Source organism: Streptomyces plumbidurans, from assembly GCF_019857225.1.
GTDB classification, from domain to species: Bacteria; Actinomycetota; Actinomycetes; order Streptomycetales; family Streptomycetaceae; genus Streptomyces; species Streptomyces plumbidurans.
The window spans coordinates 115,343-173,013 of sequence record NZ_JAFJSY010000002.1 but is presented as its reverse complement, the minus strand read 5'-3'; the positions used below and the strand labels follow the sequence as shown (position 1 = coordinate 173,013).

The 57,671-nt window shown below is 71.1% G+C and carries 47 protein-coding genes and 1 riboswitch (2 of these 48 running past the window's edge); of the genes, 13 read left to right on the top strand and 34 right to left on the bottom strand.

Annotation, left to right across the window (positions count from 1 at the left end; genetic code table 11):
• Window positions 1–3,027, bottom strand: the 5' portion of a protein-coding gene (locus JYK17_RS02230; protein ID WP_222809643.1) for a non-ribosomal peptide synthetase. Its footprint begins 282 nt before the window's first position; 3,027 of the gene's 3,309 nt are visible here — the first part of the coding sequence; the start codon lies at window positions 3,025–3,027; its stop codon lies beyond the left edge, outside the window.
• Window positions 3,028–3,127: 100 nt separating this feature from the next.
• On the opposite strand from JYK17_RS02230, the gene JYK17_RS02225 reads away from it, so the two are divergent.
• Together JYK17_RS02225 and JYK17_RS02220 are read left to right on the top strand one after the other, a co-directional pair.
• Window positions 3,128–4,294: an acyl-CoA dehydrogenase family protein gene (locus JYK17_RS02225; RefSeq protein ID WP_108007178.1), complete on the top strand. Its 1,167-nt coding sequence runs from the start codon at window positions 3,128–3,130 to the stop codon at window positions 4,292–4,294.
• A 2-nt stretch (window positions 4,295–4,296) separates the two neighbouring features.
• The gene (locus JYK17_RS02220; RefSeq protein WP_108007180.1) at window positions 4,297–5,322 is read left to right on the top strand and encodes an acyl-CoA dehydrogenase family protein; all 1,026 of its coding nucleotides are present in this window, start codon (window positions 4,297–4,299) and stop codon (window positions 5,320–5,322) included.
• A 45-nt stretch (window positions 5,323–5,367) separates the two neighbouring features.
• On the opposite strand, the gene JYK17_RS02215 is transcribed toward JYK17_RS02220, so the two are convergent.
• The 5 genes from JYK17_RS02215 to JYK17_RS02195 all read right to left on the bottom strand — a co-directional run bounded on the left by JYK17_RS02215 (window position 5,368) and on the right by JYK17_RS02195 (window position 11,721).
• Window positions 5,368–6,099 (bottom strand): thioesterase II family protein, encoded by a 732-nt coding sequence (locus JYK17_RS02215; protein ID WP_108007182.1) that lies wholly within the window; start codon window positions 6,097–6,099, stop codon window positions 5,368–5,370.
• A gap of 20 nt (window positions 6,100–6,119) precedes the next feature.
• Window positions 6,120–7,160, bottom strand: coding sequence for a methyltransferase (locus JYK17_RS02210; protein WP_234548194.1), 1,041 nt, complete (start codon window positions 7,158–7,160; stop codon window positions 6,120–6,122).
• Between the two features lie 3 nt (window positions 7,161–7,163).
• Window positions 7,164–8,390 (bottom strand): cytochrome P450, encoded by a 1,227-nt coding sequence (locus tag JYK17_RS02205; protein ID WP_108007184.1) that lies wholly within the window; start codon window positions 8,388–8,390, stop codon window positions 7,164–7,166.
• A 28-nt stretch (window positions 8,391–8,418) separates the two neighbouring features.
• Window positions 8,419–10,305, bottom strand: coding sequence for a non-ribosomal peptide synthetase (locus tag JYK17_RS02200; RefSeq protein WP_222809642.1), 1,887 nt, complete (start codon window positions 10,303–10,305; stop codon window positions 8,419–8,421).
• 96 nt (window positions 10,306–10,401) lie between these two features.
• Window positions 10,402–11,721, bottom strand: a complete 1,320-nt coding sequence (locus JYK17_RS02195; RefSeq protein WP_108007188.1) for an MFS transporter — start codon at window positions 11,719–11,721, stop codon at window positions 10,402–10,404.
• A gap of 236 nt (window positions 11,722–11,957) precedes the next feature.
• Here JYK17_RS02195 and JYK17_RS02190 point away from each other — a divergent pair, with 236 nt between their 5' ends.
• The gene (locus JYK17_RS02190) at window positions 11,958–15,539 is read left to right on the top strand and encodes a condensation domain-containing protein (protein WP_222809641.1); all 3,582 of its coding nucleotides are present in this window, start codon (window positions 11,958–11,960) and stop codon (window positions 15,537–15,539) included.
• Window positions 15,540–15,587: 48 nt separating this feature from the next.
• Here JYK17_RS02190 and JYK17_RS02185 read toward each other — a convergent pair whose 3' ends face one another.
• The 4 genes from JYK17_RS02185 to JYK17_RS02170 all read right to left on the bottom strand — a co-directional run bounded on the left by JYK17_RS02185 (window position 15,588) and on the right by JYK17_RS02170 (window position 21,608).
• A complete protein-coding gene (locus tag JYK17_RS02185; RefSeq protein ID WP_372464893.1) occupies window positions 15,588–16,700 on the bottom strand; it encodes a winged helix DNA-binding domain-containing protein in 1,113 nt (370 codons plus the stop codon).
• 564 nt (window positions 16,701–17,264) lie between these two features.
• Window positions 17,265–17,729 (bottom strand): hypothetical protein, encoded by a 465-nt coding sequence (locus JYK17_RS02180; RefSeq protein WP_108007192.1) that lies wholly within the window; start codon window positions 17,727–17,729, stop codon window positions 17,265–17,267.
• 317 nt (window positions 17,730–18,046) lie between these two features.
• Complete coding sequence (locus tag JYK17_RS02175) at window positions 18,047–19,375, bottom strand: class I SAM-dependent RNA methyltransferase (RefSeq protein WP_222809639.1); 1,329 nt, start codon at window positions 19,373–19,375, stop codon at window positions 18,047–18,049.
• Window positions 19,376–19,547: 172 nt separating this feature from the next.
• Complete coding sequence (locus JYK17_RS02170) at window positions 19,548–21,608, bottom strand: APC family permease (protein ID WP_108007196.1); 2,061 nt, start codon at window positions 21,606–21,608, stop codon at window positions 19,548–19,550.
• 457 nt (window positions 21,609–22,065) lie between these two features.
• Here JYK17_RS02170 and JYK17_RS02165 point away from each other — a divergent pair, with 457 nt between their 5' ends.
• The gene (locus JYK17_RS02165; protein WP_108007198.1) at window positions 22,066–22,737 is read left to right on the top strand and encodes a potassium channel family protein; all 672 of its coding nucleotides are present in this window, start codon (window positions 22,066–22,068) and stop codon (window positions 22,735–22,737) included.
• The gene (locus tag JYK17_RS02160; protein WP_108007200.1) at window positions 22,737–23,414 is read left to right on the top strand and encodes a potassium channel family protein; all 678 of its coding nucleotides are present in this window, start codon (window positions 22,737–22,739) and stop codon (window positions 23,412–23,414) included. Before JYK17_RS02165 ends, JYK17_RS02160 begins: the two co-directional genes overlap by 1 nt.
• Before the next feature lie 76 nt (window positions 23,415–23,490).
• On the opposite strand, the gene JYK17_RS02155 is transcribed toward JYK17_RS02160, so the two are convergent.
• The 9 genes from JYK17_RS02155 to JYK17_RS02115 form a co-directional block, all read right to left on the bottom strand.
• The gene (locus JYK17_RS02155; protein WP_108007202.1) at window positions 23,491–24,249 is read right to left on the bottom strand and encodes a DUF3159 domain-containing protein; all 759 of its coding nucleotides are present in this window, start codon (window positions 24,247–24,249) and stop codon (window positions 23,491–23,493) included.
• A gap of 3 nt (window positions 24,250–24,252) precedes the next feature.
• The gene (locus tag JYK17_RS02150) at window positions 24,253–24,651 is read right to left on the bottom strand and encodes an OB-fold nucleic acid binding domain-containing protein (RefSeq protein WP_037780270.1); all 399 of its coding nucleotides are present in this window, start codon (window positions 24,649–24,651) and stop codon (window positions 24,253–24,255) included.
• A 44-nt stretch (window positions 24,652–24,695) separates the two neighbouring features.
• Window positions 24,696–25,415, bottom strand: a complete 720-nt coding sequence (locus JYK17_RS02145; protein WP_108007204.1) for a response regulator — start codon at window positions 25,413–25,415, stop codon at window positions 24,696–24,698.
• Window positions 25,409–27,958 carry an ATP-binding protein gene (locus JYK17_RS02140; RefSeq protein WP_222809638.1) on the bottom strand — a complete coding sequence of 850 codons (2,550 nt, stop codon included), beginning with the start codon at window positions 27,956–27,958 and terminating at the stop codon, window positions 25,409–25,411. The genes JYK17_RS02145 and JYK17_RS02140 overlap by 7 nt, the downstream gene beginning before the upstream one ends.
• A 127-nt stretch (window positions 27,959–28,085) precedes the next feature.
• Window positions 28,086–28,778 carry an ABC transporter ATP-binding protein gene (locus JYK17_RS02135; RefSeq protein ID WP_108007206.1) on the bottom strand — a complete coding sequence of 231 codons (693 nt, stop codon included), beginning with the start codon at window positions 28,776–28,778 and terminating at the stop codon, window positions 28,086–28,088.
• Between the two features lie 70 nt (window positions 28,779–28,848).
• On the bottom strand, window positions 28,849–30,027 hold the full coding sequence (locus JYK17_RS02130; RefSeq protein WP_108007208.1) for an alginate lyase family protein: 1,179 nt from the start codon (window positions 30,025–30,027) through the stop codon (window positions 28,849–28,851).
• 159 nt (window positions 30,028–30,186) lie between these two features.
• Window positions 30,187–30,939: a DUF3710 domain-containing protein gene (locus JYK17_RS02125; protein ID WP_016432173.1), complete on the bottom strand. Its 753-nt coding sequence runs from the start codon at window positions 30,937–30,939 to the stop codon at window positions 30,187–30,189.
• 1 nt (window position 30,940) lies between these two features.
• Window positions 30,941–31,501 carry a dUTP diphosphatase gene (gene dut, locus JYK17_RS02120; RefSeq protein WP_234548191.1) on the bottom strand — a complete coding sequence of 187 codons (561 nt, stop codon included), beginning with the start codon at window positions 31,499–31,501 and terminating at the stop codon, window positions 30,941–30,943.
• Window positions 31,498–32,082, bottom strand: coding sequence for a PaaI family thioesterase (locus tag JYK17_RS02115; protein WP_108007210.1), 585 nt, complete (start codon window positions 32,080–32,082; stop codon window positions 31,498–31,500). Before JYK17_RS02115 ends, dut begins: the two co-directional genes overlap by 4 nt.
• A gap of 58 nt (window positions 32,083–32,140) precedes the next feature.
• On the opposite strand from JYK17_RS02115, the gene JYK17_RS02110 reads away from it, so the two are divergent.
• Window positions 32,141–32,605, top strand: a complete 465-nt coding sequence (locus tag JYK17_RS02110; protein ID WP_108007212.1) for a DUF3093 domain-containing protein — start codon at window positions 32,141–32,143, stop codon at window positions 32,603–32,605.
• Window positions 32,606–32,651: 46 nt separating this feature from the next.
• Here the strand turns inward: JYK17_RS02110 and JYK17_RS02105 are convergent, their stop codons facing one another.
• From JYK17_RS02105 to JYK17_RS02090, 4 genes are all read right to left on the bottom strand, one after another.
• Window positions 32,652–33,578, bottom strand: coding sequence for a hypothetical protein (locus JYK17_RS02105; protein ID WP_108007214.1), 927 nt, complete (start codon window positions 33,576–33,578; stop codon window positions 32,652–32,654).
• A gap of 13 nt (window positions 33,579–33,591) precedes the next feature.
• The gene (locus JYK17_RS02100) at window positions 33,592–33,888 is read right to left on the bottom strand and encodes a DUF4193 domain-containing protein (protein WP_005481602.1); all 297 of its coding nucleotides are present in this window, start codon (window positions 33,886–33,888) and stop codon (window positions 33,592–33,594) included.
• Between the two features lie 393 nt (window positions 33,889–34,281).
• The gene (locus tag JYK17_RS02095; RefSeq protein WP_108007216.1) at window positions 34,282–35,523 is read right to left on the bottom strand and encodes a sensor histidine kinase; all 1,242 of its coding nucleotides are present in this window, start codon (window positions 35,521–35,523) and stop codon (window positions 34,282–34,284) included.
• 6 nt (window positions 35,524–35,529) lie between these two features.
• Complete coding sequence (locus tag JYK17_RS02090) at window positions 35,530–36,183, bottom strand: response regulator transcription factor (protein WP_016432179.1); 654 nt, start codon at window positions 36,181–36,183, stop codon at window positions 35,530–35,532.
• A gap of 322 nt (window positions 36,184–36,505) precedes the next feature.
• Here JYK17_RS02090 and JYK17_RS02085 point away from each other — a divergent pair, with 322 nt between their 5' ends.
• Window positions 36,506–36,670: a hypothetical protein gene (locus JYK17_RS02085; RefSeq protein ID WP_164932146.1), complete on the top strand. Its 165-nt coding sequence runs from the start codon at window positions 36,506–36,508 to the stop codon at window positions 36,668–36,670.
• A 122-nt stretch (window positions 36,671–36,792) separates the two neighbouring features.
• Here the strand turns inward: JYK17_RS02085 and JYK17_RS02080 are convergent, their stop codons facing one another.
• Entirely contained in the window at window positions 36,793–37,617 is an 825-nt protein-coding gene (locus tag JYK17_RS02080; RefSeq protein ID WP_128801722.1) for an inositol monophosphatase family protein, read from the bottom strand.
• An 8-nt stretch (window positions 37,618–37,625) separates the two neighbouring features.
• Window positions 37,626–38,753, bottom strand: a complete 1,128-nt coding sequence (locus JYK17_RS02075; RefSeq protein ID WP_222809637.1) for a ferrochelatase — start codon at window positions 38,751–38,753, stop codon at window positions 37,626–37,628.
• 159 nt (window positions 38,754–38,912) lie between these two features.
• Between JYK17_RS02075 and JYK17_RS02070 the strand changes: the two genes are divergently transcribed.
• From JYK17_RS02070 to sepH, 3 genes are all read left to right on the top strand, one after another.
• Window positions 38,913–40,151: an MFS transporter gene (locus tag JYK17_RS02070; protein ID WP_108007222.1), complete on the top strand. Its 1,239-nt coding sequence runs from the start codon at window positions 38,913–38,915 to the stop codon at window positions 40,149–40,151.
• Window positions 40,111–41,430 (top strand): D-arabinono-1,4-lactone oxidase, encoded by a 1,320-nt coding sequence (locus JYK17_RS02065; protein WP_222809636.1) that lies wholly within the window; start codon window positions 40,111–40,113, stop codon window positions 41,428–41,430. Before JYK17_RS02070 ends, JYK17_RS02065 begins: the two co-directional genes overlap by 41 nt.
• A 402-nt stretch (window positions 41,431–41,832) precedes the next feature.
• Window positions 41,833–42,879, top strand: a complete 1,047-nt coding sequence (gene sepH, locus JYK17_RS02060) for a septation protein SepH (RefSeq protein ID WP_108007226.1) — start codon at window positions 41,833–41,835, stop codon at window positions 42,877–42,879.
• A gap of 111 nt (window positions 42,880–42,990) precedes the next feature.
• Here the strand turns inward: sepH and JYK17_RS02055 are convergent, their stop codons facing one another.
• Complete coding sequence (locus tag JYK17_RS02055; RefSeq protein WP_108007228.1) at window positions 42,991–43,842, bottom strand: sulfurtransferase; 852 nt, start codon at window positions 43,840–43,842, stop codon at window positions 42,991–42,993.
• 285 nt (window positions 43,843–44,127) lie between these two features.
• Between JYK17_RS02055 and JYK17_RS02050 the strand changes: the two genes are divergently transcribed.
• Complete coding sequence (locus JYK17_RS02050; RefSeq protein ID WP_222809635.1) at window positions 44,128–44,931, top strand: VOC family protein; 804 nt, start codon at window positions 44,128–44,130, stop codon at window positions 44,929–44,931.
• Window positions 44,932–44,973: 42 nt separating this feature from the next.
• On the opposite strand, the gene JYK17_RS02045 is transcribed toward JYK17_RS02050, so the two are convergent.
• From JYK17_RS02045 to JYK17_RS02030, 4 genes are all read right to left on the bottom strand, one after another.
• Window positions 44,974–45,621 carry a thymidine kinase gene (locus tag JYK17_RS02045; protein WP_108007232.1) on the bottom strand — a complete coding sequence of 216 codons (648 nt, stop codon included), beginning with the start codon at window positions 45,619–45,621 and terminating at the stop codon, window positions 44,974–44,976.
• 44 nt (window positions 45,622–45,665) lie between these two features.
• Window positions 45,666–46,859, bottom strand: a complete 1,194-nt coding sequence (locus JYK17_RS02040) for an alkaline phosphatase family protein (RefSeq protein WP_222809634.1) — start codon at window positions 46,857–46,859, stop codon at window positions 45,666–45,668.
• Entirely contained in the window at window positions 46,859–47,446 is a 588-nt protein-coding gene (locus JYK17_RS02035) for a DUF5998 family protein (RefSeq protein ID WP_108007236.1), read from the bottom strand. Before JYK17_RS02035 ends, JYK17_RS02040 begins: the two co-directional genes overlap by 1 nt.
• Before the next feature lie 76 nt (window positions 47,447–47,522).
• Complete coding sequence (locus JYK17_RS02030) at window positions 47,523–50,351, bottom strand: bifunctional acetate--CoA ligase family protein/GNAT family N-acetyltransferase (protein ID WP_222809633.1); 2,829 nt, start codon at window positions 50,349–50,351, stop codon at window positions 47,523–47,525.
• Window positions 50,352–50,586: 235 nt separating this feature from the next.
• On the opposite strand from JYK17_RS02030, the gene JYK17_RS02025 reads away from it, so the two are divergent.
• Window positions 50,587–50,868 (top strand): HPr family phosphocarrier protein, encoded by a 282-nt coding sequence (locus tag JYK17_RS02025; protein WP_007385204.1) that lies wholly within the window; start codon window positions 50,587–50,589, stop codon window positions 50,866–50,868.
• Between the two features lie 171 nt (window positions 50,869–51,039).
• Here JYK17_RS02025 and JYK17_RS02020 read toward each other — a convergent pair whose 3' ends face one another.
• The 4 genes from JYK17_RS02020 to JYK17_RS02005 all read right to left on the bottom strand — a co-directional run bounded on the left by JYK17_RS02020 (window position 51,040) and on the right by JYK17_RS02005 (window position 55,887).
• Window positions 51,040–51,735 carry a GntR family transcriptional regulator gene (locus tag JYK17_RS02020; protein ID WP_222809632.1) on the bottom strand — a complete coding sequence of 232 codons (696 nt, stop codon included), beginning with the start codon at window positions 51,733–51,735 and terminating at the stop codon, window positions 51,040–51,042.
• A gap of 219 nt (window positions 51,736–51,954) precedes the next feature.
• A complete protein-coding gene (locus JYK17_RS02015) occupies window positions 51,955–52,743 on the bottom strand; it encodes a M23 family metallopeptidase (protein WP_108007242.1) in 789 nt (262 codons plus the stop codon).
• A gap of 12 nt (window positions 52,744–52,755) precedes the next feature.
• Window positions 52,756–52,918: riboswitch (cyclic di-AMP (ydaO/yuaA leader) on the bottom strand.
• Between the two features lie 189 nt (window positions 52,919–53,107).
• Entirely contained in the window at window positions 53,108–54,496 is a 1,389-nt protein-coding gene (locus tag JYK17_RS02010; protein ID WP_108007244.1) for a M16 family metallopeptidase, read from the bottom strand.
• The gene (locus JYK17_RS02005; RefSeq protein ID WP_108007246.1) at window positions 54,493–55,887 is read right to left on the bottom strand and encodes a M16 family metallopeptidase; all 1,395 of its coding nucleotides are present in this window, start codon (window positions 55,885–55,887) and stop codon (window positions 54,493–54,495) included. The genes JYK17_RS02010 and JYK17_RS02005 overlap by 4 nt, the downstream gene beginning before the upstream one ends.
• Window positions 55,888–56,203: 316 nt before the next feature.
• Between JYK17_RS02005 and JYK17_RS02000 the strand changes: the two genes are divergently transcribed.
• Window positions 56,204–57,671, top strand: the 5' portion of a protein-coding gene (locus tag JYK17_RS02000; protein ID WP_108007248.1) for a DNA gyrase/topoisomerase IV subunit A. It continues 989 nt past the right edge of the window; only the first 1,468 of its 2,457 coding nucleotides appear in the window; the start codon lies at window positions 56,204–56,206; the stop codon falls past the right edge of the window.

Here is a 57,671-nt window from a genome sequence, read left to right as displayed (position 1 = left end):
GCGTACTCCCAGCAGCGGCGCGAACACCTCCCCGCGCACCAGCCGCTCCGTGGACGTGCTGTGTTCGTCGTCGACGTCCGCCTCGTCCTCCACGCCGGCGAACTCCACCGCCGGCAACGCCCGCCGGTCGACCTTGCCGCTCTGGGTCAGCGGCACCTCGTCCAGCGGTACCAGCACGTTGGGCACCATGGTCTGCGGCAGCCGGGTGCCGAGCGCGGCCCGTACCGCGTCCAACTGCAGGTCGGCACCGTGTTCCGGGACGACGTAGGCGATCAGCAGCGTGCCCAGACGGGGGTCCACGGCGACGTCGGCGACCGCACGGGCCACCCCCGCGACGGTCTGCAACGCGGCCTCCACGTCCCCCAGTTCGATCCGCACTCCCCTGACCTTGACCTGACGGTCGATCCGGCCGAGGAAGCGCAGGTCGCCGTCGTCGTCCCAGACCGCCAGGTCACCCGTCAGGTACATACGCGAGCCCGGCGGACCGTACGGGTCGGGGCGGAACCGCTCGGCGCCGAGGTCGGGCCGGCCCAGGTAGCCGCGTCCCACGCCGAGCCCGGCAATGGCGAGTTCGCCCACCGCGCCCGGTGGCTGCAGCCCCAGGTCCGCGTCGAGGACGTACGCGCGGTGGTGCGCCATCGCCCGGCCGATGGGCGGTGACGACGTCCACTGCCCCTCGCATCTCCTGGCCACCACCGTCACCGTGGTCTCGGTCGGGCCGTACCCGTTGTAGAAGGCGCGTCCCCGCGCCCAGCGGGTGGTGAGCTCACCGGTGAACGCCTCCCCGCCGACGAAGGCCACCCGCAGGTCCTCGTACCTCTCGGGCTCGAGCAGCTCCATGATCGCCGGCGGCAGGTCGACGACCGTGATCCGCTGCTCCACCAGGAGTGCGTCCAGGGCGTCGACCGACCTGCGCTCCTCCTCGTCGACGACGTACAGGCGGGCGCCGGTCAGCAGTGCGCCGAAGACCTCGAACACCGATACGTCGAATCCCGGAGAGGCGAACTGCAGGATGCGATCGTCCGGGCCGAGCCCGAACATCTCACCGACCGTCCTGATGAAGTTGGTGACGTTGCGGTGCTCGATGAGCACCCCTTTGGGGCGTCCGGTGGACCCGGAGGTGTAGATGACGTAGGCGAGCGACTCGGGAACGGCCCACGCGTCCACGGAGGTGCCGGGCAGGCCGGTGACGTCCTCCTCGACGTCCACGGTGCGTACGCCCTCGGTGGCGGGCCGGGGGGATCCCGGTGACACCAGTGCCCAGCCGGCTCCGGAGTCCTCGGCGATGGCGTTGACGCGCTCCTCGGGCAGGGTCAGGTCCACGGGCACGTAGGCGGCCCCGGCCTTCAGCACGCCGAGCAGCGCCGCGATCAGCGCCGGCCCGCGCTCCACCATGACGAGCACCCGCGCGTCGGGCCGGACACCCTGGTCGAGCAGGCCACGGGCTATGCGGTTGGCCCAGGCGTCCAGTTCGGCGTACGTGGTCCCGCCCTTGCGGAAGGCCACCGCGAGACGGTCGGGGTGCGCACGGGCGACCCGCTCGAAGAGCCCGTGGACGGTGTCGTCGGGGCAGGAGCCGATCGGCTCGTTCCACTCGCCGAGGATGCGGTCCTGCGCGCCCGGCTCACCGAACGGCAGTGCGGTGACGGGCCGTTCCGGGGCGCGGCAGCCGCCGTCGAGCAGCCGCAGGTAGCGCTGGGCGACCCGCCGCGCGGTCGGTTCGCGGTAGAGCGCGGCCGCGTACCGCACGGCGACCGTCGGCGCGGGTCCGTCGAGTGCGGCCTCGAGGGAGAGTTCGAAGGTGCCGACGCCGGTGTCCACCTGTTCGGCGTCGATCCGCAGGTCGCCCGCCCGCACCGGCTCCGCGGCCATGGGGGCGGCGGTGAACCCGAGCTGGACGAGTGGCAACCGGCTGGGATCGGGTTCGACGCCGAGGCGCTCCAGCACGAGCTTGAAGGGGAGGTCGCCGTGCTGTTCGGCCTCCGTGCGCCGGCGGGACACCGTGCGCACCAGGTCGGCGAAGGACGCCCCGGTGTCCACCTCGACGCGCAGCGGAAGGAGGTTGCCGCAGTCACCGATGAGGGCGTCCGGAGAAAACGGCCCGAGGATGTCGTGCGGCACGCCGATAACGACGTCGGTGGTGGCGGTGTGCCGGGCCACCGTGGCGACATAGGCGGCGAGCAGCACGTCCTCCGGGCTCACCTCCAGATCGCGGGCGACTTCCCGCACCCGCTCGGCCGAGCGCGCGGCCAACGGCTCGCGCACCACCCCGCCGTCCAGGTCCAGCAGCCTGGGCCGTGGCAGGTCGGTGGGGAACGCCGTGTCCTCCCAGCCGCCCAGCGTGCGCTGCCAGTAGCCGACCATGCGGTCGGCGTCGCCGCCCCGGCTCCACTCGCGCTGCCAGGTCGCGTAGTCACCGAAGTCCACCGCAGGTGTGCCGAACTCGGGGGCTCGCCCCGCGCACCGCGCACGGTAGGCGACGGCGAGGTCGGCGCACAGCACGCCAGTCGAGCGCGGGTCCATGACCAGGTAGTGGGTCACCACCACGAGCTGGTGTTCCCGCTCCGAGCGCCGCAGCAGCCGGAACCGCACCATCAGGTCGGCGTTGACGTCGAATCCCCTGCTCAGCTCGGCACGCACGACCTGACGGACCGGCCCGTCCGGCCCTGGTTCCGCAGGCTCCTCCACGGGCAGCCGCACGCGGGGCGGGGACTGCACCACCTGGGCGCCCGTCTCGTGCTCGTGCGGGAACACCGACCGCAGCACGGCGTGCCGTGCGACGACGTCGTTCACCGCGTCCTCCAGGGCCGCGGCGTCCAGCGGGCCGGTCAGCGTCAGTACGAAGCCCAGGCCGTACGCCTTACCGCTCGGCGCCACCCGGTCGAACAGCCAGAGCTGTTCCTGACGACAGGACAGCGGCGCCGACCGGGTTCCCTGGGTGACACCGTCGAGTTGGGCGAGAAACTCTTCCCTGCGCTCCGCCGGCAGCCCACGCAGTCGGCGGAGCAGTTCACTTTGTCGACTCATACGTCCGCCCTGAAAGCGCCGAGATACTATAAAGTCCTCACCGAGTCCGCACAGTAACACTCTACATTGGCGCTTGCGACTGGACTGACGAGGATCGCGCATGCACTTCGAAGTGCCGGAATCCACGGTCGCGTTCGAGCAGGAGGTGAACGCGCTGTTCTCCGATCCGGAGACGCGTCGGCTCCTCCACACGGTGCGCAGCCGAGCCGACCACATGGACGGAGACGTCCGTGACCTCTACCGTCACCTGGGCCGGACCGGCGTGCTGGCGCCTTCCTGGCCGGTCCCCTACGGTGGCCGGGACGCGGACTTCACCGCGACCGTGGTGCTCCTGGAGCAGATGGTGAGCCACGGAATACCACAGAGTCTGTACTACATCTCTGTGCAGATAGTCGGCTCGCTGATCCTGCAGGCGGGCACGGAGGAACAGAGGCGCTCGCTCTTGCCGCGGCTGGCCTCCGGGGACCTGACGGCGTGCATCCTGTTCACGGAACCGGAGCACGGGTCCGACCTGGCGAGCGTCACCACACATGCCACACCGGCGGCCGACGGCTCGGGCTGGGTCATCGAGGGCCGCAAGACCTACAACCTCAAGAGCGCCTACGCCGACGTCGCCCTGTGCGCGGTGCGCACGGACAGCGGGAACAGCCGCTACGAGGGGATCACCCTCTTCCTGGTGCCGCTGGACACCCCGGGCGTCTCGGTCCGTCCCCTTCCGAGCCTGGCCGACGAGCAGTTCCACGACATCCGCTTCTCGCAGGTGCGCGTGGGGAAGGACGCCGTGTTCGGCTCGGTCGGCGCCGGATGGTCGCTGATCACACGGATGTTCGCGGCGGAACGAAACGGGCTCGACTACTACGTCCGCGCCCGCTACTGGCTCGAACTCGCAGCCGACCGGCTCGTCGCGGACGGCCGGCAGCCGACCGGGAGCGAACTCGCCGGGCTCGCGCGACACCAGGCACGGCTCGACGCCAGCAGACTGCTGACCTGCCGGGCCCTGCAGAGTCTGCACGAGGGCCAGTCGGACATCGCCCAGGCGTCCCTCGCCAAGTGGCACTGCAGCGAGACCGCGCAGGGGATCGCGTGGTGGGCGTTCGAGACGCTGGGACTGGACCTGCTGGAGCCGGAGCCGGGCACCGACGGCCCGGTGCTGGAGGCGGCCTACCGGGAGGCACCCGGCATGACCATCTCGGGCGGCGCCTCGGAAGTGCTGCTCGACATCGTCGCCGGTGCCCGGCTGCTGGACGACTCTCGGACCGAAGGATGAGCATGGATCTGCGCATCGACCCGCTCCAGGCCCGGCTCGCCGAAGCCGTGGACACCGCGCTGACGAGGACGGGCGACGTGTACGCCGAACTCGCCGCGCTCGGGGTTCCCGGACTCGGTGCTCCGCAGTCCCTGGGCGGCCTCGGACTGGGGCTGAGTGCCGACATCATGGTCAACGCCCGGCTCGGTCACGGGCTCGAGCCGCTCGGCGCCTACCGCGAGACGGTGCTCGTCCTCGAACTGCTGGAGGAGACGGGCGTTGCGGAACCCCTCCTCGAAGAGGTGCTCAAGGGGCAGCGGCACGCCGCGACCGCCGGTGTGCACACCGACACCGGGCTGCGGGTCGACGCGGAGGGCCGGCTCTGGGGCGACAGCGAGCACCTGCCGGTCGGGGACTTCGGTCTCGTGGTCGCCCGCGCCACGGCGCACGACGGCACCACCCGCCCGTACGTGGTGACCCCGGACCCCACCACCTGCGCCGTCGAGACCGGCTCCCTGCTGAGGCTGCCCACCGTGCGGTTGCGCTTCAGCGGCGCCCGGGCCGAGGCCCTCGACCTGCCCGCCGAGCGGTGGAGCCGGGCGCTGGACGCGGCCCGGGTCCGTCAGGCGGCGGTCCTCCTCGGCCTCGCCGACCGGGCGCTCGCTGTCGCCCGCTCGCACGTCAACCGCCGGGTTCAGTACGGCAGTCCGCTGGTGAACCTGCAGACCGTGTCACACGGTCTGGCCCGGCTCGTCGGGGAGGCGGACGGCTGGCGTCTGCTGCTGCACGAGGTCGCCTGGCACCGCGACCAGGGGCGGGGGAACCCGGCCGACGCCGCACGCCTGCTGGCCGTCGCCGCGGAGCACGCCCTGCTGTGCACCCGGAAGGCACTGCAACTCCACGGTGTGCGCGGGATGCTGGCGCACTCCACCGCGGCCACCGCCTACCGGCTGGCGTCGGTGGAGGCGGCCCGCACGGGTGCCCCCGCCGTGCTCTGGGCCAGGGCGACACCACACCCGGCGGCCACCGGCCTGACCAGCTTCCGCTGACACATCGCGACACCCGTCCCGACCGCCCCCGTCGACGCACCAGGGTCAGGCTTCGGTGATGTCCGCGATCAGCAGGTCCCGCAGGGCGTCCGGCAGGTGCAGGAAGGTGTAGTGCGTCCCGGACAGCACGTGCTTGCGGGCCTCGCCCCACGCGCTCCAGCCGGTCATGAGGCCGTGCGGGACCTCGGTGTCCTCGTCCCACCCGATGACGGTGATCGGGCTGGACACCCGCACCGGCCGCTCCCTGCGGTACGCGCGGTTCGCGTCCAGATCGGCCTGCAGGATCTCGAGGAGCAGGTCGAGCATGTCGGGCGCGGGGGCGGCGGAGCCGAGTTCCGCGAGCAGGCCCTTCAGCTCGGCCCGCAGTTCCTCGCCCGTCATCCCGAGGAACCGGCCGTAGGGACCGTCCTGCGGGGCGACCTGCGAGGAGACGAAGCAGCGGGCAGGCGGGCGCAGCCCGCGGCCGTCGATCCGCAGCACGGTCTCGAAGGCCGGCAACGCGCCACCGCAGTGCCCGAACACGGCGTAGGGACGGTCGAGATGGCCGGCCAGCGCGTCCACGAGGTCGGTGGCCAGCCGCTCGTAGGTCTGGAAGTGAGGATCGCGCATCCGGTTCTCGCGCCAGGGAAGCTGCACCGGCAGGACCTCCACCGGACCGATCCGCTCGGGCCACTCGCGGAACATCGAGGCGCCGCAGCCGGAGTAGGGAAGGCAGAACAGACGGTACAACGCGTCCGGCGCGGGCTCCCTGAGCAGCCACTTCCTCCGGGTCGTCACAGACGTCGCCCTCCCTCGTGTCACGGCTTGTGGGCGACCACGGCGCCGTTCGCCGCGGGTGCCCAAAATCGCACGGTGTGTACGTCCCGGAAGCCGGCAGCGCGCAGCCAGTGGGTGTACTCCGCGGCCGTGTAGTTGCGTCCAGGGGTGCCGACCAGCATGTTCAGACTCATCAGGGCGGCGTCCGGCGGTCCCGCCTTGTCGTCGTCGACGAGCAGTTCGCTGATCACGATCCTTCCGCCGGCAGGCAGCGCTCTGAAGCACTTGGCCAGCAGCTCACGGCCCTGTGTCTCGTCCCAGTCGTGCAAGATCATGGAAAGCAGGATCGTGTCGTGGCCCTCGGGCAGGTCCTGCGGGGCAAAGAAGTCGCCGGGGTGCACCGCGATCCGGTCCGCCAGGCCTGCCTCGGCGATCCGGCCTGCCGTGAGGGCGCACACGTGCGGCAGGTCGAAGACGGTGGCCCTCAGCCGCGGGTGGTGGCGGCACAGCTCGACAGTGAAGGCGCCGCCGCCACCGCCGACGTCCAGCAGCCTGGCGCCGTCCAGATCGACGGCCCTGGCCAGGGCCTGGGCGGTGAGCGCCGACACCGGGTAGAGCCCGTCCCAGAAGAGGGCCGGGCGGTTGTCCCCGTCGAAGATGCCCTTGCCCGGTTCCGGGGTCGGCCTGGTGGGCCGGTCGGTCCGGACGGCCTCGGTGATCCGCATCCATCCGGGGTAGACGTACTCCTGCAGCATGCGGATGTAGTCGCCGAAGTAGTACGGCCTGCCGCGTACCAGATACGCGTCGGACACGGGGCTGTTGACGTAGCGTTCACCGTCCTTGCGCAGCAGCCCCAGGGCGGCCGACGCGGTCAGCAGCATCTCCGCCGGCCGCTCGGGGATGCCGAGCCCCTTGGCCGTCTCCTGCAGGGTCGCCCCTTCCTCCTGGTGGAGGAAGGTGAACAGGCCGAGGGCTTCGGCCGCCACGAGGGTCTGCGAGCGCCACAGCCCGGCCGCCAGCGTGACCAGCGGTTCCGGTGAAGGGGCGCCGGTGTCCGGCACCCCGGTCGAACGGTCCTCCACGGCTCAGTCCCCCGCCTTCCCGGCCGTCGTCCCGGATGGCTCGAAGCGGACCGGGATGCGGTCGAACATGATGTGCCGCCCGTTCTCGAAGGAGAGCCGGGGCTCTTCGGTCAGCCGGTACTCGGGATGCCGGGCGAGTTCGCCGAGGACGGCCTTGAACTCGGCGCGCGCCAGCCGCGCTCCGAGGCAGTGGTGCAGGCCGTTGCCGAAGCTCAGGTGCCGGTGGGCGTCGTCGCGGTCGGGGCGGAAGGCGTCCGGGTCGGGGAACGTGTCGGGGTCGCGGTTCGCGGCGTCGAAGAGCAGGACCACCCGGGATCCCTTCGGGATGGTGACACCGTCGATGGTGACGTCGCGTGTGGTGACGCGGGTGAACCGGTCGGTCGGGCACCATCTGCGCAGCGTCTCCTCCGCGACCTGGGCCGCGAGGCCGGGTTCAGCCTTGATGCGTCGTTGCAGCGCCGGGTCGCCCGCCAGGTGCCACAGGATGCGGCTGATCGTGTTCATGGTGTTGTCGTGGCCGGCGACGCAGTACGAGACGATGACGGAGTACAGCAGTTCGTCGGAGACCGGCTCGCCGTCGATCCGCGCCCTCACGAGCCACGACAGGTAGTAGTCCCCCGGCTCCCGCCGTGCCCGCTCGATCTCCCCGGACAGCAGGTCGCGGTAGGCGGGCCAGAAGGCCGACGAGTCCCCGTCCTTCGCCATGCGACGCCACATGGTGGCGGTCAGTTCGCGGACCTCCTGCTGTGCCTTCTCCGACAGGCCGATGGCCAGCGCGAGGGTGCCGATGGCGAACGGCCGGGACAGCTCCGCGACGAGGTCGCCGTGGCCCCGGCGGACGATCGGCGCCACCAGGTCCGTGGCCAGCCGGGCGACCGCCGGCTCCAGGCGGCCCACCGCTTCCCGGTCCACCGGTGGCGCCATCAGCCTGCGGATCGCTCCGTGCTCGGGCGGGTCGTAGTCGATGGGGGAGAACTTCGGCATGCCCGCGGCGCGCGGAAAGTGCACGCCGGATCCGGAGCTGAAGGTCTCGTGGTCCCTGAGTGCCTCCCTCACGTGCTCGTAGCGGGAGAGCACCCACATACCGCCGTGGGCCGGCGAGTACGCCACCGGTGTCTTCTCCCGGAGTGCCGCGTTGACGTCCTCGGCCGTCTGAGGTGTGTACTCCGGGTCGTGGAAGTCGAACGCCTCGGTGAGCCGTGTGATGACGTCCTGCGGTGGTGTCGTCATGTTCTCTCCCCCTCGCCGTGGCACGCGGTCAGGAACGGTCGCGCGGAACGATCGGTGGCAGCGTCTCGAAGCCGGCCGGCTCCCGGCTCGCGGTCGCCAGATGCCCGGCCAGCTCGCCCGGCGTCCCGGCGGTCATCACGGTCGACAGGGCGAGCGGGATGCCGAACGCCTCCTCGACGGCCGAGCGCAACCGCGCGGCAAGGAGCGAGTCGCCGCCGAGCTCGAAGAAGTTGTCGTCGGCCCCGACCCGCTCGACCGAGAGCAACTCGGAGAACAGCTTCGCGAGGCGGACCTCCGCGTCGCCCCGGGGCTCCCGGTAGGGCTGGACCGGCCGCCACTCCCGCCAGTCGGCCGGCGGCAGGGAGAGCCGGTCGACCTTGTCCGAGGTGTTCATCGGCAGCCGGTCCATCCGCACATAGGCGACCGGAACCATGAAGTCCGGCAGTCTCCGCGCGACATGGGCGCGCAGCTCGACGGCCAGGGACGCGTTCGCGGTCGGCGGTTCCCCGGTGACGTAGCAGGCCACGAGCTGCGACCGGTCGCCGTCCTGCACGGTGACGACGCACACCTGCGCGACCTTCGGGTGGCTGCCGAGCACCCACTCGACCTCACCCGGTTCCACCCGGTGGCCGCGGATCTTGACGACGTCGTCGATGCGCCCGTGGTGTTCGAGCACCCCGTCCTGCCGGTACCGGCCGGCGTCCCCCGACCGGTACAGACGACTGCCCGGTGCGCCGAAGGGGTTGGGGCGCAAGCGGGAGGCGGTCAGGGCGGGGTCCCCGAGGTAGCCGAGGCAGAGCGCGGGCGAGTCGATCCACAGTTCGCCCAGCGCTCCGGCGGACACCTCCGTCAGGTCGTCCTCCAGGACATGGACCCGTACGTCGGGCAGCGGCCGCCCGACGGGGGGCGGCGCCGCACGGTCCGCGGCGGTGGCCGTGGCGGGCGTGCACCGCGCTTCCCACGGGTGCAGTGTGTTCGCTATCTGGAACGCCTCCAGCGAGCCGTAGGAGACGGCGACCTCGAAGGGCAGGTCCGCCGGCGCCCACCGGTTGAGCTTGGCGCCGCCGAGCGTCATCAGGCGCAGAGTGCAGTCCTCGGGCCAGGGCAGCGCCTGGAGCATCTCCCCGAGCGGCGTGATCACGAACGCCTGGGTGATCCGGTTTGCGATCAGCCAGTCGCGAAGGGCCGGGGGCGAGGTGATCACGTCCTGTTCCGCGACGTGGATGCTGGCGCCCCGCCACAGCAGCCCGCACACCTCGTGGATGGCTATGCCGGCGCCGGCCGGTCCTAGCCAGGCGCCCCGGTCCGCCGACGTGGTGCGGTTGAGCGCGGAGCCCGGCGAGGCGCCCCCGGTGAGCCAGCGGTGCTGGGCGAGCACGATCTTGGGTTTGCCGGACGAGCCGGAGGTGTGGACCGCGTAGGCGAGGTCGTCGGGGAAGAAGGGGATGTCCGGATCGGCGTCCTCGGGCCGGCCCGGAAGGGCCGTGTCCCGGGACTCCTGTTCCGCCGCGGTCTTCCGGCCGCCGTCGCCCACCACGACCACCGGCACCGAGTACGCCGACGCCGCCGGCTCGCCGTTGGGATCCGTGACGACGGCGGCGGCCTCGGCGGCGCGTACCGCGCGCAGCGCCCGCTCCGCCGGCGCCTTGGGGTCCAGCGTCATGACGACCGCGCCCGCCTTGAGCGTCGCCAGCATGGCGACCACCCATTCGATGGACCGCCCCAGGTGGATGCCGACCACCGCGCCCCGGCCCACCCCCCGGGCGGCCAGGGCCCGTGCCAGCCGGTTCGCCTCCCGGTTGAGCTCCCCGTACGTCAGGCGTACCGGACCGCGCTCGATCGCCAGGGCGTCGGGCCTGGTCCGGGCATGGTTCTGGACGATTTCCGGCAACGTGGCGTCTTCGGGGATGCCCATGGAACGTGTTCCTCCGGTCGATCGTCGTCCGTCGCCCGGCTCCGGCCGTTCCACGGACGGCCCGGACCGCCGGCTCGGGAAGGTGGATGACGGGTCCTATGCGGGCACGCGGAGTTCCTCCGGGACGTCGTCGGTGATCCGCTGCACCGAGCCGAGGAGAATCCAGACGACCGCGCACCAGGCCAGCACGGCCGCGAAGAAGAACGAGACCCGCACCGAGGCCAGCGCCGCGACCGCGCTGCCCAGGAGCGGGCCCACGGCGTTCGCTCCCCACACCAGTGGCAGGGAGACACCGCCGACGCGGCCCATCGCCTGAGGCGGCGTCGCCTTCTGGATCATGGTCATGATGCCGACGTTGGCGACGGGTGTCGTGAAGGACGAGATGGCCTGGGACACGACGATGACCACGAAGGCGAGGCCCTTGCCGGCCGAGGACGCGACCGGCAGCAGCACGAACGCCAGTCCCAGCAGAACGTGGGTCAGGATCAGGGTGCGTCCCATGCCCAGCCGCTCGTTGATCCGCCGGGACAGCACGGCCCCGACGACGGTGGTGACAGCGCCCACGCCCAGGGCGAGACCGATCCGGCCGCCGGAGAAGCCCAGGTCGTCGTAGGCGAAAACGATGATCATCGCGAGAGTCAGCGAGACGGCCATGTTGCCGAAGGTGGCCATCAGGGTCAGGGAGCGCAGCAGGCGGTTGCCGAAGGTGAGTGCGATGCCGCCCTTGAGGTCCCGCACGGTCGCCGCGACACCGCGCTGGGCGGGCCGGGGCTGCGGCTCCTGGTGGCGCACGAACGCGAGGGCGAGGCTGGAGAACAGATACGAGACCGCGTCGGCGGTGATGGCCCGGGCCGCGCCGAGCCAGCTGACCAGGCCACCGCCGAAGGACCGGCCGAGGACCAGCGCCGTGGAGCGGCTGAGCTGGGTCTTGGCGTTGCCGTCGATCAGGTCCTCACGTGCGAGGAGCTGCGGCAGATACGCCTGGTAGGCGAGTTGGAAGACGACGTCGAAGACGCCTTTGAGCAGCGCCGCCGCGTACAGGTGCGCCACGGTGAGGTGGTCCAGGGCGGCGGCCAACGGCAGGGAGCCCAGGATGACGAACCGGGCCACGTTCGCCACCTGCATCAGCGGCTTTCGGCGCAGCCGGTCGGTGAACACGCCCATCAGCGGTCCCAGCAGCACGTAGGGGATCCACTGGAGTGCCACCAGGGCACCGACGCCCAGCGCGCCCTCGCCGAAGACGAGCACGGCGAGCGAGGGCAGAGCGATGACGCTGACCTCGCTGCCGAGCAGGCTGATCGACTCCCCGGACCACAGCAGCGCGAAGTTCCGGTTGCGGAAGAGCACCGACCTGGGCTTCGCCGGGGCGCTTGGATCGTTGGCGACGGACTGTTCGGCGGCCCCGCGCGGACCCATATGCATCACTCCGAAATACGACACCATGTCGTAGAGTCAACAACTGTCGGCACCGCGAGACGATAGCAGCCTCCGCTCCGCTTCCGCGACGGTTTCGCCGAGTGCCGTGGGTGCCCTCTGCTGCAAGGGAGTTGGGGCCATGAACGCTACGGCCCGGACGGCTCGGCAGCTGTCCCGAGGACCTCGGGAGGTCACTGCTCCGCTGACCTGGGCCCAAAACACGATACCGTGTCCTTGTGTATTCTTCGCGAGACTACATTCCGCTGGCCCCCATCCAAGAGCACTTCTGGACCGCGGGAGAGCACGGTCCCACGGACGGGTTCCTGACCGAATGCGTGGCCCATCGCCTCCGGGGCCCCCTCGACCGGGCAGCACTCGCCCATGCCGTTCGCGCGGTGCTGGCACGGCACGAGATCCTGCGCACCACCTTCGTCGACCACCACGGCGAGCCCGTGATGCGCGTCCACCCCGCGCCCCCCGACCCACCACTCGTCTGGGCCGGGGCGACGGACACGGCGGAGGACGTGGGTTTTGCCGCGGAGCCGCTCGCCCATGCGATCGACCTGGTGCGCGAGTTCGCGGAGGAGGGCACCGACCCGGCCGCCGGTCCGCTGATCCGCTTTCTCGTGGTTTGCCTCGGCGCCGACGACCACGTCTTCGCGCTGGCCGTCCACCACCTCGTCGCCGACGCCACCGCCGTGCGGGCCGTCCTGTCCGAGATCAGCGACGACTATCTGGCCTCGCTGCGCGGCGCCCCCTCCCCCGTGCCCCAACCCGCCCTGCAGTACGGCGACTTCGCGATCTGGGAGCGCGACACACTGCTGCCCGCGGCCCTGCGGGCGGACGCTCCGTTCTGGCGCGAGAGCCTGCGGGACGCGCCGGCCGCGCTCGACCTACGGCTCGACAGGCCGAGGCCGCCGGTGAAGGGGACCCAGGGCCGCCGTCGCGCGTTCGACTTCCCGGCCACCGTCGGATCCGCACTTGCCGGTTTCGCCCGGGAGCAGCGCACCACGCCCTACGCGGTCTGTCTCGCCGCCTTCGCCGCGCTGGTCACCCGTTCGACGGGAGACGACGACCTCGTTCTCGGGGTGCTCGCCGCCAACCGGTCCGTTCCCGAGGTCGAGCGCCTGGTGGGGCAGTTCTCGAACACCGTGCCGCTGCGGATCGGGGTGGCGGGCGACCCTGCCTTCGCCGAGCTCACGGCCCGCTGCACGCGAGCCGTCGTGGAGGCCGTCGACCATGCCCGTCTGCCGCTGAGCAGGATCGTCGAGGTGGCCGGGGCGAACCGCGACCCCAGCCGCACCACGGTCGTCCAGCACCTCTTCCTGCCCGTCGTGGACCCGGTGGGCGGTGTGGCCTTCTGCGGCCTGGCGACGTCGACGCTGGAGGTCCCGCGCGAGCGCGGCCGGTTCGACACCGTCTTCGAGGTCGGTACGTCGGACGACGGGCTGCGCGTCTGGGTCGAATACGACACCCGGCTCTACACCGACCACGGCATCACCGCTCTGGTCGAGGACTACGCGCGGGTGCTCACAGCATGGCTCGGTGAACCGAGTCTGCCCCTGTCGGCTCTTCCGCTCACCGGGCCTCCGGCCGGGGCGGGACCCTCCGCGGACCTTGCGGAGGCCCTGGGCCTGTCCGACGCCGACACGCTCCTGCTCCATCCGGAGGCCGCCCACGCCGACGCCGTCCGCAGCGCCGCCCAGCGGGTCGGGGCACATGTCGTGACCGCAGGCCCCGTGGACGCACCGGACTTCCTCGCCACCATGGCTCTGGTACCGGCCGAGTTGTTCGGCACGTACGTCGGGCGGGCCACCGCCCGAACCCTCGTCACCGACGCCTGCGTCGCCGCCGACGATCTGGCGCGCTGGACGGCCGACGGGACGCGGCAGGCCCTCCGGCTCTTCCAGCCGCCCGACGGCCCGCTGCTGGTGGCGGACTGTACCGGTGTGCCCGGGGCCTGGCCGGTTCTGAGGGGTGGTGGCGGGGACTTCCAGGTCGGCGGGGCCCCGGGGGGCGGCACCGCGCTGTCGCCGTACGCACCCGGCACGCTGTACGTGGGCTCCGCCGCGACACCGCTGACCGCCCGCTGGAATCCCCTGGGCCGCCTGGAGATCCTCGACGGGGTGTCCTTCACCCGGCACGGCACGGCCGGGGACGTCAAGAACGACGCGACCACCACCGACGACCCCCTGGTCTCACTGCTGTGCGAGTTGTGGGCCCAGGTGCTGGAGCATCCGCTCGTGCACGCCGACGACGATTTCATCGAGCTCGGCGGCTATTCGATGGTCGCGATGCGTCTGATCGCGGAGCTGGACGAGACCCTGGGCGTCACGGTGCGCGTCCGCACACTGTTCGAGAACCCGACGCCCGCCCTCCTCGCCACCGAGCTGCGCCGCCTTCACCCTCGTCTCGACGAACTCCTCGCCCTGGTCGCCTCCGCTCCCGGGGACGGGATGGACGACGCGGCGCCCGCCCCCGTGGCGGCGCCGCCGCCCGGCGAGGACACCCTGATCCCGCTGCTGGCCGCGCAACGGCAACTGTGGCTCGCCGAACAGGCGAACCCGGGGACGCTCACCCACACGATCCCCCTCCTCCTGCGCATCGACGGGCCTCTGGACGCGTCGGCGCTGCGTGCCGCGGTCGCCGACGTCGTCGCCCGCCAGGCGGGGCTGCGCGGCACCTTCATCGAGGTGGACGGCGAGCCGGTGCAGCGCATCGCCGGCCACGGGGACTTCGACGTCCCCCTGGTGGACCTCGGCGGGCTCCCCGGACCGGAACGCGACCGAAGGGCACAGGCCCTGGAACAGGAGACCGCCTACGGCGGCTTCGACATCACCCGAGGCCCGCTGTTGCGCGCCCGGCTGGTGCGCCTGGCGGAGGACCGGCACGTCCTGCACCTGCTCTTCCACCACCTGGTCACCGACGAAGTGTCGATGACGGTGTTCATGCGCGAGATGTCCGAGTTCTACCAGGCGCGGGCCGAGTCCCGGCCGGCCTCCCTGGCCCCGTTGACGCTCGGCTTCGCCGACCTGGTCCGTGCCGAGCAGGACACGCTTGCCGGAGCAGAGGGCGAGCGACTGCGCCGCTTCTGGAGGCGGAAGCTGGCGAACGCGCCACGTCCGGCCCTGCCCACCGACCGGGCTCGTCCCGACCGGGCCACCTTCACCGGCGAATTCCTCGAGCGACGTGCCCCGCTCGAAGTCGCCGGGATCCTCGGCAGCCTCGCGCGTGAGCGCCGTACCACGCCGTTCGCCGTGTTCTGCACCGCCGTTGTCGCCCTGCTGCACCACCTCACCGGACAGGACGACGTGGTGGTGGGCGTCCCGACCGAGAACAGGGGGCGCCGGGGGGCGGAGCTGCTGATCGGCTGCTTCCTGAACGTACTGCCCGTACGGGTCGACTGCTCGAAAGACCCGTCCTTCGCCGAGCTCCTGGACCGGGTCAGGGCCGAGCTGTTGCAGGCCTACGAGCACCAGGCCCTGCCGTTCGCCGAGATCGTGGACGCGGTCCGCCCCGAGCGCCTGCCCGGCACGCACCCCGTCTACCAGGTCACCTGCGAACTCCAGCTCGCCGACTGGATGCCGGTCGACCTGCCCGGCTGCCACACGTCCTACGAGCTGATCTCCCATGGCACCGCCCGCTACGACATGTCGTTCCACTCGCTCATGCGCGAGGACGGCGTCTCGGTGATGCTGGAGATCAACACCGATCTATGGGACCGCGAGACGGGGCTGGCCCGCATCGACCAGGTGCTGGCACTGCTGGCCCAGGCCGCGAAGTGCCCCGACGTTCCGCTCTCCGCCCTGGCCTGGTGACGCCCGCGGCGCCGCGGTGGAGTCCCGCGGCGCCGCACGAGAGGGCGATCAGGTGAAGCGCACCGTGAGGTCGTTCGTCCCGTTGACCCGCGCGATGTGCTCCACCTCCGACTCCAGCGCCTTACCGGAGGGCTTGTCGGCGTCGGGGAACAACGAGACGACGACCTCGCCGTCCGTCAGGTCCCACACCCCGGTGATCCGCCCACCATCCACGAGCACCGGAGAGATCCACCCGGCGGCCCGGCTCACCTTGCCGCGGTGCGCGGCCGGCAGCATCTCCGTGGCCTTGGTTCCCGGCCCGAGGACGTACTGGTCGAACGCGCCGAGCAGCCGTACGGAGGTGCTGGGGGCGCAATCGGCGAGATCGTCGGCGTGTTCCGAGAGCATGTAGGCGCTGTGCCCCTCCACCCGGACCTCGGTCAGGTCGTCCCCCATGTCCGCGAACCACGCGCGCAGGACCGTCTTCCGCAGGCTGTTGCGGGACAGCCACGCGTCGAAGAGTTCGGGCGTCGCCGGGCCGTAGGCACCCAGATACGACGCGATCACCGTCGGTGCGGCCTCATCGGGGTCGGGCAGGCCCTTCCAGTCGGGCAGCAGGCTCGCGGGGCGGGTGAAGGTGACCTTGGTGCCCTGGCTCGGCCCGTAGCACAACGCGCCCTGCCAGGCGAGCGGCTTGAGCAACGCGCCCCATCCCGAGCGCAGTTGCTCCTCCATACCGCTGAACCGGCCGTCGGACACCAGTGCCGTCACCAGCTCGTCCCGCGTGAGCACCGCACCGTCCAGGATCGTGGAGACGGCCTCGACCAGAGCCGCCACGTCTTTCGGCGTGGCACCGAAGGAGCGCTGCCACACAGGCTTGGTCCAGGTACGCGCCGAAGCGATGAGCGACAGATAGGACGCGACCTCCGACGACCGCACGGCGTGGAGTGTTCCGCGCATGGCCCAGGTCTTCACCAGCACACGATCTTCAAGCCCTCTTCGCAGAGCATCACTGCGGGGCTCGGCCTGCCTGACCCCCAGCGCCACCTCGGCGGCCGAGGCGACCTGCGCTTGGACCCCGCACAGTCTCCCGACGATCTCCTCCGCTCCCGCTCCGCCTCGCATCTCGAGGAACTGCCGCTTCAATCGCCATGCAAGTACCTGATCCCACGTGACTTCCACGGTGTTCCCTTCCGCTGCGCACCCTCGAGATCGGAACAGGGTCGAACCTGGAGCGTGAATACGATACAGCCTTTCTCAACCCAAGGACGGTGCGAAAGGCCTAGCGCTCACTGTGGTCTCACTGTACTCTCGGCGGAAGCAGCGCAGTCATGTGTCTGGCGACGCACACACCAGGCACCCTACGCAAGACCCAGAAGTCAGCCTCTGCCGGGGACAGAGCGGGGACTGGGATCGGGACAGTTGTCCGGGCGCACACGCTGTGTCGGGGGATAGTGCACGGGGGAAGCAATGCGAAAGCAGTTATTCGCAGGCACGGGCGATTTTGACGTGCTGAAGCAACTTGATCGGCTCCATGTTGCCGAGGCATGCACCATGGCATCCGCCGGCAGAGACTCCGTCGGTGAGCGCACGGCCGACGCGGAGCCACACACTCTGTACAGCGCTCGGCTCGCAGGGCGGAGCGCTGGACAGAAGGCTGCCGGATACTACACCGGCTCCCGCTCCTCCGCCCGGAGACTGCCGCCCCGTCACGTCCCTCGCAGTAGCGGTGCGACCGTGAACCTATCAGGAGGAGAGCGGCTTCCGGTCTTCCAACTGACCCATACGACGAAGCCTGTCCACCCAGGCCTGCGCCGTGTACCTGGGCACGTCGTAGTGCCGGGCCACCTTGCCCACGCTTCCTGTCCGGAGAAAAACCTCTCGCACCTCGGCTTCATCCGGCATCTTGCGGTAGGGGCGCTCGGTGCGCGTCTCGGCCCGCGTGGGCGACGGCGCTTTACTCGCCTCACTTGAAGCCGTCTGAGGATGCGGAGGCATGTGTGCGGCAGCACCGCCGATCGCCCGGGCCAACATCTCGAAGTCGATGTCCCGGGCCGCACGCGAGGGAAACCCGCGTCCTTGGGCAGCACGAACGGTCAGCTCAACTATCTGCGGCGTCCCGTCGGGCCCGCTTTGCATGATCGCTGTGATCGTCGCTGGCGTCTCGGTGGCATCATCCCCGGACGCTTCGACGGTGATCGTCCATTTCATGCACGACTCGCAATCGTGAGCGCTTCAGTCGTTGCTTGCCAATGAGGCAAGTCCCCCTGTGATGGAGCTCAGGTCAGGTCGGAGCCTTCACGCGAAGGCTCTGCGGAAGCGTTCATTGTTCTTATGAGGCATCGTAGCCTCTCATAGAGTAGGCATGGCGAGCCAGATGGCAAAACGCACAGAGGGCCGGTGAAGCGTGCAGTATGGCTCGATCGCCCACTTTTGGGTCTGAGAGGCTGTTGTCTTTCCGGGAGTGCGCTCCGGGAAACAGGTCGACATCATGTGCGAGGAACCTGAGACAAGGGGAAAGCAGCAGGTCAGAGCCTTTTCTCGGCGGGCTCGAGAATAGCCACGCACTCCACGTGCGACGTCATCGGGAACAGATCGAACGCCCGCAACGTGCGCACCCGATACCCGCCGTCCCTGAAGTACGCCAGGTCGCGGGCCAGGGCTGCCGGGTCGCAGGCGACGTAGGCGATGCGGCGGGGGGCGAGGGAGGCCAGGAGTTCGACCGTTTTGCGGCCGGCTCCGGCGCGCGGGGGGTCGAGGACGATGAGGTCGGCCTCGGTGATGCCGGTGCGCGGCAGGACGGCCTCGACCTTGCCGTGCTCGATGCGGACGCGGTCGAACCCGGCGAGGTTGTGCCGGGCGTCCTCCACGGCGCGCTTGCCGGACTCGATGCCGAGCACCGCGCCCTGCTCGCCGAGCCGGTCGGCGAGCGCGCCCGCGAACAGGCCCACGCCGCAGTACAGGTCGAGCGCCATCTCGCCCTTGCGCGGGAGCAGTCCCTGCATGACCGCGGTGACCAGGGTGTCGGCCGACTTCGGGTGGACCTGCCAGAAGCCGCCGCTGCCGACGCGGTAGGTGCGGCCGTCGGCGCGCTCGCGCACGAAGGGGCGGCCGTGCACCCGGTGCACGCCGCCGTCCTTCTCGCCGACCCGCATCACCGACACCGGCTTGTCCAGCTCCACGATGGGCAGGCGGGAGCCGGGACGCGGCGCCAGGATCACCTGGCGGTCCTGCGAACCGGTCGCCGCGATCGCGTCGACGGATTCCATGCCCGTCCAGTCGCGCTTCTCGATGCCCAGCTCGCTGACCCCGGGAGCGGCGATCATGCAGTGGTCGATCGCCTCGACCTCGTGCGAGCGGTGGCGGCGCAGTCCGGCACGACCCTCGGCGTCCACCGCGTACTGCACGCGCGTGCGCCAGGCGGGCACCTCGCCGACGGGCAGCTTGTCGCCCTCGGCGGGCACCACGGTGCCGTCCCAGCCGGCCTCCTCGGGCGTGAGGCCCGCGAGCCGCCGCAGCTGCTCCTCGACGACCTCGCCCTTCAGCCGGCGCTGCGCGCCCGGCTTGGCGTGCTGCCAGTCGCAGCCGCCGCAGCGGCCCGGACCGGCGTAGGGGCAGGGCGCCTCGATGCGGTCCTTGGACGCCTCCAGCACCCGCACCGCGTCCGCGCGCAGGAAGCGGGCCCCCTCCTCGCCCTCGGTCACCCGCGCCACGACCCGCTCTCCGGGCAGCGTGTGCCGGACGAAGAGCACCTGGCCCTCGGCGGTACGGGCGATGCAGTGCCCGCCGTGGGCGACGGGGCCGACCTCGACCTCGTACTCCTCCCCCACCAGCGACTTCTTCGGTTCTGCCTGCATGGCGGGGTGACTCCACAACGTCGAAAATGCGAAACGGCCGGACAACAGCCCACCAGTCTACGTGGGTGTGGTCCGGCCGTTTCACCGGCGAGCGTCAGACCGACGCGTGCGACCGATCGGCGAGCGGCAGACCGACGCGTGCGACCGACGCGCCTGCGACCGGCGAGCGTCGTCAGCCCTGGCTGCCCGTGTGCTCCTGGTCCTTGGCGCGGCCCGTGTGGGCCGGACCGCGGCGTACCGAGCCCGGTGCGCTCCAGTCCTGGCGCCTGCGGGCGCGCAGCTTGGCGGCTTCGGAGGATTCCAGCTGGTAGGGCACCGAGGTGACCATGACGCCGGGGGTGAACAGCAGCCGGCCCTTGAGCCTGAGGGCGCTCTGGTTGTGCAGCAGGTGCTCGTACCAGTGGCCGACCACGTACTCGGGGATGATCACGGAGACGGCGTCGCGTGGGGACTCGGTGCGCAGTCCCTTGACGTACTCGATGATCGGCCGGGTGATCTCGCGGTAGGGCGAGTCCAGGACCTTCAGGGGGACGTCGATGCCGCGCCGCTCCCATTCCTGGCGCAGTGCCTTGGTCTCGGTCGGGTCGACGTTGACGGTGAGCGCCTCCAGGGAGTCGGAGCGCATGAGTTTGGCGTAGGCGAGGGCGCGCAGGGTGGGCCGGTGGATCTTGGAGATCAGGACCACGGAGTGCACGCGGGAGGGCCGTACGCTGTCGTCGCTGGGGCCCTCGGGGGCGGCGATCTCGGAGGCGACGCGGTCGTAGTGCTTACGGATGGCCGTCATGGTCGCGTAGAAGATGCACATGCCCAGCAGGGCCACCCAGGCGCCGTGCGTGAACTTGGTGACCAGGACGACCACCAGGACCAGGCCGGTGAAGAAGGCGCCGAAGGTGTTGATGGCGCGCGAGCGGATCATGTGGCTGCGCTGGGCGGGGTCCTTCTCGGTGGCCAGGTGGCGGTTCCAGTGCCGGACCATGCCGGTCTGGCTGAGCGTGAAGGACACGAACACGCCGACGATGTACAGCTGGATCAGGCGGGTCGAGTCGGCGCCGTAGATGACCACCAGCAGCATGGCGGCGCCGGCCAGCAGCACGATGCCGTTGGAGAAGGCGAGCCGGTCGCCGCGGGTGTGCAGCTGGCGGGGCAGATAGCGGTCCTGGGCGAGGATCGAGCCGAGCACCGGGAAGCCGTTGTAGGCGGTGTTGGCGGCCAGGAACAGCACCAGCGCGGTGGCCGCGGCCAGCACCACGAAGAAGAAGCTGCCCTTGCCGAAGACGGCTTCGGCGACCTGGGTGATGACCGGATTCTGGACGTAGTCGGAGCCGACGCCGACGCCGTGCTTGAGCAGGTCGGTGGCCGGGTTCTCGGCCATGCGGACCTTGGTCGTCAGGGCGAGGACGATGATGCCGCAGAACATGGTGACCGCCAGCAGGCCCATCGCCGCGAGCGTGGTCGCCGCGTTCTTCGACTTGGGCTTGCGGAAGGCCGGCACACCGTTGGAGATCGCCTCGACACCGGTCAGCGCCGCACAGCCGGAGGAGAAGGCGCGCAGCAGCAGGAAGATCAGCGCGAACCCGGCCAGGCCCTGGTGCTCGGCCTTGATGGTGTAGTCGGCCGTCGGGGCCCGCATGGTGTCACCGAGCACCACAGCACGGAACGCGCCCCACGCGATCATGATGAACACGCCGCCGACGAACACATACGTCGGGATCGCGAAGAGCTTGCCGGACTCCTTCACGCCGCGCAGGTTCATCAGCGTCAGCAGCACGATCACCGCGACCGCGCAGAACACCTTGTGCTCGACCACGAACGGGATCGCCGAGCCGAGGTTCTCGATGCCGGACGCGATGGAGACGGCGACGGTCAGGACGTAGTCGACCAGCAGGGCGCTGGCCACGGTCAGGCCCGCCTTGGGGCCGAGGTTGGTGGTCGCGACCTCGTAGTCGCCGCCGCCGCTGGGGTAGGCGTGCACGTTCTGCCGGTAGGAGGCGACCACGGTGAACATCAGCACCACGACCGCGAGCGCGATCCAGGGGCTGAAGTGATACGCCGACACACCCGCGACGGAGAGGACCAGAAGCACCTCCCCAGGCGCGTACGCCACCGAGGACAGCGGGTCGGAGGCGAAGACGGGAAGGGCGATGCGCTTCGACAGGAGCGTTTCGCCCAGCCGGTCGCTGCGCAGTGCGCGCCCGATCAGAATCCGCTTGGGCACGTCGGTCAGTTTGGACACAACAGGTAATCGTAGGCGTTCGAACGGCCGCTGAACCACCTCCCCCACCCTCGGCCGTGATCCGGCACCCCTGTCCCCTCCGCACATCTGCCCTCCGGGTGAAAACAGGCGTGGGATTGCCGGGGGTTCCGCAGGACGACCGAACGTCATGCCTATATGACAAGCACCGCCCCGCTACGACGAGCACCGCCCCGCTTCCCCGGCTGTCACCGCCCCGTGTCGTTCCCGGAGGTTTCATGCACGCCACCGCAGAGTTGATCGGCGCCGCGGCGGCCCTCCTGGGCCTTGGAGTCCTCACCCTCGCCAGCGTCCGCAGCATCAGCAGGCGCTGACGCAGTACGTCGCGAGGCAACCGTGCACGGGGGTGCCGACGTCCGGTCGCCGGTGTGTAGCTTTGGGCGTCGGTCTGAGACCCTGATCTGGCCGAGCTGTGATTATTGACACCGGAAGGACGGTCGTGCACATCGTCATCATGGGCTGCGGACGAGTGGGTTCCGCTCTGGCCCAGACCCTGGAGCAGCAGGGGCACACGGTCGCCGTGATCGACCGGGACCCCACCGCCTTCCGCCGTCTCGGCCCCGGATTCGGCGGCCGCCGGGTCACCGGCATCGGCTTCGACCAGGACACCCTGCGCGAGGCCGGCATCGAAGAGGCCGGTGCCTTCGCCGCCGTGTCCAGCGGCGACAACTCCAACATCATCTCCGCGCGAGTGGCCCGCGAGATGTTCGGCGTGGAGAACGTCGCGGCCCGTATCTACGACCCCCGCCGCGCGGAGGTCTACCAGCGCCTCGGCATCCCCACCGTGGCGACGGTCCGCTGGACGGCCGACCAGATGCTGCGCCGGCTGCTCCCCTCGGGCGCCGAGCCGCTGTGGCGCGACCCCACCGGCGGCGTCCAGCTCGCCGAGGTGCACGCCTCCCCCGCCTGGGTCGGTCACAAGATCAGCACGCTGCAGGAGGAAACGGGTGTCCGCGTGGCGTTCCTGACCCGGCTCGGCGAGGCGGTCCTGCCGACCTCGCAGACGGTGCTGCAGGAGGGCGATCTGGTGCACGTGATGATGCGCACCGACGAGGTCGACAAGGTCGAGGCGTCCTTCGCCAAGGGTCCCGAAGAGGAGGGCGGTCACTGATGAGGGTCGCCATTGCCGGAGCCGGCGCGGTCGGTCGCTCGATCGCGGGCGAACTGCTGGAGAACGGCCACGAGGTCCTGCTCGTCGACAAGACGCCGACCGCCATCTCGGTCGAGCGTGTCCCGCAGGCGGAGTGGCTGCTCGCCGACGCCTGCGAGATCACGTCCCTGGACGAGGCGGCCCTGCAGCGCTGCAACGTCGTGATCGCCGCGACCGGCGACGACAAGGTCAACCTGGTCGTCTCGCTGCTGGCCAAGACGGAGTACGGCGTCCCGCGCGTCGTGGCCCGTGTCAACAACCCCAAGAACGAGTGGCTCTTCAACGAGTCCTGGGGCGTCGACGTCGCCGTCTCCACCCCGCGCCTGATGTCCGCCCTGGTCGAGGAGGCGGTGAGCGTCGGCGACCTGGTCCGGCTGCTCCGCTTCAGCCACGGCGACGCGAACCTGGTGGAGCTGACGCTGCCGGAGGAGTCGGCGCTGGCGGGCACGCAGGTCGGCGACGTGGAGTGGCCCGAGGACACCTCCCTGGTCACCATCATCCGCGGCACCCGGGTCCTGACCCCGTCCCGCGACGACTCCCTGGAACCGGGCGACGAGCTGCTGTTCGTGGCCGCACAGGCCCGGGAGGAGCAGCTGGAGGATCTGCTGTCGATGCGCCGCGAGGACGCGGCGGGCTAGCCCCCGCACCTTCCGCCACGACGGCGAAGGGCGCCCCGTTCCAAAGCGGGGCGCCCTTCGCCGTCGTGGCGGGAACTCATGCCTCCCGGCGGTGCCTGCCGCTCGTCGTCTCGCCGTGCTCGGCGGACAGTGCGGCCTTGCGCTCCTTCTCCGCCTGCTCCTCCGCCTCCATCTCCGCGAACACGTCGATGGGCGCGGGCGCCTTCGCGAGGAAGACCCAGGTCAGCCAGACGGCCAGCAGGAACGGCGGGATCTTGAGGGCGACCAGGACCCAGCCCAGCTGGGCGGTGTTCGCCCACCAGTACAGCGGGAAGAGGATCGCGCACTTGGCGAGCAGGATCAGACCCCAGGCGTAACTGGCCTTCGAGTACGCCTTCTTGCGGCCCGGGTTGCGGGTGCGCCAGGAGAGGTTCTCCTTGAAGACGGGCCCGAGGATCAGGCCGAGCAGCGGGACGCCGCACAGGGTGGTGACGATGTACGCCAGCGCCAGGCCCAGCGTGTAGAGCATGCCGGGCAGATAGAAGTCCTTGGCATTGCCCGTCATCATCGCGAAGACGACACCGAAGCCGACGCCGAAGACACCGCTGAACGCGTGCTTGACGGTGTCACGCATGACCAGCCGGACCACCACGAGCAGCAGGGAGACCGCGAGGGCGGCGATGGCCGACCAGTGCAGGTCCTTGTTGATCGTGTAGATGGTGACGAAGAGCAGGCCGGGCAGCACCGTCTCGACCATGCCCCGGACTCCGCCGAACGCCTCGAAGAGCGCGGCCTCCGTCACCGTCCGCATGTCGTCGGCTTGAGTGTCTTCGGTCGGCTTGTCGAGCGACGTCACCGGCTACTCCCGTCCGAGGGGTCTCAGTTCGTATTTCGGATTGAACAGCACCCGGCGGCCCCGGCTCATCGAGATCCGGCCCGACGCGATCAGTCTGCGCCCCGGCTCTATGCCGACGATGGAGCGCCGCCCGAGCCACACCACGTCCAGCGCGGCGGACCCGTCGAACAGCTCGGCCTCCAGGGCCGGGACGCCCGCACGCGGCCGCAGGGTGACCGTGCGCAAGGTACCAGTAACGGTGACGATCTGTCGGTCGTGGCAGTCGCCGATGCGTGTACAGCCCGTGGTCTCGGTGTCCTCCCGCAGCTCCTCCGACTCCAGGTCCTCCTGCGAGGAGGAGAGCCGGTCGAGCATGCGCCGGAACCGGCCCACCGGCTTTTCGGAACGAGGAACAGCACTCATGTCTGAAGCGTACCGGGGTGCACTGACGGTACGTACCCGCGGCCTCAGCGCTCGAACCGGTAGCCCATGCCCGGCTCGGTGATGAAGTGCTTCGGATGGGACGGGTCGGCCTCGAGTTTCCTGCGCAGTTGCGCCATGTACACCCTGAGGTAGTTCGTCTCGGTCCCGTATGACGGACCCCACACTTCCTGGAGGAGTTGCCTCTGGCTCACCAGCCGGCCCGTGTTGCGCACCAGCACCTCCAGCAGATGCCACTCCGTGGGCGTCAGGCGTACGTCCCTGCCGCCCCGGTTGACCTTCTTCGCGGCCAGGTCGACGGTGAACTCCTCCGTCTCCACGCTCTGCACATCACTCTCGCCGGCGCCGAGCGGCTCGGCCCGGCGCACCGCGGCGCGCAGCCGGGCCAGCAGCTCGTCCATGCCGAAGGGCTTGGTGACGTAGTCGTCGGCGCCGGCGTCCAGCGCCTGGACCTTTTCGTCGGAGGTGTGCCGGGCGGACAGCACCAGGATCGGTACGCGGGTCCAGCCGCGCAGCCCCCTGATCACCTCGACGCCGTCCATGTCGGGCAGCCCCAGGTCGAGGACGACGACGTCGGGGTGGCGGGCGGCTGCGAGCCGAAGGGCGCTCGCGCCGTCGTGGGCCGCGTCGACCTCGTACTTGCGTGCCCTGAGGTTGATCACGAGGGCGCGGACGATCTGCGGCTCGTCGTCGATGACGAGCACCCTCGTGGGGGCCTGGGGGGTATCCCCGCCGGGGCTCACCATGTGGCCTGCCTTTCGGGTTCCGCTGGGTGGAGATGCTCCGGCGCGTGCGCCGCCGCCGCGCGCAGGGTGAGGACCATCGTGAGGCCGCCGCCTGGGGTGTCCTCGGCGTCGAGGGTGCCCCCCATGGCCTCGGTGAAGCCCCGCGCCACGGCGAGGCCGAGGCCCACGCCGGCCCCGCGCGGGGCGTCGCCGTAGCGCTGGAACGGCTCGAAGATGCGCTCCTTGGCCTCGTCGGGGACTCCGGGGCCGCGGTCGACGACCCGTACCTCCACCCGGTCGGCGATGGCGCTCGCGGCGACCAGGACCGCCTTGCCGGGCGGGCTGTACTTGACGGCGTTCTCGACCAGGTTGGCCATCGCGCGCTCCAGCAGCCCCGGGTCGACGCCGACCATGGGCAGGCTCTCGGGCACGTCGAGCCCGACGCTGCCCTCGGGCACGGCGACCAGTGCCATGGGGACGACCTCGTCGAGGTCGACCTCGCGGATCAGCGCGGTGACCGTGCCGGTCTGCAGCCGGGACATGTCCAAAAGGTTGCCCACCAGGTGGTCGAGGCGGTCGGCGCCCTCCTCGATGCCCTCCAGCAGCGCCGCCCGGTCCTCCTCGGACCAGGACACGTCGTCCGAGCGCAGCGACGACACCGACGCCTTGATCCCGGCGAGCGGGGTGCGCAGGTCGTGGCTGACGGCGGCCAGCAGCGCCGTGCGGATGCGGTTGCCCTCCGCCAGCGCGCGGGCCCGGTCGGCCTCCTCCTGCAGGCGTCGGCGGTCCAGTACGACGGCGGCCTGGGCGGCGAACGCGCCCAGCACCCGGCGGTCCTCGGCGGGCAGCACCCGGCCGGTGAGCGCCAGCGCCAGCCGGTCCCCGACGGGCACGTCCACGTCGGCGTCCTCGGGCCGGTCCACCGGCGGGCCGAGCCCGGCGCGGCCCGCGCAGGTCCACGGGTCGTGGTCGCTCGCCCGCTCCAGCAGGGCCGCCGACTCCATGCCGAAGGTCTCGCGCACCCGTTCCAGGAGGTCTTCGAGACCGGTCTCGCCGCGCAGCACACTGCCCGCGAGGTAGGAGAGGATCTCCGACTCGGCGCGCAGCCGGGCCGCCTGGTGGGTGCGGCGGGCCGCGAGGTCGACGACGGAGGCCACCGAGGCCCCGACGCTCACGAAGATCGCGATGGCGACGATGTTCTTGGGGTCGGCGACGGTGAACCGGTGCAGGGGCGGTGTGTAGAAGTAGTTCAGCAGCAGGGAGCCGACCGCGGCCGAGGCCAGCGCGGGCAGCAGTCCGCCGAGCAGGGCGGCGGCGACCGTGACCGCCAGGAACAGCAGCATGTCGTTGGCGAGGCCGAGGTGGACGGTGTTGAGCAGCACCGCCAGGACGGCGGGCAGGCCGACGCCGACCACCCAGCCGGCGATGATCCGGGAGCGGCCGAGCCGCGCGCCGCGGGCGACCGGCAGCCCGCGCCCCTTGCCCGCCTGGCCGTGGCTGATCAGGTGGACGTCGAGGTCGGGCCCCGACTCCCGGGCCACCGTGGCGCCGACTCCCGGCCCGAAGACGTACTGCCAGGTCTTGCGCCGGGAGACGCCGAGCACGATCTGGGTGGCGTTCGCCCCGCGCGCGAAGTCGAGCAGCGCGGCCGGTACGTCGTCCCCGACGACATGGTGGAAGGTGCCGCCGAGGTCCTCCACCAGGGTGCGCTGCACGGCCAGTTCCTTGGGCGAGGCGGCGGTGAGCCCGTCGCTGCCGGCTATGTAGACGGCCAGGACCTCGCCGCCGGCGCCCTTCTCCGCCAGCCGGGCGGCCCGCCGGATCAGCGTCCGGCCCTCCGGGCCGCCGGTCAGCCCGACCACGATCCGCTCCCGCGAGCCCCAGATCTTCGACACCCGGTGCTCACTGCGGTACTGCTTCAGGTACGCGTCGACCCGGTCGGCGACCCACAGCAGCGCCAGTTCGCGCAGGGCGGTGAGGTTGCCGGGCCGGAAGTAGTTCGACAGTGCCGCGTCGACCTTGTCCGGCTGGTAGATGTTGCCGTGCGCCATCCGCCGCCGCAGCGCCTGTGGCGACATGTCGACCAGCTCGATCTGGTCCGCCCTGCGCACCACCTCGTCGGGTACGGTCTCCCGCTGCCGTACGCCGGTGATCGACTCGACGACGTCGCCCAGGGATTCGAGGTGCTGGATGTTGACGGTCGAGACGACGTCGATGCCGGCCGCGAGGAGTTCCTCGACGTCCTGCCAGCGCTTGGTGTTGCGGGAGCCGGGGACGTTGGTGTGGGCGAGTTCGTCGACCAGGGCCACTTCGGGGGCGCGGGCGAGGACGGCGTCCACGTCCATCTCGGTGAAGCCGGCGCCGCGGTACTCCAGCTGCTTGCGCGCCACCTGCTCCAGGCCGTGCAGCAGCACCTCGGTGCGCGGGCGGCCGTGGTGCTCCACGAGGGCCACGACGCAGTCGGTGCCCCGCTCCGTGCGCCGGTGCGCCTCGGCGAGCATGGCGTACGTCTTGCCGACGCCCGGCGCCGCGCCGAGGTAGATCCGAAGCTTGCCGCGTCCCATGGCCCCCATTGTCTTCCCGTTCCGTGCCGTGCACGCAGCGTCGACCTTACGGCCAGTCTTCGGGACAAAACGGGACGAGAGCCGGGGTGGGCGGCGTCTTTGACGCATCCCTGACGGGCTGCGCGGATCAGTGCTCGACGATCTCCCCGTCGCTCAGCTCCAGGACCCGGTCGGCCAGGTCCAGCAGGGTCGCGTCATGGGTGGCGACGAGGGCGGTGACCTGCTCGCTGTGGACGACGGCCCGCAGCAGCTCCATGACGGCGTGGCCGGTCTCGGCGTCCAGCTGGCCGGTCGGCTCGTCGGCGATCAGGAGCGAGGGGCTGTTGGCGAGGGCGCGGGCGATGGCGACGCGCTGCTGCTGGCCGCCGGACAGCTCGCCGGGTCGCTGTGCCGCGTGGTCGGCGAGGCCGACGAGGGCGAGCAGCAGCTCGACGCGCTCCTCGCGCTCGCGCACGTCGGTCCGGCGCAGCCGCATCGGCACGCCCACGTTCTCGGCGGCCGTGAGGATCGGGATGAGCCCGAAGGACTGGAACACGAAGCCGACGCGGTCGCGGCGCAGCGCCAGCAGTCCGTCCTCGCCGAGCTCCGAGAGGTCGACGCCGTCGACGGCGACGCGCCCGCGGTCCGGGGTGTCGAGTCCGCCGACGATGTTCAAAAGCGTCGTCTTGCCCGATCCCGAGCGGCCCTTGAGGGCGACGAGTTCGCCGCGCGGCACCTCGAAGGAGACGCCGCGCAGGGCGTGCACGGCGGCCGCCCCCTGGCCGTAGGACCTGTGGACGTCCTCCACCCGCACCATGGTCTCGGTGACCACCTGGCTCATGTGCCCTCCCCCGTGACGCCGTCGGCCGGGCGTCAGTATCGCCACTGGCGCCCGGTCCTTCAACGGTCGGTCAGCTCGGATTGTCCCCGTGGGTGAGGGTCTCCCAGGCGACGAAGAGGTTGTTGCTGCCGGCCGGGCGCTGCTGCTCGGTCAGCGCCTGGGTGTTGGTCATCGCGATGCCGAGGCGGTTGTGCAGGGCGTTGTAGCCGACCTCGGTGACCGGCCCGAGCCCCAGCTTCAGCGACCCGCCGCACAGCCAGCTCGGCACGGCGGCGCCCAGCTGGTACTTGGACTGGAACCCGAGCGCCTGCCGCAGCCGCTCGCCGACGTCGGTGCCGTAGAGGTCCTGGCCCTGGATGCGGCTGGTCTCGGCGACGTGGGAGATCGAGGAGATGCCGTATCCCGTGTGGGTGAAGTCGCGGCAGGTCTCCTGGGTGAGCCCGGTGACGAAGGTGGACTGCCCCTGCCAGTAGTTGACGATCTTCTGCTTGGTGTCGAGGTGCTGGCTGGGCACCGTCTTCGGCAGGTCGCCGTCGGAGGAGAGGTACACGTACGCGGCCGTGCGGGTGCGGAACGTCGCCATGGCCTTGTCGTACGACGCCTTGTCGTCCAGGAAGACGGAGATGCCGACGGCGGCCTCCATCATCGTCAGCTCCCAATTGCCGTTGGAGTTCGAGCCGTTGATGATCTCGGGGAGGTACACGTCGCGCAGCATGGTCGCGAAGCGGCCGGAGTTCGGCCAGGTGCCGGTGTACGTGTACTTGATGATCTCGGCGGCCTTCGGCCAGGAGCTGCCCGCCCAGCCGGTCTGCAGGGGCGCGTTGCTGTTGGTGTGGTCCTTGATCACGGCGGACCAGGCGTCCATCAGCTCGATGGACTTCTTCGCGTACCGGTCGTCGCGGGTGATGTACCAGGCGAGCGCGTCGGTGTACGCGGCGATCGCGTCCTCGCGCTCGTCCGTGCAGCCGTAGTTCGGATTCGAGTACGAGCCGCACTCGACCGTCGCCCGCGGCTTCGGGGTGCGGTTCAGGTCGGCGTACTTGCTCGCCATCATCTGGTCGAAGGCGCCCTTCCAGGGCTGGGCGCCCGCGTTGACCTTGCTGCGCGTGAAGTCCAACTGCGCCTGGGAGACGGTGACTCCGGGGTGGACGAAGGTGGTGGGGGCGGCGTCGGCCTGCCGGGCACTGGGCCATGCGAGCATGCCCACGACAAGCGCGGAGGCGGTGGCGAGGAGGGCGGTACGGCGCATAGTGGGGGGCCTTCCGTTCTCGTATGTGAACGCGAGGCGCCTTTATGAACAGACGCGTGCCGGAACGGTAGGTACAGACCAATGCACCGTCAAGAGGTCACGCACATGAAAGAGCCGCACCCTCGCCGGGTGCGGCTCTCGATCGTTGCGTTGCGCGAGCTAGCGGACTTCGGTGATCTCCGGTCCGCGCTGCAGCTGTCCCATGCCTCCGGAGAAGCGCGAGCCCTCCTCCTGCTGGACACCCTCGGGGACCATCTGGGCGTCGTTCGGCAGCTTGAGGACGATCGGGTCGCGGGGCGCCATCGGGCCCTCGCCGCGGACCACGACCGTGTCCCGGAAGATCTGCTCCAGCAGACCGGCCGCCTGCGGCTGCACCGCACCCTGCCCCGAGATCACACCGCGCAGGAACCAGCGCGGACCGTCCACGCCGACGAACCGCACGACCTGGAAACCGCCCGTGCCGTCCGGCAGTTGCACCGGGACCTGTGCGCGCAGCTCCCAGCCCAGCGGGCCCTCGACCTCGTCGATGATCCCACCCTGCTGGGTGATGCCCGCGCCGATCTCCTCGCGCACCTCGCCCCAGATGCCCTCACGCTTGGGAGCGGCGAAGGCCTGCAGCTGGATGGCGCTGTCGCGCAGCACGACGGTCGCCGCGACGATCGCGTCGCCCGCGACCTCGACCCGCAGCTCCATGCCGTCGACCCCGGGGACGAACATGCCGCCCAGGTCCACACGACCCTCTGCGGGGTCGCGCACCTCGGTGGCGTCCCACGGTCCGTCGGGCCGCGGCCCGGGTTCGAGCCTCACGCGCTCGCGCTCCTCGTCCGCCTCAGTGTCGACGCTGTCGACGACCTGCTCGGCCTCGCCGGCCGCGTCCTCGGCGGCACCCTTCTTATTGCGACGTCCGAACACGTCACTGTCCTTCCCGGTCGGATACGACCGAAGCGTATCGATTCCCACCCGCCCGGCCGCCCTCGGCGGCCCGACCATTTGTGCTGCTCGTCCCGGTCACCGCGGCATGACCTCCGGTGGACCCGAAGCCCCCTTCGGCCCGCACCGAACCGGGTAGCTCCGCGACCTCCCGGAAGCGGACCCTCTCGACCCGCTGGACGACCAGCTGGGCGATCCGGTCGAAGCGCTCGAACCGCACGGCCTCGCGCGGGTCGAGATTCACCACGATCACCTTGATCTCCCCACGGTACCCGGCATCAACCGTCCCCGGGGCATTCACCAGGGCGACACCGCAGCGGGCGGCCAGACCGGATCGAGGGTGCACGAAGGCCGCGTACCCCTCCGGGAGGGCGATCGACACCCCGGTGGGCAGCACGGTCCGCTCACCGGGCGCCAGTTCGCACGACTCGGTGGTGCGCAGATCGGCTCCGGCGTCACCGGGGTGCGCGTACGACGGAAGCGGTACGTCCGGGTCGACGCGCACGATCTGCACGTCCAGTTCCTCGCGCGGGTCACGGCTCACGGGTTCACCTCGAAGGCGCGGGTGCGCCTTTGCTGATCGGGGTCGTTCATGGCGGCGCGGATCTCCTCCGGGCGGCCGTTGTCGACGAAGTGGTCGACCTTCACCTCGATGAACAGGGCGTCGGCGCGGACGGCCACGGGCCCGTCGGGGGCGTCGAGGCGTCCGGTGGCGGTCGAGTAGATCTTGCGGCCCGCCACCGCGGTCACCTCGGCCGTCAGATGCAGGGTGGTGCCGACCGGCACCGGCCGCACGAAGTCGGTCTCCAGCCGTCCGGTCACGGCGATCCTCCGCAGCAGCCAGTTCAGCGAGCCGAGGGTCTCGTCCAGCGCGGTCGCCAGCACCCCGCCGTGGGCGAGGCCGGGAGCGCCCTGGTGGGCGGGCTGGACGGTGAACTCCGCGGTGATGCTGACGCCTTCACCGGCCCGCGCCTCCAGATGCAGCCCATGGGCCTGCCCGCCACCGCATCCGAAACAGTGTTCGTAGTGGGCACCCAGCAGCTCACCGGGCACGGGAGCATCGGGGTGCCGCACGGGTTTCACCGCGTCGGCGGGGGGCTGAAGAGCTGGGGAAGTACCACTCACAGGCGCAGACCTTACCCGCGCGTCCGCCCTGTCCGGACACCGTGTCAAGCTTGGCTCCATGCAGCTCTCCACCACCCCCTACGAAGAACGCCTCACGGCCCCGCGCTCGTGGTGGCTGATCTCCTTTCTGGTGGGCGTCTCCTTCGCCCTGATCCTGCTGCCCTTCGGCACCCTGCCGATGCTCGGCGGCCTGGTCGGCGGCACCGCGGTGGCGGCCGTCATGGCGAGTTCGTACGGCTCGGTGCGCATCCGTGTGGTGGGCGGCTCGCTGATCGCGGGCGAGGCGAAGATCCCGGTCACGGCCCTCGGCGAGACGGAGGTCCTGGACGCGGAGGAGGCGCGCGCCTGGCGCACGCACAAGGCCGACACCCGCGCCTTCCTGCTGCTGCGCGCCTACATCCCGAGGGCGCTGCGCGTGGTGGTCACCGATCCCGAGGACCCGACGCCGTACCTGTATCTGTCGACGCGGGAGCCGGAGCGGCTGGCCGAGGCGCTGAAGGCGGCGCGGGAGGCGGCGGCGTAGGGGTTCAGCCCCTCTCGCTCAGCCCCTCTCGCCCAACCCTTCTCGCTCAGCCCTCGGAGCCGTCCTCCAGTTCCAGGGGGTCGGCGGGCTCCTCCAGTGGGGGCAGCGCGGGCAGCGCGTCCCAGGGGACCTGGACCTTGCGCAGGTCCTTGCGGATACGGGCGGCGAGCTTCCTGGTGTCCCGCCGGTTCATGACCGCGCCCACCGCCGCGCCCACCATGAAGGGCATCAGGTTCGGCAGGTCGCGCACCGTGCGCTTCATGATCTGCTGGCGCAGCTGCTGCTTGGCATGGCTGTTGAGCGCCGCGGTCATGGTCGACGGCTTCGTCACGTCGACCCGGCGCTCTCCCGACCAGGAGTTCAGATACGCGGTGCTGCGCTGCTTGAGGTTGCCGGGCGGTCGTACCCCGTAGACCTCGTGGAGTTCGGCGATCAGCTTGAGCTCGATCGCGGCGACGCCGGTGATCTCGGCGGCGATCTCCGTGGGCATCGCGGGCGGCACCGGCAGCATCGCCGCCGCTCCGATGCCCGCTCCGACCGTGGAGGTCGCGGCGGCCGCGCCCGCCACGAGTTTGTCCGCGAGCTGCTCGGGCCCAAGACCCGGGAACTGCCTGCGGAGCGTGGCGAGGTCACGTACGGGCACGCGCGGGGCGATGTCGATGATCCGGTCGGCGAGGTACGCCAGACCCGCCCGGGCCGCGCTGCCGCCCTTGCGGACGCCCTGCCTGGCCTTGTCACGGATGACCGCGGCCCGCCGTCTGGCGACGGGCGCGGGGGGCTGCGACGCAGCCGGGCGGTCGCCCCGGCCGGCCGTCGGTGCGAGCGAGGCCGATCCGGTGGGCCCCTTGTCATCGGGCGTCACATCGGATGGGCCCCGCTCGTCGTCACGCGCGCCATGAGGGCCGCCGGACGGCCCTTCGTCCGCTCCCCGCGGCAGGGAGCGGCGCTTCCAGGGAGGGGTCGAGCCAGTCACGGCCGACCCGTCCTCAGTCGCAGTCGCGGCAGATCGGCTGGCCGTTCTTCTCGCGGGCCAGCTGGCTGCGGTGGTGCACCAGGAAGCAGCTCATGCAGGTGAACTCGTCCTGCTGCTTGGGCAGCACCCGGACGGCCAGCTCCTCATTGGAGAGGTCCGCGCCGGGCAGCTCCAGGCCTTCGGCGGCCTCGAACTCGTCGACGTCCACTGCGGACGTCGACTTGTCGTTCCGCCTGGCCTTCAGCTCTTCAAGGCTGTCCGAGTCGACGTCGTCGTCGGTCTTGCGTGGAGTGTCGTAATCCGTTGCCATGTCGCTCTCCCCCTCTGGGTGTCTGCGGTGTCTCCAGCGCACGTAACGCGTGAGAGGCCGGACTTGTGCCCGACCCGAGGCGGAGATTTTGCCTCACATCAAGGTCTGTTACTCAATCGACACCCAACCGGACTCCTCACGAGTGATCGGCTTGGATGGCGAACCGGACCGTACACGGTCCGCATGCCGCTGTTCAAAGGCACCTCACCCTGTACTTCCCGTGATCAGGTGACCTGAAAACCCGGATTTTCCCGGCTTTCCGGAAGCCCCCATGATCACGGAGAGTAGATGGCCGGAAAATCGCCCCTGTGATCGATCACACACGGGGCAGCCCATCGGGCGGCCCGAAAATTCCGCGCAAAGCGAACATCCCCGTCTGCTCGCGGCATGATGTCAGATCGGCAGCGCCACGCGCATCACGAGTCCACCCCCCTCACGCGGCTGTGCCGAGATGTGGCCGCCGTGCGCCCGGGCCACGGAGCGGACGATGGACAGACCGAGCCCTACGCCCTTGTCGCTGCCCGTGCGCTCCGTGCGCAGCCGCCGGAACGGCTCGAAGAGATTGTCGATCTCGTACGCCGGTACGACCGGTCCGGTGTTGGTCACCACCAGGACCGCCTGCCCGTGCTGGACGTCGGTGGTCACCTCGACCCAGCCCTTGTCCGGCACGTTGTACCGCACGGCGTTCTGCACCAGGTTCAGGGCGATCCGCTCCAGCAGTACGCCGTTGCCCTGGACGATCGCGGGCTTCTGCTCGCCGCGGATCACCACGCCCTTGGCGTCGGCCTCCGCGCGCACCTGGTCGACGGCCTGCTCTGCGACCTCGGCGAGGTCCACCGGCTTGCGCTCGACGATCTGGTTGTCGCTGCGGGCGAGCAGCAGCAGGCCCTCGACGAGCTGCTCGCTGCGCTCGTTGGTGGCCAGCAGCGTCTTGCCGAGCTGCTGCAGCTCCACCGGCGCGCCCGGGTCCGAGAGGTGGACCTCCAGCAGCGTGCGGTTGATCGCAAGCGGGGTGCGCAGCTCGTGCGAGGCGTTGCCGACGAAGCGCTGCTGGGCAGTGAAGGCGCGCTGGAGGCGCTCCAGCATGTCGTCGAAGGTGTCGGCCAGCTCCTTGATCTCGTCGTCCGGTCCGTCCAGTTCGATACGGCGGGACAGGTCCGAGCCCGCCACCGCGCGTGCCGTCCGCAGAATCCGCCCGAGCGGCGACAGGACGCGGCCGGCCATCGCGTAGCCGAAGGCGAAGGCGATCACGGCGAGGCCGAGCAGCGCCAGCAGCGAGCGGCTGAGCAGATCGTCCAGTGCGTGCTGGCGCTGGACGGCCTCGCACGAGGCGAGGATCGAGTTGAACTGGTCGTTACTGGTCGCCTGGTTGAGCTTGGGGCAGGTGGAGCTGCTTATGTCGAGGTTGGTGCCGGACAGCTGGAAGGTCTGGCCGCTGCCCTCGTGCAGCGCCTGGGCTGCCAGCAGATAGATGATCGACAGCAGCAGGATGCCGGCGATCAGGAACATGCCGCCGTACAAAAGCGTGAGCCGTATGCGGATGGTCGGGCGCAGCCACGGGAACGGCGGCTCGGGCTTGCGGGGGTCCCAGGTGGGTTTGGGGGGCGCGGTGGGGAGAGCGGGTGTTGCGGCCATTGCGTATCAGATCCGGTAGCCGGAGCCGGGCACGGTGACGATGACGGGCGGCTCGCCCAGCTTGCGGCGCAGGGTCATGACGGTCACGCGCACGACGTTCGTGAACGGGTCGGTGTTCTCGTCCCAGGCCTTCTCCAGGAGCTGTTCCGCGGAGACGACGGCGCCCTCCGAGCGCATCAGCACCTCCAGGACGGCGAACTCCTTGGGCGCGAGCTGGACCTCCTTGCCGTCGCGGAAGACCTCGCGGCGGTTGGGGTCGAGCTTGATGCCCGAACGCTCCAGGACCGGCGGCAGCGGCACACTGGTGCGCCGGCCGAGGGCACGCACGCGTGCGATGAGCTCGCTGAAGGCGAAGGGCTTGGGAAGATAGTCGTCGGCGCCGATCTCCAGGCCCTCGACGCGGTCGCTGACGTCGCCGGAGGCCGTGAGCATGAGCACGCGCGTGGGCATGCCCAGTTCGACGATCTTGCGGCACACGTCGTCGCCGTGCACGAGGGGGAGGTCGCGGTCGAGGACGACCACGTCGTAGTCATTGACGCCGATACGCTCCAGGGCGGCCGCGCCGTCGTACACGACGTCGACGGCCATGGCCTCCCGGCGCAGTCCGGTGGCCACCGCATCGGCGAGCAGCTGCTCGTCCTCGACGACGAGTACACGCACGTCGGTTGTCCTTCCTGTGGTCCTGGCTGTGTGCCTCCATCCTGCCCTTTTCGGCCATAAGTCGGCAGTAAGGCGGGTGGGCGGCGGATGAGGCCCGGATGAAGGACAGGTGTGAGTCCCGGGAATCAAAGATTTTGTCGTCGGGTTGAGGTTTCCACGGAAGGAAGCGGGGGGAGGACGGTTCATACCCCGCGATCACGCTCTGCTAGTGCTGCAGCACCATGCGGCACGGCGCGATCCGCTTGTCGCGAGACGTGATCGCCCCTTCCGAACGGCACACCCCCGTGCCACCGACCCACGACCCAGGACGAGGGGGCGCAGCATGGACGCTTTCACCGCAGGACTTCTGCAGCGCATAAAGACGACCGAGTCCGACCTGACGCGGGCTCGCGACGAAGGCGACGACTTCCTCGTCGAGGTGGAGCAGGGCGAGCTCGACGACCTGCGCCGCCTCGCCGCCGAACACGGTGTGGAGGTCGGCGCGTAGCGTTCGATCGGCTGTCAGCGAGGCGGCGGGCCCCCGGCGAATCCAGCGCCGGGGGCCCGCTGTGCTGTCACGAGGCCGCGTTCACCTGCGGTTCACCGGTGCGCGGCCCTTCGGTCACCTGGTCAGTCGTGCCAGGCGCCGAAGTCCTCCAGGAGGCGCTGGAGGGGCTCGAAGACGCCGGGAGTACCGGCGATGGCCAGGTCGCGTCCGGGGCGCTCTCCGGGGCGTCCACCCGTCAGCGCGCCCGCTTCCCGGGCGATGAGGTCGCCCGCCGCGAGGTCCCAGGCGTGGAGCCCGCGCTCGAAGTAGCCGTCGAGGCGGCCGGACGCCACGTCGCACAGGTCGACCGCGGCCGAGCCGCTGCGGCGGATGTCGCGCAGCAGGGGGATCAGCCTGCGGGCGACCTCGGCCTGGTGGCTGCGGACCTCGCTGACGTAGTTGAAGCCCGTCGAGACCAGGGCCTCCGCGAGGGGCGGTGCCGGCCGGCAGGCCAGCTCGCGCTCGCCCTCCCAGGCACCCGTGGCGCGCGCCCCGCCGCCGCGGACCGCGTGGTACGTCTCGCCGCGCATCGGGGCCGCCACCACCCCGACGACCGTGTCGCCGTCCTGCTCGGCCGCGATGGAGACGGACCACGTGGGCAGCCCGTAGAGGTAGTTGACCGTGCCGTCGAGCGGGTCGATCACCCAGCGGATGCCGCTCGTGCCCTCGGTGGAGGCGCCCTCCTCGCCGAGGAAGCCGTCGTCCGGGCGGCGCTCGGAGATCAGGTCCGTGATCAGCTTCTCCGCCGCGATGTCCATCTCGGTGACCACGTCGATCGGGCTCGACTTGGTCGCGGCGACCGCGAGGTCGGCCGGACGGCCGTCCCGGAGCAGCTCGCCGGCGCGGCGGGCGGCCTCCTGAGCGAGGGCGAGCAGTTCCTGGTGCAGGGGGTCGGTCGGGTCGCTCACGGCGCTCCTCACGCGTAGGGGCTGTCGGCGCCGGCGGCGGCCGGGCGGGAGGCGCGGGCCGGGCAGCAGCCGACCGGGCAGAGATGGTGGCTGGCGCCGAGGGTGCCCAGGGCGCAGGGGGTGACGTCCTCGCCGCGCTGCACGGCCGCGCGCTCCAGGACGAGGTCGCGGACCGCGGCGGCGAAGCGCGGGTCGTCGCCGACCGTGGCCGAGCGGCGCATCGGCAGGCCCAGCTCCTCGGCCTTGGCCCTGGCCTCCGTGTCGAGGTCGTAGAGGACCTCCATGTGGTCGGAGACGAAGCCGATGGGGGCGATGACCACGGCCGGGGCGCCGGCGGCCTGCCGCTCCTCCAGGTGGTCGCAGATGTCGGGCTCCAGCCACGGGATGTGCGGGGCGCCGGAGCGCGACTGGTACACGAGTTGCCAGGGGTGGTCGATGCCGGTGCGCTCGCGCACGGCGTCGGCGATCAGCCGGGCCACTTCCAGGTGCTGCGCGACGTACGCCCCGCCCTCGCCGTGGGTCTCGACCGGGCCGGACGTGTCGGCGGAGGCGGTCGGGATCGAGTGGGTGGAGAACGCGATGTGCGCTCCGGCCCGTACGTCCTCGGGGAGCTCGGCCAGGGACCGCAGCACCCCGTCGACCATGGGCTCGACGAAGCCCTCGTGGTTGAAGTAGTGCCGGAGCTTGTCGATCCGCGGCAGCTCCAGGCCCTCGGCCTCCAGGGCGGCGAGCGATTCGGCGAGGTTCTCGCGGTACTGCCGGCAGCCCGAGTACGAGGCGTACGCGCTCGTGGCCAGGACCAGGATGCGGCGGCGGCCGTCGGCGACCATCTCGCGCAGGGTGTCCGTCAGGTAGGGCGCCCAGTTGCGGTTGCCCCAGTAGACCGGCAGGTCGAGGCCGTGCTCCGCGAAGTCCTTGCGGAGAGCGTCCAGGAGGGCGCGGTTCTGGGCGTTGATGGGGCTGACCCCGCCGAACAGGAAGTAGTGCCGTCCCACGTCCTTGAGGCGTTCGGTGGGGATGCCTCGCCCTCGCGTCACGTTCTCCAGGAACGGGACCACGTCGTCCGGGCCTTCCGGGCCGCCGAACGAGAGCAGGAGGAGGGCGTCGTAGGGACTGGCGTCGAGCACTTCTGACATGGGTCGATCCTGCCACCCGGCACTGACGGCCGGGAAACGGCGGGGTGGCCGTTCGGCGGGGTGCATTAGGGCGGCCTCACCCGTAAGCTGTATCAGCTGCGTTCGCACCTTACTGAGCCCCAGCCGGCGCCATACTGAGCCGTACCCCCCGGAGACCCCGTGCCCAGCCCCTACCGCGCCCTGTTCGCCGTCCCCGGCACCAAGGGTTTCTCCGCCGCGGGCTTTCTCGGCCGGATGCCGCTGTCGATGATGGGCATCGGCGTGGTCACGATGATCTCCCAGCTCACCGGGCGCTACGGGCTCGCGGGCGCCCTGTCGGCCACCATCGCGCTCGCCGCCGCCGCGCTCGGGCCGCAGGTCTCCCGGCTGGTGGACCGGTACGGACAGCGCCGGGTGCTGCGCCCCGCGACCCTGATCGCGCTCAGCGCGGCGGCCGGGCTGCTGTGCGCCGCGCACTTCGGGTGGCCGGACTGGACGCTGTTCGTGTGCGCCGCGGGCATCGGCTCGGTGCCGAGTCTCGGCGCGATGATCCGCGCCCGCTGGGCCGCCCTGTACCGGGGCACCCCCAAGCTGCACACCGCGTACTCCTTCGAGTCCGTGGTCGACGAGGTGTGCTTCATCTTCGGGCCGATCATCTCCATCGGCCTGTCCACGGCCTGGTTCCCGGAGGCCGGACCGCTGCTCGCGGCGTGTTTCCTCGCGGCCGGCGTCTTCTGGCTGACCGCCCAGCGCGCCACGGAGCCCGCACCGCACCCGCGCGAGAAGCACGGCCGCGGTTCGGCCCTGCGCTCCCCCGCACTGCAGGTCCTGGTGGCCACCTTCGCGGCCACCGGCGCGATCTTCGGAGCGGTCGACGTGGTCACCGTGGCCTTCGCCGACGAGCGCGGGCACAAGGCCGCCGCGAGCCTCGTGCTCGCGCTGTACGCGGCGGGCTCCTGCACGGCGGGGGTCGTCTTCGGGCTGCTGCACTTCACGGGGGCGCCCGCCCGCCGCTGGCTGCTGGGCGTATGTGCGATGGGCGTGAGTATGATCCCCCTCCTACTGGTCGGAAACCTGCCGCTTCTGGCCGTGGCGCTGTTCGTGGCGGGGCTGTCCATCGCACCGACGATGATCACGACGATGTCCCTGATCGAGGAGCACGTACCACGCGCGAAACTGACCGAGGGCATGACCTGGGTGAGCACCGGGCTCGCCGTCGGTGTCGCGCTCGGCTCCTCCATGGCCGGCTGGGTCATCGACGCGGCGGGCGCGCGGGCCGGGTACGGGGTCCCGGCGGTCTCCGGGGCCGTCGCGGTCGTGGTCGGTTTCCTGGGGTACCGCCGGCTCAGCAGGCCGGTCACGCGACGGGGAGGCACCGTTGAGCAGCACAGCGAGCGCGAGGAACGGCACGTGGCGTAACTGGGGCGGCAACGTCGCCGCCCGTCCGGCGCGCGAAATCGCTCCGGCCTCCGTCGAGGAACTGTCCGCGGCCGTACGGAAGGCGGCGGAGGACGGTCTGACCGTGAAGGCCGTCGGCAGCGGGCACTCCTTCACGTCCATCGCCGCGACCGACGGTGTATTGATCCGTCCTCAACTGTTGACCGGCATCCGCAAGATTGATCGTGACGCCATGACGGTCACGGTCGAGGCGGGCACCCCGCTCAAGAGACTCAACATGGCCCTGGCCCGCGAGGGCCTGTCGCTGACCAACATGGGCGACATCATGGAGCAGACGGTCTCCGGCGCGGTCAGCACCGGCACGCACGGCACGGGCCGCGAGTCGGCGTCGATCGCGGCCCAGATCAGGGGACTTGAGCTGGTCACCGCCGACGGCTCGGTGCTCACCTGCTCCGAGAAGGAGAATCCCGACGTCTTCGCGGCCGCCCGGATCGGCCTCGGCGCGCTCGGCATCGTCACCGCGATCACCTTCGCCGTGGAGCCCGTCTTCCTCCTCACCGCGCGCGAGGAGCCGATGCCGCTGGAGCGGGTGCTCGCCGACTTCGACGAACTGTGGGCCGAGAACGAGCACTTCGAGTTCTACTGGTTCCCGCACACCGGCAGCACCAACACCAAGCGGAACAACCGCAGCGCCGGACCGGAGAAGCCGGTGTCCCCGGTGGCCGGCTGGATCGAGGACGAGTTCCTCTCCAACGGCGTCTTCCAGGTGGCCCAGTGGGTCGGCCGGGCGGTGCCCGCGACCGTCCCGGCGATCGCCCGGATCTCCAGCACGGCCCTGTCCGCGCGCAGTTACACCGACATTCCCTACAAGGTCTTCACGTCACCGCGCCGGGTGCACTTCGTGGAGATGGAGTACGCCGTCCCGCGCGAGGCCCTGACCGAGACGCTGCGCGAGCTGAAGGCGATGGTCGACCGCTCCGGTCTGCGGGTCAGTTTCCCGGTGGAGGTGCGCACGGCCCCGGCCGACGACATCACGCTCTCCACGGCGTCGGGCCGCGACAGCGCGTACGTCGCCGTCCACATGTTCAGGGGCACCCCGTACCAGGCGTACTTCACCGCCGCCGAGCGGATCTTCACCGCCCACGAGGGCCGGCCGCACTGGGGCAAGGTGCACACACGCGACGCCGAGTACTTCTCGCGGGCCTATCCGCGCTTCGCCGAGTTCACCGAGTTGCGCGACCGGCTCGACCCGGACCGGCGGTTCCAGAACGACTACCTGCGCCGGGTGTTGGGCTCGTAACCATTGGTTCCGTTTCTGACGATTGCGTGAACTGCACCACGTCCAAGATCCCGGAAACCCCTCAACGAGCGGGCCGAGACCGCCCCTTGCCAGAAGTTGAGCGGCGTGCCAATCCACGCACGTGGCCCGAATGGAGTACTGTTGCGAGCCCTGGGTCCGGTCTCCCGCCAGGGCGTCCGCGACCTTCAAGGACCGCCATGAGGGGGCTAGTTGCACAGGGTGACGGAGTTGGTCACTTAGCGTTGCGAATAGGTAACCGTGCCATAACGGCGGTCCAGGGCCCGTGCCCGACACGCCGGGCAACTCGGCAAGGTTGTGGCAGGCTGCACCCGGGCAGGCCACACTCGACTAGCGGAAGCAGCGACGCACGTGACGTCGGCAGGCACCACCCGGGAGGTCCCCATGCCCGAACTGCGTGTCGTGGCCGTCTCCAATGACGGCACACGGCTGGTGCTGAAGGCTGCCGACTCTACGGAGTACACGCTTCCGATCGACGAACGCCTGCGTGCCGCCGTGCGCGGCGACCGCCCCCGCCTCGGCCAGATCGAGATCGAGGTGGAGAGCCATCTCCGCCCCCGCGACATCCAGGCCCGTATACGCGCCGGTGCGACCGCCGAAGAGGTGGCCCAGCTCGCGGGCATCCCCGTCGACCGCGTACGCCGCTTCGAGGGCCCCGTGCTCGCGGAGCGCGCGTTCATGGCCGAGCGGGCCCGCAAGACACCCGTCCGCCGCCCCGGCGAGAACACCGGGCCGCAACTGGGCGAGGCCGTCCAGGAGCGACTGCTGCTGCGCGGCGCCGAGAAGGACACCGTGCAGTGGGACTCCTGGCGCCGCGACGACGGCACCTGGGAGGTCCTGCTGGTCTACCGGGTCGCGGGCGAACCGCACTCGGCGAGCTGGACGTACGACCCGCCCCGGCGACTCGTCCAGGCGGTCGACGACGAGGCCCGTTCGCTCATCGGCGAGTCCGAGGACCTGGCCGCGCCGGAGCCGAGCTTTCCGTTCGTGCCGCGCATCGCACGGCTGCCGCGCGACCGCCCGCTGGACCGCGCCCTGGAGCGGCCGAGCCTGCCCGCGCAGGCGTCCGAGCCCGCCGAGGAGAGCACGGCCGAACGGGATTCGCTGACCAGCCTGTTGGAGGCGGTGCCGAGCTTCCGCGGCGACCTGGTGGTCCCCGAGCGTCCGACGCAGGACACCCCTCCGCCCGCGCCCCCCGCGGAGGAGCCCCCCGCCGAACCCGAGGCGGAGGAGCCGCCGGCCCCCGCGGCCTCGGCCGGTTCCGCCTACGCGGACGTCCTCATGCCCCGTTCGGTCACCAGCCACCGCGACCGTCTCGTCGGCGCCACCGACCGCCAGGCGGAGGCCGACGGCGTCCGCCCCGGCCGCCGCGCGGCGGTTCCGAGCTGGGACGAGATCGTGTTCGGTACGCGGCGCAAGAAGCAGGAGTAGTCGCCGGCAGTCGCTACCGGTCGTTCGTACGAAGAGCGACCGGTCGTACGGGACCGGCAGCGAGGGCCGCATCCGACGGGTGCGGCCCTCGCCGTTCGCGGGCGCCGGGCGTCAGCGAGGGTCGGGGCCCGTGGCGACCGGCCGGGTCGGGTCCGAGGACCACTCCGACCACGAACCCACGTACAGGTCCGCCTCGATGCCCGCGACCGCCAGTGCCAGCACCTCGTGCGCCCCGGAGACGCCCGAGCCGCAGTACACACCGACCTGTGAACCGCCGCCCGCGCCAAGGGCCTTGAACCGCTCGGCCAGTCGCTCGGCCGGCAGGAACCGTCCGTCGCTCCCCACGTTCTCGTTCGTGGGCGCCGAGAGCGCGCCCGGGATGTGGCCGCCGACCCGGTCGATCGGCTCCACCTCGCCGCGGTACCGCTCCCCCGCGCGCGCGTCGAGCAGCACCCCCGTCCGCGCCAGCGCCGCCGCGGCGTCGGCGTCCAGCAGCCCCGCGGCCCCCGGCACCGGCTCGAAGTCGCCCTCGGCCGGCGTGGGCACGGATGTCTGGAGCGCGCCCTCCCACGCCGCGAGGCCGCCGTCGAGGACCCGTACGTCCGGGTGGCCCGTCCAACGCAGCAGCCACCAGGTGCGGGCCGCGGCCCAGCCCTGTCCGCCGTCGTACGCCACCACCGGCCGCCCGGCCGACACACCCGCCCGGCGCATCGCGGCGCCGAAGACCTCCAGGTCCGGCAGCGGATGGCGGCCGCGTTCACCGGCGGTGCCCGCGAGTTCCGTGTCCAGGTCGATGTAGACGGCACCCGGGATGTGCCCGGCCGCGTACGCGGCGCGGCCGTCGAAGGGCGGCTCACCGGCCGCCTTGGCCGCGCTGAGCTGCCAGCGGACGTCGAGCAGGACGGGCGGGTGCTGTCCCGCCAGGTCGCTCGCGAGTTCGGAAGCGGAGATGATGGCGTTCATGGCCACCATCCTTGCGCACGGGGTGGCCGCATCGTTCGTGTCCGGCTACTGTGCTCGGCCGGGCAGGCACGGTCACGAGGCGTACGGGTTCGGGCACATGCTGTACAGCTGATCGACATCCGTCGGCAATCGCACAGAAATGGATGAGAAACCGCACACCGGGCATCCTCCTCACAAGGCGGCGTGCCCGCAGCGCGCGGCACCACCGGTGGTGCGAGCATCGGCTCGGGGATCCGGAGAGCGGACGTGACGCGGCCACCGCGAGGGGCCGAGGAGAGAGTGACGATGACCGAGGCACGCGAGTCGGCCGGCCGGGGCGGCGGGGCGCACGCCCGGCACACGCCCGGCACGCCCTGCTGGGTGAGTCTGATGGTGCACGGTCTGGCCGCGACGCAGGACTTCTACCGGGCGCTGTTCGGCTGGGAGTTCCAGCCGGGACCCGAGCAGCTCGGCCCGTACGTGCGGGCGCTGCTCGACGGTCACGAGGTGGCCGGCATCGGGCAGTTGCCGCCCGACCGTCATCTGCCCATCGCCTGGACGCCCTACCTCGCCTCGGACGACGTGGACGTGACCGCCGAGACCGTACGGCTGTGCGGCGGCACGATCGGCGTGGGCCCGCTGGACGCCGGCGAGGCCGGCCGGCTCGCGATCGGCTCGGACCCCTCCGGCGCGGTCTTCGGCATCTGGCAGCCGACCGAGCACCACGTCACGGCCCTCACGGGCGTGTCCGGCACCCCCGCCTGGAACGAGCTGCTGTCCTACGAGTCGGTGAGCGTGGCCAAGTTCTACGAGACGGTCTTCGGCTACGAGGAGGAGCCGGTGGTCTCCGCCGACTTCGACTATCTGACGCTGCTGATCGAGGGCCGCCCGGTCGCCGGTATCCACGGCGTGGGCAACAGCCTGCCCCGCGACCGGGGCCCGCACTGGATCACCTATTTCGAAGTCACCGACGCGGACGAGGCCGTGGAGCACCTGGCGGACCTGGGCGGACACGTCCTGTCGTCCCCCGGGGACACCGCCTACGGGCGCGTGGCGACGGTGGCCGATCCGGAGGGCGCGCGGTTCTGCCTGATCGAGAGCCCGCACTGAGCCTTGGGCAGGCGCCCGGCAACAGCTTCTGGTGCACGGGTCCTAGTGCTGCGACACCGGCAGCACGTCCGGCGACAGCGCCGCCGCCCCCGACGTCGCCGCCGTCATCCGGCGCCGGTGGTGGCGGCGGCACAGCACCTCGTAGCCGATGTCGTCCGACCGGTTGACGTCGCCGACGACGACCTGTGCGCCCTCGACGACCATGGCGCCGCCTATCGTGCGGGCGTTGTGGGTGGCGCGGGCGCCGCACCAGCACAGGGCCTCGACCTGGAGGACCTCGATGCGGTCGGCCAGTTCGACCAGGCGCTGGGAGCCGGGGAAGAGCTTGCTGCGGAAGTCCGTGGTGATGCCGAAGGCGTAGACGTCCAGGCCCAGGTCGTCGACCACGCGCGCGAGCTGGTCGATCTGCTCCGGCGCGAGGAACTGCGCCTCGTCGGCGATCACGTAGTCGGCGCGGCCGCCCTGCGAGAGATGGTCGACGAGGTAGGCGTACAGGTCCTGCCCGTCCTCGACCTCCACCGCGTCCGTGACCAGGCCGAGGCGTGAGGAGAGCTTGCCCTCGCCCGCGCGGTCGTCCCGCGTGAAGATCATGCCTGCCAGGCCCCGCGCCGAACGGTTGTGCTCGATCTGCAGAGCCAGGGTCGACTTCCCGCAGTCCATCGTTCCGGAGAAGAACACCAGCTCGGGCATGACGAGTTGAGAACCTTTCGGCGAGGAGGGACGGGCGTCGGGCTTCAGGAGCGTACTTCGAGCAGGGGGACCAGCTGCTCGGCAGGGGTCATCGAACCGTGGTTGCCGACCATCGCCGACTCCTTCGGCTCCCGCTCGGAGGCGATGATCAGGACGTCGTCGCGGGCGGCGGCGACCACGTCGCCGATGCGCGCGTGAACCCGCTCGTCGACCTTCGGCCCGAACCAGCCCGCCGCGATCGCCTCGTCGCGCGAGGCCACCCAGAACTGCTCGCCGAGCACCTCGCGCCAGCAGGTCACCACGTCGTTCGCGGCCCCCGGGACGGCGTAGACGTGCCGGGCCCGGCCCTCGCCGCCGAGCAGGGCGACGCCCGCCCGAAGTTCCCAGTCCGCGTCGAAGTCGATGCGGTGGTCCTCGTCGAAGGGAATGTCGATCATGCCGTGGTCGGCGGTGACGTACAGCGCGGTGTGCGGCGGCAGTTGCTCGGCCAGGCGCTGGACGAGCCGGTCGACGTGCATGAGCTGGCCGCGCCAGGTGTCGGACTCGACGCCGTAGCGATGGCCGGCGCCGTCGAGTTCGGAGTAGTACGTGTAGACCAGGGAGCGGTCGCCGGCGGCGAGTTGCTCGGCTGCGAGGTCCATGCGGTCCTCGCCGGACAGCCGCCCGTGGAACGTTCCGCCACTGAGCGCGACCTTGGTCAGCGGCGTGGTCTCGAAGGTGGGCGAGGACACCTGGGCCGCGTGCACACCCGCGTCGTGGGCGAGCTGGAAGACGGTGGGGTACGGCTGCCACGCGCGCGGCGGGGTCCACGGCTGCCAGCGCAGCTGGTTCATCAGCTCGCCGGTCTCGGGGTTGCGCACGGTGTAGCCGGGCAGGCCGTGCGCGCCGGGCGGCAGGCCGGTGCCGACGGAGGCGAGGGAGGTCGCGGTGGTCGCCGGGTAGCCGGTGGTCAGCGGGCGCCCGGTGCCGCCGCGCGAGCTGCCGAGCAGCGAGGTCAGATACGGGGCCTCGTCCGGGTGCGCCCTGAGCTGCTCCCAGCCGAGCCCGTCGATCAGGAAGACGCAGTTGCGGTCGGCCGGGGTCAGTTCGGTGATCGCGGCCGTCATGCCCGGCACGGCCATGCCGGCGGCCAGCGTGGGCAGCAGGTCGGCGAGGGAGCCGCTGCCGTACTCGGGCAGCGGCGCCGAGTCGACGGCGAGGGGTTCGGGGTCGGCGTCCCAGGAGGTGGCGTGCACCATCAGCGGGTCGCGTCCGCGGTCGCCTCGGAGAGGGACTGGGCGAAGGCGAGCGCCTGGCGCACCGTCTCCGGGCCGTCGCCGGCCTCGCTGACGCGCAGGCTGAGGTCGTCCGCGGTGGAGCTGCCCGTGTAGCCGTGGTCGGCCTCGCAGTTGGGGTCGCCGCAGGCGGCGGGTTCGAGGTCGATACGGGAGACGGCGCCCCAGCCGATGGTCAGGACGACCTCGCGGGGCAACGTGCCCGGCTGGTACTGCTCGGGGTTGGCCACCACGCGGCTGAGCACGACCGACGAGATCCGGCCGATCTTCACCGACTCCGTCGAGGTCGTGGCGTACGGCGTCGGGGAGGTGTCGTCGGCCGCCTGCTCGTCGGTGTGGCTGACGATGAAGCGGTTGCCGGTGAGGACGAGCACGGTCACATGCCGCCGCACCTCGTTCTGGTCGAACGTCGTCTCCTGGTGGACCAGGTACGACCGGATGGGCTCGCCGCCCACGGCGGCCTCCACCGCCTCGGCCACGAGGGCCGGGTAGTAGCCGCTGCGCTCGATCGCCGCTCGCAGCCCCTGGGTCGTCGTACTGGTCTTGGCCATGACGCCCATCCTACGGGGGTGCACTGGCCGTAAGGCACCGGTCAGGTGTTGTCTGTGGACACAGCCGCTACAGGTCTCAGTAGACGGGAAGCGTGCGCGGGCCGAGGTCGTCGCGGGCGGGGGGCGGCGCCAGGCGGACCGAGGCGCCTAGCACGCTCAGGCCGTGCGGTGCGACGACGACCGGCTCCAGGGTCACCGCCACCACTTCCGGGTGGTCGTCGACCAGCCGTGACACCCGCAGCAGCAGCTCCTCCAGCGCAGGGGTGTCGACCGGGGTCGAGCCGCGCCAGCCGAACAGCAGCGGCGCCGTCCGTATCGACCGGACGAGGGAGGCCGCCTCCCGGTCGGTGACCGGAACCAGCCGGTGCGCCATGTCGCCGAGCAGCTGGGAGGCAGCTCCGGCGAGCCCGAAGGACAGCACTGCTCCGGCCGCCGGGTCGATCACGGCCCGCACGACCGTGTCCACGCCGCGCGGCGCCATCTGCTGCACCACCGGCCGCAGCTCCTCGGGCTTGCCGAACAGCTCGGTCAACTCGGCGTACGCCCGCCGCAGTTGCTCCTCGTCGGCGAGATCCAACCGTACGCCGCCCAGGTCGGCGCGGTGGCGCAGGTGCGGGGCGGTGGCCTTGAGGGCGACCGGGTAGCCCACGTCCGCGGCGGCCCGCGCGGCGTCGTCCGGGGTGAACGCGGGAACCGCCTTGCGCACGGCGACGCCGTACCGCCCGAGCAGTTCGTGCATCTCCTCGGTTCCGAGGGTGAGTCCCTGGCCGCGCGCGAGCATGCCGTCGATGAGGCGGGCGGCGCCCTTCTCGTCGATGTCCTCGTACTCGGGCACCCTGCCGGGCTCCGCGGCCTCGCGCCGCCACTGGGCGTAGTGCACGGCCTCGGCGAGGGCGCGGACGGCGCGCTCGGCGGCGGGGTAGGCGGGGATGAGGCGGGGGCCGGCCTCGGAGGCGGCGGATTCCTCGGTCCGCACCGGTGGGGGCAGTTGCTGCGAGGGGCGCAGCCTGCGGGTGCCGGAGGCCCGGGCGTCCGGCTTCGGTGCGGTGCTGGCCGCGGCCGACAGCGCCTCGGCGAGTCCGCCCAGCTCCACGTGGACCACGAGCACCGGCTTGCCCGGCACCTGCTCGGCGGCCGACCGCAGCGCCTTCGCGAGCTCCGCGTCGCCCGGTGAGCCCTCGCCGATGGCCGGGATCGCCGTCACCACGACCGCGTCGCACGCGTCGTCCGCGAGCGCCCGCGACAGGGCGGCGTGGAAGTCGCCCGCCGAGGCCTCGGTGGTCAGGTCCAGCGGCCTGAGCGGCCTGAGCCCCTCGGAGAGGCAGGCGTCGTAGGTCAGCAGTCCGAGCGACTCGGAGTTGCCGAGGATCGCCACGCGCGGGCCCGTCGGCAGCGGCTGCCGCGCCAGCAGCAGCCCGGCGTCGACCAGTTCGGTGATGGTGTCCACGCGGATCACGCCGGCCTGCCGGAGCAGCGCGGACACCGTGGCGTGCGGCAGCCGGGTGGCCCGTACGGCGTGACCCTGCGGCGCGGAACCGGAGCCCTGCACCACGACCAGCGGCTTGGCGGCGGCGGTGCGCCGGGCGAGGCGGGTGAACTTGCGCGGGTTGCCGATGGACTCCAGGTACATGAGGACGACGTCGGTGTCCGGGTCGTCGTACCAGTACTGGAGCACGTCGTTGCCGGACACGTCCGCGCGGTTGCCGGACGACACGAAGGTGGACACGCCCGTGACGCCGGTGACCCCGCCGCCGCGGCGCTGCAGCCGGGACAGCAGCGCGATGCCGATGGCGCCGGACTGGGCGAACAGGCCGATGCGGCCGGGGCGGGGCAGCTCGGGGGCGAGGGAGGCGTTCAGCCGGACGTCGGGCGAGTTGTTGATGACGCCGAAGGCGTTCGGCCCGATGATCCGCATGCCGTACGTGCGCGCGTGCCGCACCAGTTCGCGCTGGCGCTCGCGTCCTTCGGGCCCGCTCTCGGCGTACCCGGCGGAGACGACGACGAGCCCCTGCACGCCGTGCTCGCCGCACTCGGTGACGACCTCGGGCACCTGCTCGGCGGGCACGGCGACCACCGCGAGGTCGACGGGTCCGTCGATGTCCTGCACCGAGCGGTACGCGGGGACACCGTCCAGTTCCTTGACGTCCTCGGGGAGCGCCCGGTTCACGGCGTGCAGGGATCCGGTGAAGCCAGCGTCCCGGATGTTGTCGAGGATGCTGCGGCCGACGCCGCCGGGGGTGCGGCCGGTGCCGACGACGGCGACGGAGCCGGGCATCAGCAGGCGCCGCACGGACCGCGCCTCTGCGCGCTGCTCGCGCGCGTGCTGCACGGCGAGCGAGCGGTCGGTGGGTTCGATGTCGAACTCCAGGCGTACGACGCCGTCCTCGAAGCTGCGCTTCTGGGTGTACCCGGCGTCCGTGAACACCTTGATCATCTTGGCGTTGGCGGGGAGCACCTCGGCGGTGAAGCGGCGGATGCCCCGCTCGCGGGCGACCGCCGCGATGTGTTCGAGCAGGGCGGAGGCGACGCCGCGTCCCTGGTGGGCGTCCTGGACCAGGAAGGCCACCTCGGCCTCGTCGGCGGGTGCGGACGCGGGCGTTCCGTCGGCGCCGACGCGGTCGTAGCGTACGGTGGCGATGAACTCGCCGCCGATGGTGGCCGCGAGTCCCACCCGGTCCACGAAGTCGTGGTGCGTGAAGCGGTGGACGTCCTTTGCGGACAGTCGCGGGTAGGGCGCGAAGAAGCGGTAGTACTTCGACTCGTCCGACACCTGCTCGTAGAAGCTGACCAGGCGCTCGGCGTCATCGACGGTGATGGGGCGGATGCGTGCGGTGCCGCCGTCGCGCAGCACCACGTCGGCCTCCCAGTGGGCGGGATACTCGTGCCGGTCCGACGAGGTCTGCATGGGGCCCAGGTTACGGCTCGCGTACGACAACGGCGCGAGGCAGTCTGTGGAGAAACGTCTGTGCAGAAACGGCGGTCCGCCGGGTGCGGTCCGCCGGGAACTTCGGCAAGGACGCACGTCGGGCCGAGGCCGCGGCCCGACACCCCGCCCCGGACGGGCGCAGTACCGCTCCGGGCATGCTTCACGTTGTGGGAAACTGGTCTAGACAACCCTGAACACCGAAGGGCAGCATCACATGGCTGAGCGCCGCGTCAACGTCGGCTGGGCCGAGGGTCTCCACGCCCGCCCCGCTTCCATCTTCGTCCGGGCCGCCACGGCCGCAGGTATCCCGGTGACGATCGCCAAGGCCGACGGCAACCCCGTCAACGCGGCCTCCATGCTGGCCGTCCTCGGCCTCGGCGCCCAGGGCGGCGAGGAGATCGTCCTCGCCTCCGACGCCGAGGGCGCGGACGCCGCCCTGGACCGGCTGGCCAAGCTGGTCGCCGAGGGCCTGGAGGAACTGCCCGAGACCGTCTGATCGCGGCACCCGCGGTACCGCGGAAGGGCTCGTCCGAATTCACCGGGCGGGCCCTTCGTATTTCCCGAGCCGGACGCCGGAATTCTCGGCCGACGCCGGTCGAATTTCCGATCGAGGGCAGCAAGAAATATCCCCCGAGGAAATTACTGCTCTTTGTATACGGCGCGTATGTTAATGCTGAAGGCCCGTCACGTTTACGGCATGTTGCGAGGTCCTCACACGGTCGGCGCGGACCGCGCCGGGGGTGAAGCGCAGCCGGTGGGCCGCGCTGGAGCGCTCGGTGTGCAGCGCCGTCACCGCCCGCGCGCGCTCGCTGTCCCCGCGGGCCACCGCGTCGACGATCGCACCGTGCTCCGTCCAGGACTCCGCCGGATCGGCGGGCACCTCCACGGCGTACATCCAGGCGATCTTGTGCCGCAGCTGGGTCAGCATCGAGGTCAGCGCGGGGCTGCCGGAGGCCTGGGTGAGCGTCTCGTGGAACCAGCCGCCCAGGGAGCGCAGATCCTCGCTGCTGCCCTTCCTGGCGCGCTCCTGGCCCAGTCTGACCAGACCACGCAGCACCTTCAGATGCGCCTCGGTGCGCCGCTGCGCGGCCCGGGAGGCGGCGAGCGGCTCCAGCAGCATGCGCATCTCCAGCAGGTCGGCGGCCTCCTGCTCGGTCGGTTCCGCCACGCACGCGCCCGCGTGCCGCCGGGTCACCACGAAACCCTCCGCCTCCAGGGTGCGCAGCGCCTCGCGCACGGGGACTCGCGAGACGCCGTAGCGGCGGGCGAGGAGTTCCTCGGTGAGCCGGCCGCCGCGCTCGTGGACACCGGAGACGATGTCGTCCCGGATCGCCGTGCACACCGAGTGCGCCGGAATACGCATGACCGACCTCCGACTTAATCCCCGCGAAACGCCGACGATTGACGCGTGTTCCGTGACTCTATTGCACGGCGCGGAAATTTCCGACGGCGGGCCCAAATCCATGGATATTTTTTGGACAGTGGGACATTGGGGCGTGGGACAGCGAGTCAGCGAGATGGTGGAAACAGCGAAAGGCCCCGGCTCGGGAGCCGGGGCCTCGCAGAGATCGCTCGGGTGTCGTCAGACGTTCACGCCGTGCGAGCGCAGGTAGGCGACGGGGTCGATGTCCGAGCCGTACTCGGGCGTCGTTCGGGCCTCGAAGTGCAAATGCGGTCCGGTGGTGTTCCCGGTGGAGCCGGACAGGCCGATCTGCTGTCCCGGGGTGACCGTCTGGCCCACCGAGACGCCGATGGACGACAGATGGCCGTACTGGGTGTAACTGCCGTCGTGCATCTTGATGACGATCTGGTTGCCGTAGGCGCCGCCCCAGCCGGTCTGGACGACAGTGCCGGCGCCGACCGCGTGGACGCTCGTGCCGCTCGCGGCGTGGAAGTCGATGCCGGTGTGGCTGCCGGAGGACCACAGGGAGCCGCCGGTCTTGTAACCCGTCGAGACGTACGAGTTGGAGATCGGGGCGACGAAGCTGTTCAGGCGCCGGCGCTCGGCCGCACGGGCGGCGCGCTCCTTGGCCTCGCGCTCCGCCTTGGCCTTCGCTGCGGCCTTCAGCCGGGCGGCCTCCTCGGCCGCCTTCTTGCGGGCGGTCTCCTCGGCGGCCTTCTTCTGGGCCTCGGCCTGGGCGTCGATCTTGTCGGCGATGGTGTTGCCGATGGTGATGACGGGGTTGAGTCCGGTCTGCTCGATCGAGTTCTCGGCAGAGTTGCCGACCGAGTTCTCGGCGGCGAACGAGGGGGCCGCGAGGCCTCCGACGATGCCGGTGGTGGCGATGGCCGCCACGCCGGCCGCCTGGACGGTGCCGCGCTTCATCCTGCCGGGACGACGGTGCTTCCCCGTGGCGCACATGAACGCCATGTACTGGCTGGTCCTTTCCTTCCCTCTCGCCTACCGGGTTAGCTGACGGGTTCGGAGCAGGAAGGTCTCCTACGGACCCCCTCGCTTGCGCGCGGGCGTCCGATTCACCCCAGGGACTGCGTGTGTCCCCGGCTCCCCTGGCTCGCGCCGTACGGGGACTCGGCGATGACTGTCCGGTGCCGCGGTTGCGGCGCACTGCCTGACGAACAGCCCGGACGACGCTAAGCAGGGCCGCCTTCAATTCCCAAACGGATCAGGGCTTTTGTAGCGCATGCCACAGGGCAGACAGGCAACTCTCCCTCAATTCGGACATACAGGAGCCCTGGTGACGCATCAGTCACCAGGGCTCCCACGCGCGCGTGCCCTACTCCGCGGACACCACGGTGACTTCACCGATGCCCAGCGCCGCCACGGGCTCCTTGATCTGCGCCGCGTCGCCGACCAGGATCGTCACCAGGCGGTCCACCGGGAAGGCGTTCACGGCGGCCGCGGTGGCCTCCACGGTGCCGGTCTCGGCGAGCTGCCGGTACAGCGTCGCCTGGTAGTCGTCCGGGAGGTGCTGCTCGACCTGGTCGGCCAGCGTGCTCGCCACGGCCGCCGCGGTCTCGTACTTGAGCGGCGCGACCCCGACGAGGTTCTGCACGGCGACGTCGCGCTCGGCGTCGGTCAGACCGCCCTCGGCGAGCGTGCGCAGCACCGTCCACAGGTCCTGCAGCGCCGGTCCCGTGTTCGGGGTGTCGACGGAACCGCTGATCGCGAGCATCGCGGCACCGGTGCCGTCCGGCGCGGACCTGAGGACCTGGCCGAACGCGCGCACTCCGTAGGTGTAGCCCTTCTCCTCGCGCAGGACACGGTCCAGGCGCGAGGTGAGGGTGCCGCCCAGGCAGTAGGTGCCGAGCACCTGCGCGGGCCACACGCGGTCGTGCCGGTCGGCGCCGATACGGCCGATCAGCAGCTGCGTCTGGACGGCGCCGGGGCGGTCCACGATCACCACGCGTCCGGTGTCGTCGGCCGTCACCGGCGGCACCGGACGGGGCTCGGCCGAGGAGCCCGTCCAGGAGCCCAGGGTCTCGGCGAGCAGGGCGTCCAGGTCGATGCCGGTGAGGTCGCCGACGACGACCGCGGTGGACGTGGCGGGCCTGACGTGCCGGTCGTAGAAGGCGCGTACGGCCTCGGCGTCGATCTTCTCGACCGTCTCCTCGGTGCCCTGGCGCGGGCGCGACATGCGCGAGGTCGCCGGGAACAGCTCCTTGGAGAGCTCCTTCGCGGCGCGGCGCGAGGGGTTGGCCAGCTCGTGCGGGATCTCGTCCAGGCGGTTGCGGACCAGCCGCTCGACCTCGCTGTCGGCGAAGGCGGGCGCCCTGAGGGCGTCGGAGAGCAGGCCGAGCGCCTTGGCGAGGCGGGAGGCGGGGACTTCGAGGCTCAGTCGTACGCCGGGGTGGTCGGCGTGCGCGTCCAGGGTGGCCCCGCAGCGCTCCAGCTCGGCGGCGAACTCCTCGGCGGAGTGCTTGTCGGTGCCCTCCGAGAAGGCCCGCGCCATGATCGTGGCGACGCCCTCGACGGCGGCCGGCTCGGCCTCCAGGGGGGCGTTCAGGAACACCTCGACCGCGACGACCTGCTGGCCGGGGCGGTGGCAGCGCAGGACGGTCAGGCCGTTGCCGAGCGCGCCGCGCTCGGGGGCCGGGAAGGCCCAGGGCCGGGCCTCGCCCGCCTGGGGCTGCGGGTGGAACTCCATCGTGGCGAGCTCGGTCACTTGGCCGCCTCCTCGTTGTCGTCGCCGGCTTCGACCGTGGCCTCGGCCTCGGGGTCCTCCGGGGGGCTCGCGTCCTCGGCGGCCTCCGGTGAGACGGGCTCGTAGACGAGCACCGCGCGGTTGTCGGGGCGCAGGCGCGCCTTGGCGACCTCCTGGACCTCCTCGGGCGTCACCTCAAGGACGCGCTTGACGGCCGTCAGGGCGAGCTGCGGGTCGCCGAACAGGACGGCGAACCGGCACAGTTCGTCGGCGCGGCCCGCGACCGTGCCGAGCCGGTCCAGCCACTCGCGCTCCAACTGGGCCTGGGCGCGCTCCATTTCCTCCGCCGTCGGTCCCTGTTCGGCGAACCGGGCGAGCTCCTCGTCGATGGCGGCCTCGATGACCGGCACCTCGACGTCACCGGAGGTCTTCACGTCCAGCCAGCCCAGGGAGGGCGCCCCGGCCAGCCGCAGCAGTCCGAACCCGGCCGCGACGGCCGTACGGTCGCGCCGCACGAGGCGGTTGTAGAGGCGGGAGGACTCGCCGCCGCCGAGGACGGTGAGCGCGAGGTCCGCCGCGTCGCACGCGCGCGTGCCGTCGTGCGGCAGCCGGTAGGCGGCCATCAGGGCGCGCGCCGGGACCTCCTCCTCGACGACCTCGCGCAGCTGCTCGCCGATCACGTCGGGCAGCGAGCCGTCGCGCGGGGCGGGCTTGCCGTCGTGCGAGGCGATGGAGCCGAAGTACTTCTCCACCCAGGCGAGCGTCTGCTCCGGGTCGATGTCGCCGACGATCGACAGGACCGCGTTGTTGGGCGCGTAGTACGTGCGGAAGAACGCGCGCGCGTCCTCCAGGGTCGCCGCGTCCAGGTCGGCCATGGAACCGATGGGGGTGTGGTGGTAGGGGTGGCCCTCGGGATAGGTGAGGGCGGTGAGCTTCTCGAACGCCGTGCCGTAGGGGACGTTGTCGTAGCGCTGGCGGCGCTCGTTCTTGACGACGTCCCGCTGGTTCTCCATGGACTCCTCGTCCAGGGCGGCGAGCAGGGAGCCCATGCGGTCGGCCTCCAGCCAGAGAGCGAGCTCCAGCTGGTGGGTGGGCATGGTCTCGAAGTAGTTGGTGCGCTCGAAGCTGGTGGTGCCGTTGAGCGAGCCGCCCGCGCCCTGCACCAGCTCGAAGTGGCCGTTGCCCTTGACCTGCCCGGAGCCCTGGAACATCAGGTGCTCGAAAAGGTGAGCCAGGCCCGTACGCCCCTTGACTTCGTGGCGCGAGCCGACGTCGTACCAGAGGCACACCGCCGCGACCGGGGTCAGGTGGTCCTCGGAGAGCACCACGCGCAGGCCGTTGGCCAGGCGGTGCTCGGTCGCTGTCAGGCCCCCGGTGCCTGCCTGGTCTGTGGCCGTGTGACCCATGGGCATGTACGTCCCTTCGATCGCGGGTGCGGTGGTTCGAACCGCGCTTTTCCTGCCGGTCCTGCCACTGTATGCAAGCGTGCGGAGGGTGGGCGAAGTTCCCGGACGACATACGCCCACAGCGGATCGCGTAACCTGCGGACTGCCGCGGCGAGGTGAGCTTCCGAGCGCCGGGCGGGGCCGCCCGCACCGGGGCCCGGCCCGCGTTGTCAGTGCCGCGGTCCACAATGGTCCGCGTCAGATCTCGTTCACGCTTCAGGCAAGAGTGAGCCGAAGGGGCGCGACCCGAAGGCGAGCGACCAGAAAAGAGGAGCCGGCAGCGATGGCCCGCCGCAGCACGAAGACCCCGCCGCCCGACGACTCGTACGAGGAGCGGATCCTCGACATCGACGTCGTAGACGAGATGCAGGGCTCCTTCCTCGAGTACGCGTACTCGGTCATCTACTCCCGAGCCCTGCCCGACGCCCGGGACGGCCTCAAGCCGGTGCACCGGCGCATCGTCTACCAGATGAACGAGATGGGACTGCGCCCCGACCGCGGCTATGTGAAGTGCGCCCGCGTCGTCGGCGAGGTCATGGGCAAGTTGCACCCGCACGGCGACGCGTCGATCTACGACGCCCTGGTGCGCATGGCCCAGCCCTTCTCCATGCGCGTGCCGCTCGTGGACGGGCATGGCAACTTCGGCTCGCTGGGCAACGACGACCCGCCGGCCGCCATGCGGTACACGGAGTGCCGGCAGGCCGCCGCGACCAGCCTGATGACGGAGTCGATCGACGAGGACACGGTCGACTTCGCGCCCAACTACGACGGCCAGGAGCAGGAGCCGGTGGCCCTGCCCGCCGCCTTCCCGAACCTGCTGGTCAACGGCTCCTCGGGCATCGCCGTCGGCATGGCGACGAACATGCCGCCGCACAACCTCTCCGAGGTCGTCGCGGCGGCCCGCCACTTGATCCGCCACCCGAACGCGGATCTGGAAACCCTGATGAAGCTCGTCCCGGGCCCCGACCTGCCCACCGGCGGCCGCATCGTCGGCCTGTCCGGCATCCGCGACGCGTACGAGACGGGCCGCGGCACCTTCAAGATCCGCGCCACGGTCGAGATCGACAACGTGACCGCCCGCCGCAAGGGCCTGATCGTCACCGAACTGCCCTTCGCGGTCGGCCCCGAGAAGGTCATCGCCAAGATCAAGGACCTGGTCGGCTCGAAGAAGATCCAGGGCATCGCCGACGTCAAGGACCTCACCGACCGCGAGCACGGCCTGCGCCTGGTCATCGAGATCAAGAACGGCTTCGTGCCGGAGGCCGTCCTGGAGCAGCTGTACAAACTGACGCCGATGGAGGAGTCCTTCGGCATCAACAACGTCGCGCTGGTGGACGGCCAGCCGCTGACGCTCGGCCTCAAGGAGCTGCTGGAGGTCTACCTCGACCACCGCTTCGAGGTCGTGCGCCGCCGCAGCGAGTTCCGCCGCACCAAGCGCCGCGACCGGCTGCACCTGGTGGAGGGCCTGCTGACGGCGCTCGTCGACATCGACGAGGTCATCCGCCTGATCCGCTCCAGCGAGAACAGCGCGCAGGCCAAGGAGCGCCTGATGGAGCGCTTCTCCCTGTCGGACATCCAGACCCAGTACATCCTGGACACGCCGCTGCGCCGTCTGACCAAGTACGACCGCATCGAGCTGGAGTCGGAGAAGGACCGGCTGAACGCCGAGATCGCGGAGCTGACCCGGATCCTCGAGTCGGACCCGGAGCTGCGCAAGCTGGTCTCCACCGAACTGGCCGCGGTGGCCAAGA

Coding starts and splice junctions, on each gene's coding strand:
- JYK17_RS02175 (WP_222809639.1), bottom strand. CDS start 19,375: ATGCAGGCAGAACCGAAGAAGTCGCTGGTGGGGGAGGAGTACGAGGTC.
- JYK17_RS02195 (WP_108007188.1), bottom strand. CDS start 11,721: ATGGGTCCGCGCGGGGCCGCCGAACAGTCCGTCGCCAACGATCCAAGC.
- JYK17_RS02035 (WP_108007236.1), bottom strand. CDS start 47,446: ATGGCCAAGACCAGTACGACGACCCAGGGGCTGCGAGCGGCGATCGAG.
- JYK17_RS02140 (WP_222809638.1), bottom strand. CDS start 27,958: ATGGGACGCGGCAAGCTTCGGATCTACCTCGGCGCGGCGCCGGGCGTC.
- JYK17_RS02030 (WP_222809633.1), bottom strand. CDS start 50,351: ATGCAGACCTCGTCGGACCGGCACGAGTATCCCGCCCACTGGGAGGCC.
- JYK17_RS02225 (WP_108007178.1), top strand. CDS start 3,128: ATGCACTTCGAAGTGCCGGAATCCACGGTCGCGTTCGAGCAGGAGGTG.
- JYK17_RS02025 (WP_007385204.1), top strand. CDS start 50,587: ATGGCTGAGCGCCGCGTCAACGTCGGCTGGGCCGAGGGTCTCCACGCC.
- JYK17_RS02180 (WP_108007192.1), bottom strand. CDS start 17,729: ATGAAATGGACGATCACCGTCGAAGCGTCCGGGGATGATGCCACCGAG.
- JYK17_RS02040 (WP_222809634.1), bottom strand. CDS start 46,859: ATGGTGCACGCCACCTCCTGGGACGCCGACCCCGAACCCCTCGCCGTC.
- JYK17_RS02160 (WP_108007200.1), top strand. CDS start 22,737: ATGAGGGTCGCCATTGCCGGAGCCGGCGCGGTCGGTCGCTCGATCGCG.
- JYK17_RS02045 (WP_108007232.1), bottom strand. CDS start 45,621: ATGCCCGAGCTGGTGTTCTTCTCCGGAACGATGGACTGCGGGAAGTCG.
- JYK17_RS02095 (WP_108007216.1), bottom strand. CDS start 35,523: ATGGCCGCAACACCCGCTCTCCCCACCGCGCCCCCCAAACCCACCTGG.
- JYK17_RS02200 (WP_222809642.1), bottom strand. CDS start 10,305: ATGGGCATCCCCGAAGACGCCACGTTGCCGGAAATCGTCCAGAACCAT.
- JYK17_RS02110 (WP_108007212.1), top strand. CDS start 32,141: ATGCAGCTCTCCACCACCCCCTACGAAGAACGCCTCACGGCCCCGCGC.
- JYK17_RS02020 (WP_222809632.1), bottom strand. CDS start 51,735: ATGCGTATTCCGGCGCACTCGGTGTGCACGGCGATCCGGGACGACATC.
- JYK17_RS02050 (WP_222809635.1), top strand. CDS start 44,128: ATGACCGAGGCACGCGAGTCGGCCGGCCGGGGCGGCGGGGCGCACGCC.
- JYK17_RS02055 (WP_108007228.1), bottom strand. CDS start 43,842: ATGAACGCCATCATCTCCGCTTCCGAACTCGCGAGCGACCTGGCGGGA.
- JYK17_RS02130 (WP_108007208.1), bottom strand. CDS start 30,027: ATGCGCCGTACCGCCCTCCTCGCCACCGCCTCCGCGCTTGTCGTGGGC.
- JYK17_RS02005 (WP_108007246.1), bottom strand. CDS start 55,887: ATGCCCATGGGTCACACGGCCACAGACCAGGCAGGCACCGGGGGCCTG.
- JYK17_RS02135 (WP_108007206.1), bottom strand. CDS start 28,778: ATGAGCCAGGTGGTCACCGAGACCATGGTGCGGGTGGAGGACGTCCAC.
- JYK17_RS02085 (WP_164932146.1), top strand. CDS start 36,506: ATGGACGCTTTCACCGCAGGACTTCTGCAGCGCATAAAGACGACCGAG.
- JYK17_RS02100 (WP_005481602.1), bottom strand. CDS start 33,888: ATGGCAACGGATTACGACACTCCACGCAAGACCGACGACGACGTCGAC.
- JYK17_RS02205 (WP_108007184.1), bottom strand. CDS start 8,390: ATGACGACACCACCGCAGGACGTCATCACACGGCTCACCGAGGCGTTC.
- JYK17_RS02145 (WP_108007204.1), bottom strand. CDS start 25,415: ATGGTGAGCCCCGGCGGGGATACCCCCCAGGCCCCCACGAGGGTGCTC.
- JYK17_RS02075 (WP_222809637.1), bottom strand. CDS start 38,753: ATGTCAGAAGTGCTCGACGCCAGTCCCTACGACGCCCTCCTCCTGCTC.
- JYK17_RS02220 (WP_108007180.1), top strand. CDS start 4,297: ATGGATCTGCGCATCGACCCGCTCCAGGCCCGGCTCGCCGAAGCCGTG.
- JYK17_RS02015 (WP_108007242.1), bottom strand. CDS start 52,743: ATGGCGTTCATGTGCGCCACGGGGAAGCACCGTCGTCCCGGCAGGATG.
- sepH (WP_108007226.1), top strand. CDS start 41,833: ATGCCCGAACTGCGTGTCGTGGCCGTCTCCAATGACGGCACACGGCTG.
- JYK17_RS02150 (WP_037780270.1), bottom strand. CDS start 24,651: ATGAGTGCTGTTCCTCGTTCCGAAAAGCCGGTGGGCCGGTTCCGGCGC.